General features: G+C 67.1%; 59 protein-coding genes and 1 pseudogene (1 of these 60 running past the window's edge). 26 read left to right on the forward strand and 34 right to left on the reverse strand.

What is annotated here, in order from left to right; translation table 11 throughout:
- Positions 1-48: 48 nt before the first annotated feature.
- The 10 genes and pseudogenes from AX708_RS10395 to AX708_RS10440 form a co-directional block, all read right to left on the reverse strand.
- A pseudogene (locus tag AX708_RS10395) lies at positions 49-300 on the reverse strand (alkaline phosphatase family protein); the annotation flags it as partial.
- Between the two features lie 47 nt (positions 301-347).
- Entirely contained in the window at positions 348-1,448 is a 1,101-nt protein-coding gene (gene ychF, locus AX708_RS10400; RefSeq protein WP_066532733.1) for a redox-regulated ATPase YchF, read from the reverse strand.
- Positions 1,449-1,515: 67 nt separating this feature from the next.
- Positions 1,516-2,508 (reverse strand): SDR family oxidoreductase, encoded by a 993-nt coding sequence (locus AX708_RS10405; protein WP_066532735.1) that lies wholly within the window; start codon positions 2,506-2,508, stop codon positions 1,516-1,518.
- 26 nt (positions 2,509-2,534) lie between these two features.
- Positions 2,535-3,041, reverse strand: coding sequence for an AAA family ATPase (locus AX708_RS10410; RefSeq protein WP_066532737.1), 507 nt, complete (start codon positions 3,039-3,041; stop codon positions 2,535-2,537).
- 10 nt (positions 3,042-3,051) lie between these two features.
- Positions 3,052-3,633: an aminoacyl-tRNA hydrolase gene (gene pth, locus AX708_RS10415; protein ID WP_066532738.1), complete on the reverse strand. Its 582-nt coding sequence runs from the start codon at positions 3,631-3,633 to the stop codon at positions 3,052-3,054.
- 93 nt (positions 3,634-3,726) lie between these two features.
- Complete coding sequence (locus AX708_RS10420) at positions 3,727-4,338, reverse strand: 50S ribosomal protein L25/general stress protein Ctc (protein WP_066532739.1); 612 nt, start codon at positions 4,336-4,338, stop codon at positions 3,727-3,729.
- Positions 4,339-4,459: 121 nt separating this feature from the next.
- Positions 4,460-5,377, reverse strand: coding sequence for a TraB/GumN family protein (locus tag AX708_RS10425; RefSeq protein ID WP_156443506.1), 918 nt, complete (start codon positions 5,375-5,377; stop codon positions 4,460-4,462).
- A complete protein-coding gene (locus tag AX708_RS10430) occupies positions 5,377-6,390 on the reverse strand; it encodes a TraB/GumN family protein (RefSeq protein ID WP_066532740.1) in 1,014 nt (337 codons plus the stop codon). Before AX708_RS10430 ends, AX708_RS10425 begins: the two co-directional genes overlap by 1 nt.
- A gap of 84 nt (positions 6,391-6,474) precedes the next feature.
- Positions 6,475-6,930, reverse strand: a complete 456-nt coding sequence (locus AX708_RS10435) for a hypothetical protein (protein WP_066532741.1) — start codon at positions 6,928-6,930, stop codon at positions 6,475-6,477.
- Positions 6,927-7,127, reverse strand: a complete 201-nt coding sequence (locus tag AX708_RS10440) for a helix-turn-helix transcriptional regulator (protein WP_066532743.1) — start codon at positions 7,125-7,127, stop codon at positions 6,927-6,929. Before AX708_RS10440 ends, AX708_RS10435 begins: the two co-directional genes overlap by 4 nt.
- 352 nt (positions 7,128-7,479) lie before the next feature.
- Between AX708_RS10440 and AX708_RS10445 the strand changes: the two genes are divergently transcribed.
- The 3 genes from AX708_RS10445 (at position 7,480) to ppdK (ending at position 13,398) form a co-directional block, all read left to right on the forward strand.
- Positions 7,480-8,412, forward strand: coding sequence for a glycine--tRNA ligase subunit alpha (locus AX708_RS10445; protein ID WP_066532744.1), 933 nt, complete (start codon positions 7,480-7,482; stop codon positions 8,410-8,412).
- Complete coding sequence (gene glyS / locus AX708_RS10450; RefSeq protein WP_066532745.1) at positions 8,412-10,652, forward strand: glycine--tRNA ligase subunit beta; 2,241 nt, start codon at positions 8,412-8,414, stop codon at positions 10,650-10,652. Before AX708_RS10445 ends, glyS begins: the two co-directional genes overlap by 1 nt.
- Before the next feature lie 79 nt (positions 10,653-10,731).
- On the forward strand, positions 10,732-13,398 hold the full coding sequence (ppdK, locus tag AX708_RS10455; protein ID WP_066532746.1) for a pyruvate, phosphate dikinase: 2,667 nt from the start codon (positions 10,732-10,734) through the stop codon (positions 13,396-13,398).
- Here the strand turns inward: ppdK and AX708_RS10460 are convergent.
- The gene (locus tag AX708_RS10460; RefSeq protein WP_066532747.1) at positions 13,395-14,162 is read right to left on the reverse strand and encodes a hypothetical protein; all 768 of its coding nucleotides are present in this window, start codon (positions 14,160-14,162) and stop codon (positions 13,395-13,397) included. The two genes, ppdK and AX708_RS10460, sit on opposite strands and share 4 nt — an antisense overlap.
- 56 nt (positions 14,163-14,218) lie before the next feature.
- Here AX708_RS10460 and AX708_RS10465 point away from each other — a divergent pair, with 56 nt between their 5' ends.
- From AX708_RS10465 to AX708_RS10485, 5 genes are all read left to right on the forward strand, one after another.
- Positions 14,219-14,914 (forward strand): ComF family protein, encoded by a 696-nt coding sequence (locus tag AX708_RS10465; protein ID WP_066532748.1) that lies wholly within the window; start codon positions 14,219-14,221, stop codon positions 14,912-14,914.
- 379 nt (positions 14,915-15,293) lie between these two features.
- Positions 15,294-15,689, forward strand: a complete 396-nt coding sequence (gene hisI, locus AX708_RS10470; RefSeq protein ID WP_066532750.1) for a phosphoribosyl-AMP cyclohydrolase — start codon at positions 15,294-15,296, stop codon at positions 15,687-15,689.
- A 32-nt stretch (positions 15,690-15,721) separates the two neighbouring features.
- A complete protein-coding gene (locus tag AX708_RS10475; RefSeq protein ID WP_066532751.1) occupies positions 15,722-16,183 on the forward strand; it encodes a MerR family DNA-binding transcriptional regulator in 462 nt (153 codons plus the stop codon).
- A 51-nt stretch (positions 16,184-16,234) separates the two neighbouring features.
- The gene (locus AX708_RS10480; RefSeq protein ID WP_066532754.1) at positions 16,235-18,040 is read left to right on the forward strand and encodes an acyl-CoA dehydrogenase C-terminal domain-containing protein; all 1,806 of its coding nucleotides are present in this window, start codon (positions 16,235-16,237) and stop codon (positions 18,038-18,040) included.
- A 98-nt stretch (positions 18,041-18,138) separates the two neighbouring features.
- On the forward strand, positions 18,139-19,005 hold the full coding sequence (locus AX708_RS10485; protein WP_066532755.1) for an alpha/beta hydrolase: 867 nt from the start codon (positions 18,139-18,141) through the stop codon (positions 19,003-19,005).
- 41 nt (positions 19,006-19,046) lie between these two features.
- Here AX708_RS10485 and AX708_RS10490 read toward each other — a convergent pair whose 3' ends face one another.
- The 5 genes from AX708_RS10490 to tyrS all read right to left on the reverse strand — a co-directional run bounded on the left by AX708_RS10490 (position 19,047) and on the right by tyrS (position 23,677).
- On the reverse strand, positions 19,047-19,613 hold the full coding sequence (locus AX708_RS10490) for a hypothetical protein (RefSeq protein ID WP_066532756.1): 567 nt from the start codon (positions 19,611-19,613) through the stop codon (positions 19,047-19,049).
- 125 nt (positions 19,614-19,738) lie between these two features.
- Positions 19,739-20,659: a cysteine synthase A gene (cysK, locus tag AX708_RS10495; protein WP_066532758.1), complete on the reverse strand. Its 921-nt coding sequence runs from the start codon at positions 20,657-20,659 to the stop codon at positions 19,739-19,741.
- Positions 20,656-21,948, reverse strand: coding sequence for an MFS transporter (locus AX708_RS10500; protein WP_066532760.1), 1,293 nt, complete (start codon positions 21,946-21,948; stop codon positions 20,656-20,658). Before AX708_RS10500 ends, cysK begins: the two co-directional genes overlap by 4 nt.
- 61 nt (positions 21,949-22,009) lie before the next feature.
- Positions 22,010-22,348 (reverse strand): PilZ domain-containing protein, encoded by a 339-nt coding sequence (locus AX708_RS10505; RefSeq protein WP_197426274.1) that lies wholly within the window; start codon positions 22,346-22,348, stop codon positions 22,010-22,012.
- A gap of 99 nt (positions 22,349-22,447) precedes the next feature.
- Positions 22,448-23,677: a tyrosine--tRNA ligase gene (gene tyrS, locus AX708_RS10510; protein ID WP_066532762.1), complete on the reverse strand. Its 1,230-nt coding sequence runs from the start codon at positions 23,675-23,677 to the stop codon at positions 22,448-22,450.
- A gap of 77 nt (positions 23,678-23,754) precedes the next feature.
- Here tyrS and AX708_RS10515 point away from each other — a divergent pair, with 77 nt between their 5' ends.
- Complete coding sequence (locus AX708_RS10515; RefSeq protein WP_066532764.1) at positions 23,755-24,270, forward strand: DOMON-like domain-containing protein; 516 nt, start codon at positions 23,755-23,757, stop codon at positions 24,268-24,270.
- On the opposite strand, the gene AX708_RS10520 is transcribed toward AX708_RS10515, so the two are convergent.
- Entirely contained in the window at positions 24,267-24,770 is a 504-nt protein-coding gene (locus tag AX708_RS10520; RefSeq protein ID WP_066532765.1) for a TspO/MBR family protein, read from the reverse strand. The two genes, AX708_RS10515 and AX708_RS10520, sit on opposite strands and share 4 nt — an antisense overlap.
- Before the next feature lie 88 nt (positions 24,771-24,858).
- On the opposite strand from AX708_RS10520, the gene AX708_RS10525 reads away from it, so the two are divergent.
- Together AX708_RS10525 and AX708_RS10530 are read left to right on the forward strand one after the other, a co-directional pair.
- The gene (locus tag AX708_RS10525) at positions 24,859-26,058 is read left to right on the forward strand and encodes an exo-beta-N-acetylmuramidase NamZ domain-containing protein (protein ID WP_066532766.1); all 1,200 of its coding nucleotides are present in this window, start codon (positions 24,859-24,861) and stop codon (positions 26,056-26,058) included.
- Between the two features lie 77 nt (positions 26,059-26,135).
- Positions 26,136-27,428: an MFS transporter gene (locus AX708_RS10530; RefSeq protein ID WP_066532768.1), complete on the forward strand. Its 1,293-nt coding sequence runs from the start codon at positions 26,136-26,138 to the stop codon at positions 27,426-27,428.
- Positions 27,429-27,447: 19 nt separating this feature from the next.
- On the opposite strand, the gene AX708_RS10535 is transcribed toward AX708_RS10530, so the two are convergent.
- Both AX708_RS10535 and AX708_RS10540 read right to left on the reverse strand, forming a co-directional pair.
- Positions 27,448-27,726: a hypothetical protein gene (locus AX708_RS10535; RefSeq protein WP_156443507.1), complete on the reverse strand. Its 279-nt coding sequence runs from the start codon at positions 27,724-27,726 to the stop codon at positions 27,448-27,450.
- Positions 27,727-27,764: 38 nt separating this feature from the next.
- Complete coding sequence (locus tag AX708_RS10540; protein WP_066532771.1) at positions 27,765-28,949, reverse strand: VWA domain-containing protein; 1,185 nt, start codon at positions 28,947-28,949, stop codon at positions 27,765-27,767.
- 137 nt (positions 28,950-29,086) lie between these two features.
- Here AX708_RS10540 and AX708_RS10545 point away from each other — a divergent pair, with 137 nt between their 5' ends.
- Positions 29,087-30,487, forward strand: coding sequence for a methyl-accepting chemotaxis protein (locus AX708_RS10545; protein ID WP_066532772.1), 1,401 nt, complete (start codon positions 29,087-29,089; stop codon positions 30,485-30,487).
- Positions 30,488-30,565: 78 nt separating this feature from the next.
- Entirely contained in the window at positions 30,566-31,525 is a 960-nt protein-coding gene (locus AX708_RS10550) for a L,D-transpeptidase family protein (RefSeq protein ID WP_197426275.1), read from the forward strand.
- A gap of 13 nt (positions 31,526-31,538) precedes the next feature.
- On the opposite strand, the gene AX708_RS10555 is transcribed toward AX708_RS10550, so the two are convergent.
- From AX708_RS10555 to AX708_RS10565, 3 genes are all read right to left on the reverse strand, one after another.
- On the reverse strand, positions 31,539-31,961 hold the full coding sequence (locus AX708_RS10555; RefSeq protein ID WP_066532774.1) for a GFA family protein: 423 nt from the start codon (positions 31,959-31,961) through the stop codon (positions 31,539-31,541).
- Positions 31,962-31,965: 4 nt separating this feature from the next.
- Positions 31,966-32,838, reverse strand: coding sequence for a MoxR family ATPase (locus AX708_RS10560; protein ID WP_066532776.1), 873 nt, complete (start codon positions 32,836-32,838; stop codon positions 31,966-31,968).
- Between the two features lie 81 nt (positions 32,839-32,919).
- The gene (locus AX708_RS10565; RefSeq protein ID WP_067490112.1) at positions 32,920-34,224 is read right to left on the reverse strand and encodes a serine hydrolase; all 1,305 of its coding nucleotides are present in this window, start codon (positions 34,222-34,224) and stop codon (positions 32,920-32,922) included.
- Positions 34,225-34,319: 95 nt separating this feature from the next.
- Here AX708_RS10565 and AX708_RS10570 point away from each other — a divergent pair, with 95 nt between their 5' ends.
- Both AX708_RS10570 and AX708_RS10575 read left to right on the forward strand, forming a co-directional pair.
- A complete protein-coding gene (locus tag AX708_RS10570; protein WP_066532780.1) occupies positions 34,320-35,534 on the forward strand; it encodes a bifunctional alpha/beta hydrolase/OsmC family protein in 1,215 nt (404 codons plus the stop codon).
- A gap of 67 nt (positions 35,535-35,601) precedes the next feature.
- Positions 35,602-36,789, forward strand: coding sequence for a glycosyltransferase family 87 protein (locus tag AX708_RS10575; protein ID WP_066532781.1), 1,188 nt, complete (start codon positions 35,602-35,604; stop codon positions 36,787-36,789).
- Here AX708_RS10575 and AX708_RS10580 read toward each other — a convergent pair.
- The 3 genes from AX708_RS10580 to AX708_RS10590 are packed head-to-tail and all read right to left on the reverse strand — an operon-like array spanning position 36,786 to position 40,399.
- Positions 36,786-37,142, reverse strand: coding sequence for a hypothetical protein (locus tag AX708_RS10580; RefSeq protein ID WP_066532782.1), 357 nt, complete (start codon positions 37,140-37,142; stop codon positions 36,786-36,788). The two genes, AX708_RS10575 and AX708_RS10580, sit on opposite strands and share 4 nt — an antisense overlap.
- Positions 37,135-39,138, reverse strand: a complete 2,004-nt coding sequence (parE, locus tag AX708_RS10585) for a DNA topoisomerase IV subunit B (RefSeq protein WP_066532783.1) — start codon at positions 39,136-39,138, stop codon at positions 37,135-37,137. Before parE ends, AX708_RS10580 begins: the two co-directional genes overlap by 8 nt.
- A gap of 55 nt (positions 39,139-39,193) precedes the next feature.
- A complete protein-coding gene (locus AX708_RS10590) occupies positions 39,194-40,399 on the reverse strand; it encodes a penicillin-binding protein activator (protein ID WP_082745714.1) in 1,206 nt (401 codons plus the stop codon).
- A gap of 47 nt (positions 40,400-40,446) precedes the next feature.
- Here AX708_RS10590 and rsmI point away from each other — a divergent pair, with 47 nt between their 5' ends.
- From rsmI to AX708_RS10610, 4 genes are read left to right on the forward strand one after another with little or no spacing between them, the layout of a single operon-like run.
- On the forward strand, positions 40,447-41,298 hold the full coding sequence (gene rsmI / locus AX708_RS10595) for a 16S rRNA (cytidine(1402)-2'-O)-methyltransferase (RefSeq protein WP_233999646.1): 852 nt from the start codon (positions 40,447-40,449) through the stop codon (positions 41,296-41,298).
- Positions 41,295-41,672 carry a YraN family protein gene (locus AX708_RS10600; protein WP_066532787.1) on the forward strand — a complete coding sequence of 126 codons (378 nt, stop codon included), beginning with the start codon at positions 41,295-41,297 and terminating at the stop codon, positions 41,670-41,672. Before rsmI ends, AX708_RS10600 begins: the two co-directional genes overlap by 4 nt.
- 18 nt (positions 41,673-41,690) lie before the next feature.
- Positions 41,691-42,653, forward strand: coding sequence for a glutathione synthase (gene gshB / locus AX708_RS10605; protein WP_066532788.1), 963 nt, complete (start codon positions 41,691-41,693; stop codon positions 42,651-42,653).
- Between the two features lie 26 nt (positions 42,654-42,679).
- On the forward strand, positions 42,680-43,303 hold the full coding sequence (locus AX708_RS10610) for a DedA family protein (RefSeq protein WP_066532789.1): 624 nt from the start codon (positions 42,680-42,682) through the stop codon (positions 43,301-43,303).
- Position 43,304: 1 nt separating this feature from the next.
- Here AX708_RS10610 and AX708_RS10615 read toward each other — a convergent pair whose 3' ends face one another.
- Both AX708_RS10615 and hemW read right to left on the reverse strand, forming a co-directional pair.
- Positions 43,305-44,195, reverse strand: coding sequence for a tyrosine recombinase XerC (locus AX708_RS10615; RefSeq protein ID WP_067490115.1), 891 nt, complete (start codon positions 44,193-44,195; stop codon positions 43,305-43,307).
- Entirely contained in the window at positions 44,192-45,343 is a 1,152-nt protein-coding gene (gene hemW / locus AX708_RS10620) for a radical SAM family heme chaperone HemW (RefSeq protein WP_066526389.1), read from the reverse strand. The genes AX708_RS10615 and hemW overlap by 4 nt, the downstream gene beginning before the upstream one ends.
- A gap of 49 nt (positions 45,344-45,392) precedes the next feature.
- Between hemW and AX708_RS10625 the strand changes: the two genes are divergently transcribed.
- On the forward strand, positions 45,393-45,944 hold the full coding sequence (locus AX708_RS10625; RefSeq protein ID WP_066526391.1) for a CAP domain-containing protein: 552 nt from the start codon (positions 45,393-45,395) through the stop codon (positions 45,942-45,944).
- A gap of 4 nt (positions 45,945-45,948) precedes the next feature.
- On the opposite strand, the gene rdgB is transcribed toward AX708_RS10625, so the two are convergent.
- From rdgB to rph, 3 genes are read right to left on the reverse strand one after another with little or no spacing between them, the layout of a single operon-like run.
- Positions 45,949-46,575 carry an RdgB/HAM1 family non-canonical purine NTP pyrophosphatase gene (gene rdgB, locus AX708_RS10630; protein WP_066526445.1) on the reverse strand — a complete coding sequence of 209 codons (627 nt, stop codon included), beginning with the start codon at positions 46,573-46,575 and terminating at the stop codon, positions 45,949-45,951.
- An 8-nt stretch (positions 46,576-46,583) separates the two neighbouring features.
- Positions 46,584-47,105 carry a YcxB family protein gene (locus AX708_RS10635; RefSeq protein ID WP_066526396.1) on the reverse strand — a complete coding sequence of 174 codons (522 nt, stop codon included), beginning with the start codon at positions 47,103-47,105 and terminating at the stop codon, positions 46,584-46,586.
- Between the two features lies 1 nt (position 47,106).
- On the reverse strand, positions 47,107-47,820 hold the full coding sequence (gene rph / locus AX708_RS10640) for a ribonuclease PH (protein WP_066526446.1): 714 nt from the start codon (positions 47,818-47,820) through the stop codon (positions 47,107-47,109).
- Between the two features lie 113 nt (positions 47,821-47,933).
- Between rph and AX708_RS10645 the strand changes: the two genes are divergently transcribed.
- Genes AX708_RS10645 through AX708_RS10655 form a run of 3 tightly spaced genes read left to right on the forward strand, consistent with a single transcriptional unit; the run spans position 47,934 to position 50,047 of the window.
- Positions 47,934-48,383 carry a hypothetical protein gene (locus AX708_RS10645; RefSeq protein WP_156443290.1) on the forward strand — a complete coding sequence of 150 codons (450 nt, stop codon included), beginning with the start codon at positions 47,934-47,936 and terminating at the stop codon, positions 48,381-48,383.
- 33 nt (positions 48,384-48,416) lie between these two features.
- Positions 48,417-49,460 carry a heat-inducible transcriptional repressor HrcA gene (hrcA, locus tag AX708_RS10650; protein WP_066526401.1) on the forward strand — a complete coding sequence of 348 codons (1,044 nt, stop codon included), beginning with the start codon at positions 48,417-48,419 and terminating at the stop codon, positions 49,458-49,460.
- Positions 49,461-49,477: 17 nt separating this feature from the next.
- Complete coding sequence (locus AX708_RS10655; protein ID WP_066526406.1) at positions 49,478-50,047, forward strand: nucleotide exchange factor GrpE; 570 nt, start codon at positions 49,478-49,480, stop codon at positions 50,045-50,047.
- On the opposite strand, the gene AX708_RS10660 is transcribed toward AX708_RS10655, so the two are convergent.
- The gene (locus AX708_RS10660; RefSeq protein WP_066526408.1) at positions 50,044-50,445 is read right to left on the reverse strand and encodes a hypothetical protein; all 402 of its coding nucleotides are present in this window, start codon (positions 50,443-50,445) and stop codon (positions 50,044-50,046) included. The genes AX708_RS10655 and AX708_RS10660 overlap by 4 nt on opposite strands.
- A gap of 170 nt (positions 50,446-50,615) precedes the next feature.
- Here AX708_RS10660 and AX708_RS10665 point away from each other — a divergent pair, with 170 nt between their 5' ends.
- Positions 50,616-50,888: a glycine zipper family protein gene (locus AX708_RS10665; RefSeq protein ID WP_066526409.1), complete on the forward strand. Its 273-nt coding sequence runs from the start codon at positions 50,616-50,618 to the stop codon at positions 50,886-50,888.
- Positions 50,889-50,900: 12 nt separating this feature from the next.
- Here the strand turns inward: AX708_RS10665 and AX708_RS10670 are convergent, their stop codons facing one another.
- The 3 genes from AX708_RS10670 to AX708_RS10680 are packed head-to-tail and all read right to left on the reverse strand — an operon-like array spanning position 50,901 to position 52,485.
- Positions 50,901-51,473 (reverse strand): hypothetical protein, encoded by a 573-nt coding sequence (locus tag AX708_RS10670; protein ID WP_066526412.1) that lies wholly within the window; start codon positions 51,471-51,473, stop codon positions 50,901-50,903.
- Positions 51,470-51,985, reverse strand: coding sequence for a vgr related protein (locus tag AX708_RS10675; RefSeq protein WP_066526414.1), 516 nt, complete (start codon positions 51,983-51,985; stop codon positions 51,470-51,472). The genes AX708_RS10670 and AX708_RS10675 overlap by 4 nt, the downstream gene beginning before the upstream one ends.
- A 5-nt stretch (positions 51,986-51,990) precedes the next feature.
- Positions 51,991-52,485 carry a copper chaperone PCu(A)C gene (locus tag AX708_RS10680; RefSeq protein WP_156443291.1) on the reverse strand — a complete coding sequence of 165 codons (495 nt, stop codon included), beginning with the start codon at positions 52,483-52,485 and terminating at the stop codon, positions 51,991-51,993.
- A 168-nt stretch (positions 52,486-52,653) separates the two neighbouring features.
- Here AX708_RS10680 and dnaK point away from each other — a divergent pair, with 168 nt between their 5' ends.
- Complete coding sequence (gene dnaK, locus AX708_RS10685) at positions 52,654-54,573, forward strand: molecular chaperone DnaK (protein WP_066526418.1); 1,920 nt, start codon at positions 52,654-52,656, stop codon at positions 54,571-54,573.
- 91 nt (positions 54,574-54,664) lie between these two features.
- Positions 54,665-54,704, forward strand: the start of a protein-coding gene (dnaJ, locus tag AX708_RS10690; RefSeq protein ID WP_066526427.1) for a molecular chaperone DnaJ. The gene runs 1,106 nt beyond the window's last position; the window shows 40 of its 1,146 coding nt (coding positions 1-40); its start codon is at positions 54,665-54,667; its stop codon lies off the right edge, out of view.

The raw sequence follows: 54,704 nt of genomic DNA on the forward strand, positions 1-54,704 counted from the left end.
TGATCCGCAGAAATTACCCCGCGGGGTGGAGAGCCGTCCACGACATCAGTTGCGGTCGGGCCGGTAGCCGGTGACGAGCGCGAAGTGGTTGGGGAAGGTCTTGGTGGGAAAGCTCGGCCGCATCGGGCCGGTGACGCCCGCCTTGGCCAGCGCGGCGAGGCGGGGGGTGACGCCGCGCTCCAGATAGTCGGCGCGGAAGCCGTCGATGCCGATGAGGACGGTGACGGGGCGCGGGGCCTCCTTGGCGGCGAGGCCGGCGGGGAGGAACAGGAGGGCGATCAGGGCGAGGATGGTGCGCATGGCCCGCCCCTAATCGGCCCTCGCGACAAATGCGAGACGGCGCGTGCTCAGACGTTGAACTTGAACAGCAGCACGTCGCCGTCCTGCACCACGTATTCCTTGCCTTCCTGCCGCAGCTTGCCCGCTTCCTTCGCGCCCGCTTCGCCGCCGAGGGTGATGTAGTCCTCGTAGGCGATGGTCTCGGCACGGATGAAGCCGCGTTCGAAGTCCGAGTGGATCTCGCCCGCGGCCTGCGGGGCCTTGGCGCCATCGGGGAAGGTCCAGGCGCGCGCTTCCTTGGGGCCGGCGGTGAAGAAGGTCTTGAGGCCGAGCAGCTTGTACCCGGCGCGGATCACCCGGGCGAGGCCGCTTTCGGTGAGGCCCAAGGCTTCGAGGAACTCGCCACGGTCCTCTTCGGGCATGGCGACCAGTTCGGCCTCGATCGCGGCGGAGACCACCACGGCCTCTGCACCCTCGGCGGCGGCTTTCGCAAAAACCTTGGCGGAGAGGTCGTTGCCGTTCGCGGCGTCCTCCTCGGCGACGTTGCAGACGTAGAGGACGGGCTTGGCGGTGAGCAGCTGGGCCTGCTTGAACAGGCGCGCTTCCTCGTCGTCATTGGGGACGGTGAGGCGGGCGGGCTTGCCTTCGCGCAGCAGCTCCAATGCCTGACCGAGCACGCTCGCCATCGCCTTGGCCTCCTTGTCGCCCGCCGCGCCGCGCTTGGCAGCAGCGGGGACGCGCTTTTCGAGGCTTTCGAGATCGGACAGCATCAGCTCGGTCTCGACCACTTCGGCGTCGGCAATCGGATCGACCTTGTTGGCGACGTGCTGGATATCGTCATCCTCGAAGCACCTGAGCACGTGGACGATGGCATCGACCTCGCGGATATTGCCGAGGAACTGGTTGCCGAGCCCTTCGCCCTTGCTCGCGCCCTTCACCAGGCCTGCGATGTCGACGAAACCGAGCTGCGTCTCGATGATCTTGGCGCTCTTGGCGATGGCGGCGATCTTCTGCAGGCGCTCGTCCGGGACGGCGACCTGGCCGACATTGGGCTCGATGGTGCAGAAGGGATAGTTCGCCGCCTGCGCCGCCTGCGTCTCGGTGAGCGCATTGAACAAAGTGGACTTGCCCACATTGGGCAGGCCGACGATCCCGCAACGGAAACCCATGATGAAAGTGCCTTGGCTAGCTGGAAAGCGCCGCCCTTAGCGGGGAGGGGAAGGGATGGCTAGAGCCTCACCGCCCGTGCACCGCCTTCACCAGCGGGCCGTAGGGCGAATTGCCGAGCCAGCCGGTCTGGACCTCGGCCGTCACCCGGTTGATCGGGGTCTGCGGGATCGCCCCGCCGCTCACCGGCAGGCGCAGGGGCCGCGTGCCGGGGGGCCGGGCGATCAGCGCGGCGATGGCGCGGGCGACGTCCATCGGGTCGTTGGTCCGGCCCGATCCGTCCTCCTGCCCCATGCGCGCGACATGTTCGGGATAGCCGGCGCTGTGCACCGCGAGCGAGCGTTCCTTCAGGGCCAGCGAATAGGCGTTGCGGTTGACCCACACCTTGGTGGGATAGCCGCCCGGCTCGATGATGCTGACATCGATCCCGTGCGGCACCAGCTCGTAGGCGAGCTGCTCGCTCATCGCCTCGAGCGCGAACTTGGTTGCGGAATAGTGGCCCGAATGGGGGACGATGACACGGCCCAGCTGGCTCGAGATCTGGATGATCAGACCGCGCTTCGCCTTGCGCATCCCCGGCAACACCGCGCGCGCCATACGGTGGGGGCCGAAGACGTTGGTGTCGAAGATCAGCCGGGTCGCCTCCATGTCCTGAACCTCGACCGGCGAGGTGATGCCGATGCCCGCATTGTTGACCAGCACGCCGAGCGGCCCGCCATTGATCCGCTCGGCCTCCTTCACGGCGGCGTTGACCTGCGGAAGCTCGGTCACGTCGAGGGGGATGACGTGGAGGTCGAGCCCCTCCGCTTTGGCGAGGGCAGTCAGTTCGTCGGCTTCAGGGCGGGGCAGGCCGCGCATGGTGGCGAACACTCGCGCCCCGGCGCGCGCCAGCAGCTCCGCGGTCAGCCGTCCGAAGCCCGAGGAGCAGCCGGTGATCAGCACGCTCGTGCCCTTGAGGCTGACAGCTGGGCTGTAGACCGGCTCGCCCGATTGCGCGGCGCGGGCGGTAAGGGCTGCGGTGGCGGCGGCTCCGGCGAGCAGGGCGCGGCGGTCGAGACGCATCGGGGGGCTCCTTTGGAGGGTGCGGGTCAACCAAGCCTATGGGCTTTGCGCCAGTCTGCAAGCATCGCGGGCCCCCGCAGGCGCACCAGCGTGCCGGTGTAGCGCTTCAGCTTCGCCTCGGTGCGCGGGCGCGGGCCGGAGTTCCAGGTCGCCACATACCAGAAGAAGGCCGCATCGAAGCGTTCGGGGCAGCCCTCGGGCATGTCGGAGCGCGAGCGGCCGTGGTGCGTCACGATCCGCCTGACCAGGCGCCACAGGCACAGAAGGATCGGGAAGTCGAGGTAGATGACGGTATCGGCGCGTGCGAGGCGGAGGGGAAGAAGGGAGCCGTAATGGCCTTCGATCAGCCATGCCTCCCGCCCCACCACCGCTTCGAGCCGATCGCGCAGCTCTTCATCCTCCGTCTCGACCCAGCCAGCCTGCCAGCCCAGCTGGTCCATGTGGACCAGCGGCAGGCCGAGGCGCGGGGCGAGGTCGCGGGCCAACGTGCTCTTGCCCGAACCGCAGGGGCCGATGATGAGGACGCGGCGCACGGCTCGGCGCTCAGCCCTGCATCCTGAGCGCAACATCGTTCATGAAACGCACGTCATCGCCTTCGGCGAGCCATTCCGCCTCCGCACCCACCGCGCCGAGCATGGCGGCAAGGTCGTCCTCCTCGGTCTTCGCAAAATTGCCGAGGACGTGGCCGGTCACCCGGTCCTTGTGCCCCGGGTGCCCGATGCCGAGGCGGATGCGGCGGTAGTCCGGGGCCCCCAGGCTGGCGGCGTGCTGGTCGATGGACCTCAGGCCATTGTGCCCCGCATGGCCGCCGCCCTGCTTCACCTTGACCTTGAACGGGGCCAGATCGAGCTCGTCGTGGAACACGGTGAGCGCATCGGTGCCCAGCTTGTAGAAGCGCAGCGCCTCGCCGACGCTTCGGCCACTCTCGTTCATGAAAGTGGCGGGCTTCAGCAGCAGCACCTTCTGCGTTCCGATCCGCCCCTCCTGCGCCCATCCGCTGAACTTCTTCTGCACGGGGCCGAAGTCATGCATGTCGGCGATCACGTCCACCGCCATGAACCCGACATTGTGCCGGTGGAGCGCATAGCGCGGTCCGGGATTTCCGAGGCCGACCCAGATTTGCATGACGTTCCCCTAGCTATCCCCCGCACAAAACGAAACGCCGGACTTCCCGCGAAGGAAGCCCGGCGTTCGGATACCGAAGAACCGGCGCGCGGATTAGGCGAAGTCGGCCTGCGTCGTGTCGCCTTCGCTGCTCTTGAGCGCGGAAGGGGCTACCAGCGTGGCGATGGTGAAATCGCGATCGGTGATCGCGCTCGTCACGCCGCTGGGCAGGGTCACGTCGCTGATGTGGATCGATTCGCCCACGTCGCGCCCGGTGACGTCGATGTGGATCTCTTCGGGGATCGAATCGCTTGCGCAGACCAGTTCGAGTTCGTGACGCACGATGTTGAGCACGCCGCCCTTCTTGAGGCCCGGCGAGGCGTCTTCGTTGACGAACACCACCGGCACCGAGACCTCGACCTTGCTGTCACCGGTCAGGCGCAGGAAGTCGACATGGGTCGGACGGTCGGTCACCGGATGGAAGGCGACATCCTTGGGGAGCGTGCGGACGGTCTTGCCACCGATCTCGATGTTGACGATCGAGTTCATGAAGTGGCCGGTCATCAGCTGACGCACCAGTTCCTTCTGCTCGACGTGGATCAGGGTGGGTTCTTCCTTGCCGCCATAGATGACAGCAGGGGTCCGACCTTCGCGGCGAAGTGCTCGGGAGGCTCCCTTGCCAGCCCGTTCGCGCGCTTCGGCCGGCAGGGTAAGAGTCTCGCTCATACGGATGCCTTTCGAATGCGTGTTTGATTGAAGTCTTCATCACGGCGCGACCGCCTCCAGGGATGACCGGAAGCGCCGAAGCGCGGGCCCTTAGAGGGGGATGGCCCGAAAGGCAACCCGTTTAGGAAATCCGCCTGATGCGGTAGCCCTGCGCCTCGAGCAGCGCGGCGAGCCCCTCCGGCCCCACGAGGTGCGCGGCGCCGACCGCGATCAGCGGCCTTGGCGCCCCGGCGAGCATCGGCCCGAGCGCCGCTGCCCAGCGGCGGTTGCGCGCCGTCAGCAGCGCCTCGCGCACGGTCGGATCGGCGAGCACGCCTTCGCGGGTCGAGGCCTTGATCGTCTCCGCATCCCCTGCGAGCCAGGCGCGTTGCAGGCGTTCGGGGTCGCTGGCGGTGGCCGCGCTGTCCCGGACCACGGCCGCGAGCATGGCCCGCTGGGCCGCTTCGGGCAGGCGGTCGAAGATCGCAAGCTGGGCGGGCGCGCCTTCGAGCTCGCGCACCTGGCGGTCTTCAAAATCGGCAATCAGCGCGCGGTCGACACCGTTGGCAGGGTCGCCGACCGTATCGATCCGGGCAAGCGTGAGCGCGGCGGCCCAGGTCTCGGTTCCGGCGAATTGTGCAGGCACGATGCCGCCGCGCTCCATCAGTGCTGCAAGCGCCGGGCGCAGGTCTGGCGGGAGCCGCTCGTCGAGCGGGGGAAGGCCGGGGCTGCGCGACAGGTTGGCGAAGGTGCGGGCGAGCGCGGCGTCATCGTCCAGCGTGGCGATCTCGACCACCAGCAGGTCGGCGCGCTTGGCGGCGGTTTCGATGGCCGGCGTGCGCCAGCGCGCAAAAGCGGGGAGGGCATGGATGGTGCCCACCATCCAGCCCTCCACCGACCCATCGGCCGAAGCGATTTCGTAGAGCAGCGGGGCGGGCGGGACCGGACCCTCTGCGGGCTCACCGGGGACATCGCTGCACCCGGCAGCCAGAAGGAGGAGGAAGGGGGCGATGATCCCCGCGGCGCACCGCAAGACCATCGCCCCGGCAGACCCTGCCATTACTTGACCCGGCTGACCTTGATGCCCTTCTGGGCAAGGTAGTCCTGCACGCTCTTGGCGCCCGCAAGGTGGCCTGCGCCGACCGCGATGAACACGGTGCCGGGCTGGTCGAGACGGGTGTCGATCCATTCGGCCCAGTTGCGGTTGCGGCTGTAGAGCAGCGCTTCGGCGACCTTGGGATCGTCCATGCCCTCGTTCATGACCGCAGCGAGCTGGTCGGCATCGCCCTCGATCCACTCGGCGACCATGCGGTCGAGCATCGGCTTGGTTTCGTCGATCGACTTGGCGGCCTCGATCAGGAAGTTGACCTGCGCGTCCTGCGGCATGCCGTCGAAGATGCCGAGCTGGAACTCGGCGGTCTCGAGCGCGCCGGTGGTCTTCGCGCCGACCTTGCCAAGCAGCACCTTCTCGACGCCGCTTTGGGGGTCATAGCCTTCGAAGGTGAGCGGCAGGAGCGACATGGTGAGGCCCACCATCCACGGCTTCATCCCATCGAACTGGGTGGCCAGCATCTCGCCCGGAGGCGGGACCAGGCCCTTGGCCTTGGCGTCCTCGTACTGGGCACGGGCTTCGGCCGGGGCCTGGGCGAGCTGCGCAGCCTCGATCTTGCTGCCCAGCTGGTTGAGCGCGGCGGTGTAGGTCGCCTTCTGCTCGTCGTTCAGCAGCGAGCGCAGGGTGGTGCCGGCCGGCAGCGCGCCCTTCTTCTGGGCAAGCTGTCCCATGGCCGCCTCGCTCGCCGGGTCCATCGGGATCTCGGTGACGAGAATGTCCGAACCGTCAAGCGCCTTTGCGATGGTCGCATCGTACCATTCGAGGCCCTGGGGCAGGACGTGGACAGTGCCGAAGAGGTAGATGGTGGTGTCCTTGTCGGCGACCTTCCACAGCGCCGGGCCATTGCCGGTGGCGGCAGCGGCCGGCGCGGTCTGGCCGGCCTGGTCGTCGGCGAGGACCGGGCTCGCCGCGAACAGGGCGAAGGGCGCAGCGGTCAGAGCGAGCAGGGTAGAGAGTTTCATTGCAGTCATTCCTTCTGGTTCAGGTTGTGGGGTTTGAGCGAGTTACGTCAGGTGAACAAGGATGCTGGCACGACGGGGCAGGGGTCAGAGCCGCCAGCGGGCATAAAGGAAGGAGGCGATCATCGAGACATAGGCGACCCCGAAGATCCCGAAGGCATGGGGCGGCGGAGTGAAGCCCCCGGCATAGAGCACCGCCCAGACCGGATATCCGGCCAGCACCGACACGCATCCGCCGGTGAAGGCGACGAGGTTCTGCTCGCGCTTGTAATCGTCGATCATGCGGAAGCCCCACAGGGGCAGCACCACGAAGCCGCCGATCAGCAGCACGACGAGGCCGAGCGCGAGCAGCGGGGGGAGCTTCAGGTTTTCCCAGTCGCCCGTGAAGAGGCTGCCGTCGCCCTGGTCGAAGACGCCGGTGAGCCCGCCGATCACGCCGCCGATGACGCCGGCGAGACCGATATAGAGGATCTGGCGCCGCTGGCGCTGGCGGGTACGCGCCTCGCCGGGACCACGCGGCTCCTCGTTGCTGTTCCAGATCATGCGAGGTCTCCATCGTCGAAGATGTCCTCGATCCGCATGTCGAACAGGCGTGCGATGCGGAAGGCGAGGGGGAGGGAGGGGTCGTGCTTGCCGGTCTCGATGGCGTTGACTGCCTGGCGCGAGACATCCAGCCGCCCGGCGAGTTCCGCCTGACTCCAGTCACGCTCGGCGCGCAGCACCTTGAGGCGGTTCTTCACGGTTCAGAAACCCAGCGCGGTGGTCAGCTTGGCAAGGATGTTGCCCACGGCAAAGCCGCTCATGCCGAGCATGACGAACAGCTGCCACTGCTTCACGCAGACGCTTTTTTGCAGGTTGGGCATCAGAATTCTCCGTCAGGTCAACCCGACTTCGTGTCAGGTTATACTGACTATATGTCGCGATTCGCTGACTATGTCAAGCCTACCTGACTTTGTGTCGTACCTTCGTGACTATCAGGATTGGCAGACGCCCTGTTTGCCGAGGGAAACGCACCTCTGCGCGCGCCTTTCGCCGCCTCATGCTGCGGCGCGGCATTGACGCTTGCAGGACGTTCGGCCATGGCGAGCCGCCATGAGCGTAGCACCCCTCTACACCCCCGCGCCGCGCGACCCCGCGCGCTCGTTTCAGGACATGATCCTGACGCTCCACGACTTCTGGAGCGCCGAGGCAGGCTGCGTCATCCTCCAGCCCTACGACATGCGCATGGGCGCCGGCACCTTCCACACCGCGACCACCCTGCGCGCATTGGGGCCGGAGCCGTGGAACGCCGCCTTCGTCCAGCCCTGCCGCCGCCCGACCGACGGGCGCTACGGCGAGAACCCCAACCGGCTCCAGCACTATTACCAGTATCAGGTGATCCTGAAGCCCTCGCCGCCCGACATTCAGGAGCTCTATCTGAAGAGCCTCGCCGCGATCGGGATCGACCCGCTGGCGCACGACATCCGATTTGTCGAGGACGACTGGGAATCGCCGACACTCGGCGCCTGGGGTCTCGGGTGGGAAGTGTGGTGCGACGGGATGGAAGTCACCCAGTTCACCTATTTCCAGCAAATGGGCGGCTTCGATTGCAAGCCGGTCGCGGGCGAGCTGACCTACGGATTGGAGCGGCTCGCGATGTACATCCAGGGCGTCGACAACGTCTATGACCTCGCCTTCAACGCCGCCGGCGTCACCTATGGCGAGGTGTTCCTCGAGAACGAGCGCCAGATGTCCAAGTGGAACTTCGAGGTCGCCAACACCGAAGCGCTGTTCGACCTCTTCGCCAAGGCCGAGGCCGAGTGCCGCAACGCGCTCGCCGCAGGCGTCCCCATCGCCGCCTACGAGCAGGCGATCGAGGCGAGCCATGTCTTCAACCTCCTGCAAGCCCGCGGCGTGATCTCGGTGCAGGAACGCGCCAGCTACATGGGCCGCGTCCGCGACCTCGCGCGCTCCAGTTGCGAGGCCTATGCCGAGAAGATGACGCCCGATTGGCAGGCCAAGTATCCCGGGTGGAGCCTCGTCTGATGGCCGACTTCCTGCTCGAACTGCGCTGCGAGGAAATCCCTGCCCGGATGCAGCCCAAGGCCAAAGAGGATCTGGCGCGGCTGTTCACCGATGCGCTGGCCAAGGCCGGCCTGTCGGCGGGCTCGGTCGAAACCTTTGCCACGCCGCGCCGCTTGGCGCTGATCGCCAAGGACCTGCCGCTTGCGACCGCAGCGGTGAGCGAGGAAACCAAGGGGCCGAAGGTCGGTGCGCCGCCGCAAGCGCTGGAAGGCTTCCTGCGCAAGATGGGCCTCACCGCCGAGCAGTTGACCGAGCGTGACGGCGTCTGGTTCGCGGTCGTGGAGAAGCCGGGCCGCGAGACCGCTGCGGTGTTGGCCGAAACGATCCCGGCGATCATCCGCGCCTTCCCCTGGCCCAAGTCGATGCGCTGGGGCGCCGCTTCGCTCACCACGGAAAGCTTGCGCTGGGTACGGCCGCTTTCGGGCATCATCGCCTTGCTCGACGATGCCGTGATCCCTTGCGAAATCGACGGAATCGCGAGCGGGCGCACGACAATGGGGCACCGGTTCCACCATTCCGGCCCCGTCGAAGTCGCCAACGCCGGGACCTATATCGAAACCCTGCGCGCAGCACATGTGGTCGTCCACTTCTCCGAGCGCTGCCGCCTCATCCGCGAGGGCGCCGAACGCGCCGCCACCGAAGCGGGCCTTACGCTTGTCGCCGACGAGGGGTTGGTGGTCGAGAACGCTGGCCTCACCGAATACCCCGTTCCCCTGCTCGGCCGCTTCGACGAGGCGTTTCTCGACGTGCCGCCCGAAGTCATCCAGCTCACCGCGCGGGTGAACCAGAAGTATTTCGTGTGCGAGGATGCGCAGGGCAAGCTCGCCAACGCCTTCGTCTGCACCGCGAACATCGATCCGCTTGACCCCGCTGTGGTGGTCGACGGCAACCGCAAGGTCCTCGCTGCGCGCCTTAGCGATGCGCGGTTCTTCTGGGAGCAGGACCAGAAGACCCCGCTCGCGGTTCACGCCGAGAAGCTGTCGCGCATCACCTTCCACGAGAAGCTCGGCACCGTCGCCGACAAGGTCGAGCGGGTGGCGAAGCTGGCGCGCTGGTTGGTTGAAGCTGACATCGTGAAACCAGTCGAGGATACCCCGCAGGCCAAGACCAAGCTGTATAATGACGTTCAGAATGCAGCTGCCCTGTGCAAGGTTGATCTCGTTACCGAGATGGTCGGCGAGTTCCCGGAATTGCAGGGCCTGATGGGCGGCTACTACGCGGCGAAGGAAGGTCTGCCGCAGGAAGTGTCGGACGCGATCCGCGATCACTACAAGCCGGTCGGGCAGGGGGACGATGTGCCCACTGCGCCGGTGACGGTGGCGGTGTCGCTGGCGGACAAGCTGGATAGCCTCTGCCAGTTTTTCTTGATCGATGAGGCTCCCACCGGCTCGAAAGACCCGTTCGCACTTCGCAGAGCGGCAATTGCGGTGATCTCATTGGTCCTTGCAAACTCGCTTCGATTCCGAATGCAGGATGTCCTCCTTAAGGCCGTCGAGGATGATCAGGAGAAGTTTGAGAAGGTCTTCTTCGGACATACCGAAAAAGGGCTGGGTGCCTTCTTCGCCGACCGCCTCAAGGTCCAGCAGCGCGAAGCTGGCGTCCGCCACGACCTGATCGACGCGGTCTTCGCGCTCGGCGGGGAGGACGATCTCGTCCGCCTGCTCGCCCGCGTCCATGCGCTGCAGGCCTTCGTCACCACCGAGGACGGCGCCAATCTCCTCGCGGGCTACAAGCGCGCGGCGAACATCCTCAAGAAAGAGAACTACCTCGTCTCCTCGGCGCAGGCCGGGACCCAGAACGAGGGCGCGGAACTGGGTTCCGGCCTGCGCCGGAATGACGGAATTGCACAGACCGGCGAGGAAGACCCGCTCGCCATGGTCGACGATCCCGACGTGGGCGACATCCTCGCCGAAGAAGCCCGCGCGCATTCAGCACTTTCCTACACGCCCGAAGAAGCGGAAAAGGCGCTGATCGACGCGCTCGACGCCGCCGCCCCGCGCGCTGCCGCGGCGGTGGAGGCCGAGAAGTTCGCCGATGCCATGGCTGCGCTCGCCACCTTGCGCGCTCCCATCGACCGGTTCTTTGAAGAGGTGACCGTCAACGACCCCGACGCGGACAAGCGCGCCGCGCGCCTTGCCCTGCTCGCGCGTTTCCGCGATGCGGTGCACCGGGTAGCAGATTTCAGCCGTATCGAGGGGTGAGGATTTCCGCCTCTGTACAGTGTCTCACGTGTCTCACGGTTCAGCCTTGTGCCGCCGCTGCTTAACAGGATGATGTGACGTGCAAACAGTCTACCCCTTCGGCGGCAGCGCCGCGCACACCGATCCGCGACAGAAGGACAAGACCGTCACCGGCGGCAAAGGCGCGAACCTCGCCGAGATGGCGAGCATCGGCCTGCCGGTGCCCCCGGGCTTCACCATCACCACCGAGGAATGCGTGGCCTATCTGCGCGATGGCGCGGGCTTCTCCGATGGTCTGAAGGCGGCGGTGGCGGACGCGCTCGCCCATGTCGAGGCGGCGGTGGGCAAGCGCTTCGGCGATGCGGCGGACCCGCTGCTGGTATCGGTCCGCTCGGGCGCGCGGGTGTCGATGCCGGGGATGATGGACACGGTGCTCAACCTCGGGCTGAACGATGCGACGGTCGAGGGGCTGGCGGTCTCGTCCGGCGATCCGCGCTTTGCCTGGGACAGCTACCGGCGTTTCATCCAGATGTATTCCGATGTGGTGCTCGGGATCGATCACGGGCTGTTCGAGGAAGCGCTCGAGATCGCCAAGGAAGACAAGGGCTTCTACAACGACACCGAGATGGCGGCCGAAGACTGGCAGGCGCTGGTCGGCGAGTACAAGGGCATCGTCGCCGAGGAACTGGGCCGCGATTTCCCGCAGGACGTGACCGAGCAGCTGTGGGGCGCGATCCGCGCGGTGTTCGACAGCTGGGACTCGGACCGCGCCAAGGTCTACCGGCGGCTCAACGACATCCCGGGCGACTGGGGCACCGCGGTCAACGTCCAGGCGATGGTCTTCGGCAACATGGGCGAGACGAGCGCCACCGGCGTCGCCTTCACCCGCGACCCCGCCACCGGCGAGCGGGCCTACTACGGCGAGTACCTCATCAACGCGCAAGGGGAAGACGTCGTCGCGGGCATCCGCACGCCGCAGTACCTCACCAAGGCCGCGCGCGAGGCGGCAGGGGCCAAGCCGCTCTCGATGGAGGAGGCGCTGCCTGAGGCCTATGCCGAGCTCGCCCGCGTGTTCGACCTGCTCGAGCTCCACTACAAGGACATGCAGGACATCGAGTTCACCGTCGAGCGCGGCAAGCTGTGGATGCTCCAGACCCGCTCGGGCAAGCGCACGGCCAAGGCCGCGCTCAAGATGGCGGTCGACATGGTGGGCGAGGGCCTGATCGACGAGCGCGAGGCGGTGCGGCGGGTGGATCCGATGGCGCTTGATCAGCTGCTCCACCCGACGCTCGATCCCAAGGCCGAACGGCACGTGCTGACCACCGGGCTCCCCGCCTCGCCGGGCGCTGCGGCGGGCAAGATCGTGCTCGATGCCGACACCGCCGAACAGTGGGCGGGCCGCGGCGAGAAGGTGATCCTGGTGCGCGTCGAGACCAGCCCCGAGGACATCCACGGAATGCACGCCGCGCAGGGCATCCTGACCGCCCGCGGCGGGATGACGAGCCACGCGGCGGTCGTGGCGCGGGGGATGGGGCGGCCTTGCGTCTCGGGGGCTGGGGCGGTGTCGATCGACCGCGCCTCACGCTCGCTGCGGATCGGATCGACCGAGCTCAAGGAGGGCGATGCCATCACCCTCGACGGGGCGACGGGGCAGGTGATGCTCGGCATCGTGCCCACGGTCGAGCCCGAGCTGGCGGGCGACTTCGGGACGCTGATGGTCTGGGCCGATAGCTTGCGGCGCATGAAGGTGCGCACCAATGCCGAAACGCCCGACGATTGTCGCATGGCGCGCCAGTTCGGGGCCGAGGGCATTGGCCTGTGCCGCACCGAGCACATGTTCTTCGAAGCCTCGCGCATCAGCCTGGTGCGCCAGATGATTCTCGCGGAGGACGAGGCGGGCCGCCGCCGGGCGTTGGGGGGGCTGCTGCCCGAGCAGCGCGCGGACTTCACCGCGATCTTCGAGGTGATGGCGGGGCTCCCTTGCACGATCCGCCTGCTCGACCCGCCGCTCCACGAATTCCTCCCCCATGCCGACGAGGAGTTCGCCGAGCTGGCGGATGCGACCGGCCTCGGGGTCGATCACTTGAAGCGCCGCGCGGGCGAGCTCCACGAGTTCAACCCGATGCTCGGCCACCGCGGCTGCCGCCTCGGGATCACCTTCCCCGAGATCTACGCCATGCAGGCGCGCGCGATCTTCGAGGCGGCTTGCGCGGTGAAGCAGGCAAGCGGCGCGGCGCCGCTGCCCGAGATCATGATCCCGCTGGTCGCCACCAAGCGCGAACTCGCGATCCTCAAGGCGCTGGTCGACAAGGAGGCCGAAGCCGTGTTCGCCGAGACCGGCACGCGGGTCGATTACCTCGTGGGCACGATGATCGAACTGCCCCGCGCCGCGCTGATGGCGGGGGAGATCGCGGAGGAGGGCGCGTTCTTCTCCTTCGGCACCAATGACCTGACGCAGACCACGCTGGGCGTCAGCCGCGACGATGCGGCGCGGTTCCTCAGCGTCTACGTCGACAAGGGCATCTTCCCACGCGATCCCTTCGTCAGCCTCGATATCGAGGGCGTCGGCCAGCTGGTCGAACTGGCGGCGGAGCGCGGGCGCAAGACGCGGCCCGACATCAAGCTCGGCATCTGCGGCGAGCATGGCGGCGATCCGGCGAGCATCGCCTTCTGCGAGAGCGTGGGCCTCGATTACGTCAGCGCCTCGCCCTACCGCGTGCCGATCGCGCGGTTGGCGGCGGCGCAGGCGGCCTTGAAGAAGGCCTAGGTCCCGGCGAGGGACCGCCGCCCGGTGAGGGTGACGATCTCGAAGATGTCAGGGGTCTTGCCGTCCGGCTCGGCGCGCGCGGCAAAGGCAGCGCGGGCGCGGGCGAGGGCGGCCCGCCCGAGCGGCGCGGCAGGTTTGGCGAGGGCATTGCCGAGGCCCTGATCGCGCAGGTCGCTCACCAAGCGGTCAAGCGAGGAATAGCGCACGCTCAGAGTATGGGTGTCGACCACCGGGTCCTTCCACCCGGCGCGCTGGAGCAGGCCGGGCGCGGCGCGGGCATCGACCATGGGGTGAAGCCGGGCTGCGGGCCTGTCGGGCTCAGCCGCCAGCATCGCGGCGCGCAGGGCGGGGAGGCTCTGCCCGCCAATGAAGCTCGCGATCACGAGCCCGCCGGGGGTCAGCGCATGGCGCAGGTGGATCAGCGCGCCGGGCAGATCGTTGACGGCATCGAGCTGGCCGATCACGCCGATGAAATCGAAGGGACTGCCCGCGAGGGGTTCGGCGGGATTGCCGGTGAGATCGACGGCGACCTCGCCGCCGCCCTGCCGCAGATGGGCCTCAAGCATGGCCGGTGCCCCGCCGATCAGCAGCGCCCGCGCGGGGGCATGGCGCACGAAGCTCAGCCGCTCGATCATGTCCTCGGCCATCTCGTCGACGAGGAAGTGCGCCGCATCCGCACGGGACCGCAGGCGCGCGGACGAGCGCAGCGCGCGGGCCACGCGGCGATGTTCGGCGAAGATGGTGGGAACGGCGGCGGCGGTCATGCGGCGACGCCCTGCCGCGCTTGCCTCTTGAGCGCAAGCCATGCGACACTCGCGCGATGGCAGTGGTCGCTCACCTTGCCCGGCATTTCGCGCCCCTGGTGGATTTCATCTATCCGCCGCGCTGCCCCGCGTGCGGAGCAGCGATCGCTGCGCAGGCGGGACTGTGCACCGATTGCTGGAGCACGCTCGAGGTGCCCGAGCACCCGGAATCGCCCGGCCACGCGGTGCCGGTCTATGCCGCGACCTACTATAACGAAACCTCGCGAAAGCTGGTGCTTGCCTACAAGCACGGCGGACGGATTGCGCTGTCGGGGCTGTTGGCGCGGCTGATTGCGGCGCGCATGCCCGAGCCGCTCGCGGGACGCGCGCCGCCGCTGCTGGTGCCGGTGCCGCTCCACCGCTGGCGACTGTGGAGCCGGGGGTTCAACCAGGCGGCTCTGCTTGCGCAGGCGCTCCAGAAGCAGGGCAAGGGCGAAGTGGCGGTGGCGGCGCTGGTGCGGTTCCGGCGCACGCCAAACCTCGGCGGGCTGGGCCGCGAGGCGCGCGAGCGGGTGCTGACCGGGGCGATCCGCCTCGCCCCGGGCGCGGCGGCGCGGGTCCGGGGGCGCGACGTGGTGCTGGTCGACGACGTGCTCACCAGCGGAGCAACGAGCCGCGCGTGCCTTTCCGCGATTGCCGGCGCGGCGCCTTCGAGCATCGCGATCGCGTGTTTTGCGCGGGTGGAGGAAGACCACAAGCTCGCGCATCCCTGAGCCTCCGGGCCCCGTAAACACATAACGCCCGAGGTCTTTCGACCCTGGGCGCCACGTGACGAAACGGTGCGGATCCACCCCAAAGGGCAATGGCAGCGACCCCCTAACTTCGCTGCCGGGATCCAGTCCCTATCGTTCAACCGGTCGCGCTGGCACCCCGCTGCCAGTTTCGCGGTCCGGTCACCCCCTGAACCCGGCACCGGGCGGTGCCGCGTGTTCGAGTGGAGAACCCCTTGCGAAGGCTCCGCAGGCTTTCTTCCACCGAGTTGCCTAACGCGGAAGACGAAACCTTGGCGGGGGCAATTTTTTGTGACTTGCTGTTGTCTGGTTGCAACAATCCTTGCATGAGCCGCCTCCGCACTATCCTGGAGTTGCCTCAGTGACCGATCCCGTCCTCACTTCCGAAGAGCGCGAAAAGGGCCTTGTCTTTGCTCCCAAATTCGATGCCGCAGGGCTTCTGACCGCGGTCGTGGTCGATGCTGCGGACGGCACTGTGCTGGTCGTGGCGCACATGAACGCCGAGGCGCTCGCGAAGACGCTCGAGACCGGCAAGGTGCACTTCTGGTCGCGATCGCGCGGGGCACTGTGGATGAAGGGCGAGACTTCGGGGCATGTCCTCGCCGTGGAGACGGTGCTGACCGACTGCGATCAGGACGCGCTGCTGATTCGCGCCACGCCCGCCGGCCCCACCTGCCACACGGGCGCGCGTTCCTGCTTTTACCGCGAAGTGATTCCGGGCGAGGGCGGGGTGGCGCTCCGGCGCAAGGATACTTGACGCTCACGTAAACGTAAGGTAGAGCGCGGGACATGGCTACCGCTCCCGCATCCACCGCCGCCGTCGATCCCGCCGCCGAACCGCGCCGCAACGGTGCGCATCTCGACCGGCCGGATGTCCACGAGCGCGAGCACTTCACCATCTCCGACCTCACCTCGGAGTTCGGCTGCACCGCGCGCGCGCTGCGTTTCTATGAGGACGAGGGGCTGATCAGCCCCGCGCGCGTCGGCCTCACCCGCGTCTATTCCAAGCGTGACCGCGCGCGCCTCGCGTGGATCATGCGCGCCAAGAATGTCGGCTTCTCGCTGACCGAAATCCGCGAGATGATCGACCTCTACGATCTCGACGACGGGCGTGTCGAACAGCGCCGCGTCACGATCGAGAAATGCCGCGCGCATATCGCCAAGCTGAAGGCGCAGCGCGACGACATCGACAGCTCGATCAAGGAACTGACCGACTTCGTGGCCGAAATCGAAAAGCTCGATCTGCGCTGATGCGCTAGGCCATACCCGTTTCACCCGTCCGCATACCAGAGGGATCCACAGATGCCGACCTACACCGCGCCCACCCGCGACACGCGTTTCATCGTCAACGAAGTGCTCGATCTGGCGAGCTACGGCAATCTGCCGGGCTTCGAGAACGCCACCCCCGATATGATCGAGACGGTCATCAACGAGGCCGGCAAGTTCTGCGCCGAGGTGCTCGCGCCGATCAACCAGGCGGGCGACGAGCATGGCTGCACCCGGCACGAAGACGGCTCGGTCACCACGCCCCCGGGTTTCAAGGAGGCCTACCAGGCCTATGTCGAAAGCGGTTGGGGCACGCTTGCCCAGCCCGAGGAGTTCGGCGGGCAGGGCTTGCCGCATGTGCTCGGCTTCGTGCTCGAGGAGTATACCGGCACCGCCAACCAGGCCTTCGCGATGTATCCGGGCCTCACCCACGGCGCGGTCTCGGCGATTCTCGCCAAGGGTTCGGACGAGCAGAAGGCCACTTACGTGCCCAAGATGATCTCGGGCGAATGGTCGGGCACGATGAACCTCACCGAGCCGCACTGCGGCACCGATCTCGGCATGATCCGCACCAAGGCCGTTCCGAACGGTGATGGCACCTATGCGATCACCGGCACCAAGATCTTCATCTCGGCCGGCGAGCATGACCTCACCAGCAACATCATCCACCTGGTGCTGGCCAAGACCCCGGGCGCGCCGGATTCGACCAAGGGTATCTCGCTCTTCATCGTGCCCAAGTTCATCCTCGACGAGAACGGCAATCCGGGCTTGCGCAACGGCGTTACCTGCGGGTCGATCGAGAAGAAGATGGGCATCCACGGCAACGCCACGTGCCTGCTCAATTATGACGGCGCGACCGGCTACCTCGTGGGAGAGGAGAACAAGGGGTTGGCCGCGATGTTCATCATGATGAACGCAGCCCGCCTCGGCGTCGGCATCCAGGGCTATGCCCAGGCCGAGGTCGCCTACCAGAACGCCGTCGCCTACGCGCTCGACCGGCGTCAGGGCCGCGCGCTGACCGGCCCGGCCGAGCCCGAGGCCAAGGCCGATCCGATCTTCGTCCACCCCGACGTGCGCCGCATGCTGATGGACGCCAAGGTCTTCACCGAGGCGATGCGCGCCCTGTGCCTGTGGGGCGCGCTCCAGGTCGATCTCACCCACAAGGCCCAGACCGAGGAAGAGCGCGAGCAGGCCGACCTGCTGATCGGGCTGATGACCCCCGTCATCAAGGGCTACGGCACCGACAAGGGCTATGACATCGCCAACAACATGCAGCAGGTCTATGGCGGCCACGGCTATGTGCGCGAGTGGGGCATGGAGCAGTTCGTGCGCGATAGCCGCATCGCGATGATCTACGAAGGCGCCAACGGCGTGCAGGCGATGGACCTGTGCGGCCGCAAGCTCGCCGCTGGCGGCGGCAAGGCGATCCAGGCCTTCTTCGCGATGATCGACGAGGAAATTGCCGCCGCCAAGCAGGTGGCAGAACTCGCTCCTGTCGCCGAGCGTCTCGAAAAGGCGCTGGGCGAGCAGAAGGCGGCGACGCAGTGGTTCATGATGAACGCCTTCACCAATCCCAATCACCTCGGCGCGGGCGCGCATCACTACATGCATATCATGGGCATCGTGACGCTCGGGCACTTCTGGCTGAAGATGGCCAAGGTGGCGCTGACAAAGCTTGCCGAGGGCGGCGAGGACAAGGCGTTCTACGAAGCCAAGCTCGTCTCGGCCAATTACTATGCCGAGCGCTTCCTCCCCGATGCGGGCGCGCTGCGCCGCAAGCTCGAGGCGGGCAGCGAATACATGATGAAGCTCCCGGCCGAGGCCTTCGCGACCGCCGCGTAAGCCCTTCGCCGCGCATTTCCGGTATGATTGCGGGGCCGCCATGTTGCTGCATGGCGGCCCCTGTGCTTTGTGGGGTGCGAAAGAGGAGCACGGGCACGATGATGCGGCGGTGGTTTCTGGCTTTGCTGGCCGCGATGATGTTCGCGGCACCCGCCGTTGCCGCGGGCGCGACCGGACAGGCCGGACGCTTCGTCTTCAGCGGGTGGGATGGCCCGCCGCTCCCTGTCTTTTACCAGTTGCCCGAGACGGTCACGCCCGACACGCGCGTCGTCTTCATCATGCACGGCGTCAACCGCGATGCCGACCGCTACCGCGACGAATGGGCGGCGCATGCCAGGCGCCTCGGCTTCATCGTCATCGCCCCGCAATTCGCTGCCGCCGACTTTCCCGGCTCGCTCGGCTACAACACCGGTTACTTCACCGAGGAGGATGGCACAGCGCGCCCGCGCAGCCGCTGGTCCTTTGCGGCGATCGAACCGTTGTTCGACGATGTCCGCCAGCGCTTCGGCACGCGGGTGGAGCGCTATGCGATCTACGGTCACTCCGCCGGGGCGCAATTCGTTCACCGCTACGTGCTGTTCATGCCCGAGGCGCGGATTGATCGGGCCATTGCTGCCAATGCCGGATGGTACACCATGCCCGACTCCGGCACCGCCTTTCCCTACGGTCTCGGTGCAACGCCGATTGGGGCCGAGGGGCTTGCAGCCGCGCTCGGCAAGCCGCTGATGGTGCTGCTCGGCACGGCCGATACCGACCGCGCCGATCCCGATCTGCGAAAGACCCCCGAGGCCGATGCGCAGGGGCCGCACCGCTACGCCCGCGGGCAGGCATTCTTCGCGCGCGGGGAGGCCGCCGCCGCGGCGGCCGGTGTCCCCTTCGCTTGGCAGCTCGAGCGGGTGCCGGGGATCGCGCACAGCAACGCCGGCATGGCCGAAGCGGCCGCGGCGCTGATCGCCGGGCGGTAAGGCCTGCTTCGCCGGTTCCCCGGCGCGCAGGGTGCCGCCGGTCAGTCGAGCATGCCCATCATGCGCTGAGAGCTGACCTTCATCTTGAGGCTCTTGGGACTGGCCGAGGCAGGGCGTTCCCACTGGCTCGCCGAACGCGCCGAGGCGACGCGCGGGCGGGCAGGTGCGGGACTTGCGACGGGGCGCTGCGAGGCAGCGGGGGCAGGCTGCGGTACGGGGCCGGGGGCGGGTGCGGGCTCGAGATCGACCGCTTCCAGCTCCTGCTCCGCTTCGGGCTCAGCTTCCTCTTCCGGCTCCGGCTCCGGCGGACTTGCCTGCACGACCGGTTCGGGTTGCGGCTCGGGCGCGGGAACGACCGCTGCGGGCGGTGCGGCCACAGGCGCAGGCGGCGCGGCCGGAGCGGGTGAAGGCTCGGCATCCCCCCCGGCTTGGGCGAGGCCCACGAGGATCTTTTCGGCCACCTCCTCGATCGAGCCGACCACCAGCAGCGGCTGCCCGCCGACGATGCCGACATTCGTCTGACCGTTCTCGGCGCTGCGCAGCCAGGCTACGTTGGAGGCCACGACAAGATAATTGCCGCCACGCGATTCGAGCTTGATGAACTTCATGAGCGGCACTTCCCGGGCAAAGACCTGATCGCTCGCGCAATCTTGTCCCGCAGGGTTACGCCGACAGGGTTAAGGAATCGGTTATTGCGGCCTCGCGACCGGCATCGGCAACCGCTCGGGCAAGGTCACTCCACCGGCAGGAAATCGGGGACCGAGAGATAGCGCTCGCCCGTGTCGTAATTGAAGCCGAGCACCCGCGTGCCGGCGGGAAGCTCGGGCAGTTTGCTGGCGATGGCGGCGAGCGTCGCGCCGCTCGAGATGCCGACGAGCATGCCCTCTTCGCGCGCGGCACGGCGGGCCATTTCCTTGGCCTCCTCGGCGTCGACCGTGATAGCACCGTCGATCGCGGCGGTGTGGAGATTGCCCGGAATGAATCCGGCGCCGATGCCCTGGATCGGGTGCGGGCCGGGCTGGCCGCCGTTGATGACGGGCGAGAGCGCGGGCTCGACCCCGTAGGCCTTCATCGCGGGCCAGTGCTTCTTCAGCTCCTCGGCGCAGCCGGTTAGGTGCCCGCCGGTGCCGACGCCGGTGATCATCACGTCGATCGGGCTATCGGCGAAGTCGACAAGGATTTCCTGCGCGGTGGTGCGGGCGTGGGCGGCGGGATTTGCCGCATTGTCGAACTGGCTCGGCATCCACGCGCCCGGGGTTCCGGCGACCAGCTCCATCGCCCGCTCGATCGCGCCCTTCATGCCCTTCTCGCGCGGGGTGAGGTCGAAGCTCGCGCCATAGGCGAGCATCAGGCGGCGACGTTCGACCGACATCGATTCGGGCATCACCAGGATCAGCTTGTAACCCTTGACCGCCGCGACCATCGCAAGGCCGATCCCGGTGTTGCCCGAGGTCGGCTCGACGATGGTGCCGCCGGCCTTCAGGGCCCCGCGCGCCTCGGCGTCCTCGACCATCGCGAGCGCGATGCGGTCCTTGATCGAGCCGCCGGGGTTGGCGCGCTCGGACTTCACCCACACCTCGTGGTCGGGGAACAGCCGCGCGAGGCGGATATGCGGGGTGCCGCCGATGGTGGCGAGGATGTTGTCGGCCTTCATGTCGATACCTCTCGTTTGAGCTCTTGGGGCTCGAAGCTGCGGGCGCGGCGCAATTCAGGGAAGTACCACGCCCAGACCAGTGTCACGAATATCGCACCCGCGCCGCCGAATACAACCGCCCCGACCGCGCCGAGCAACGCCGCAGCGAGCCCTGACTGCATTTCGCCGAGCTCGTTCGAGGCGGAGATGGCAAGGCCAGAGATCGCGGACACCCGTCCGCGCTTGTCATCGGGCGTGAAGAGCTGGACCAGCGAGCTCCGGATGAACACCGAGATCATGTCGACCGCGCCCATCGCGGCAAGAATCGCCAGCGACAGGATGAAGTATCGCGAGAAGGCGAAGGCGATGGTGAGCGCCCCGAACGCCGCGACCGCCCAGAGCATCTTGACCCCGACCTCGCGCTTCAGCGGACGGAAGGAGAGCCACAGCGCTACGCTCGCGGCACCGAAAGCCGGGGCGGCGCGCATCAGCCCGAGCCCCTCGGGCCCGACGAACAGGATATCGCGGGCGAAGACGGGCAGCAGCGCGGTCGCCCCCGCCAGCAGCACCGCGAACAGATCGAGCGTGATGCAGCCGAGCAGGAACCGCTCGCGCCACACGTAGATCATCCCCTCGGTGATCTGCTTCAGCGGCTTGAGCCGCGGCCCGTCCTGCTTGGCACGCACCGGCCGCACGGTGAGGATCAGCAGCATCGAGCAGCCGAGCAGCGCGGCCGAGAGCGCATGCGGCAGCCATTCGGCGCCCGCAAAGATCAGCCCGCCCACCGCTGGGCCGGCGACGCTCGCGGTCTGCCAGGCGATCGAGGACAGCGCGATGGCGCGCGGGAGCAGCGCTGGGGGCACGATGTTGGGCGCGATGGCGCTCATCGAGGGGCCGAGGAACACCCGCGCGGCGCCGTGGACGGCGGCGAGGGTGAAGAGAATCGGCAGGCTCAAGGCGTCGGCCCAGGTCGCCAGCGCCAGCACCACCGCGACGAGGCCGTCGATCCCGTTGGCGAAGGCCGCGACATGGCGCCGGTCGAAGCGGTCGGCGGCGAGGCCTGCGACGGGCGTCAGCAGGAACAGCGGCACGAATTGCGCCAGCCCCAGCAGCCCGAGCTGGAACGAGGCCTCGGCCACGCTCATCCCGTAATCGTCGCGCGCCACGGCGTAGAGCTGATAGCCGAGCAGCACCACCATCGACATGGTCGCGAACACGCCCATAAAACGCGCCAGCCAGTAGCGCCGGTAATCGGGTATCTGGAGCGGGGAGGCAGGTTCGGTCGCAGCGTCGGTCACGCCGCGCGCCATGGCAGGCGGCAGCGATGCTGCCAAGCAGGGGAAACTTGTTCCCCCTCGACTTTATGTTGCCTCAGCGCGGGCGGCGCAGGCGCGGGTTGGGCTGAAGCTCGTCGATGATCGCGACGAAATCGTCGAGACGGATGATCCGCTCGAACTGGAATCCGGCGCGGGTGTCGCGCGTCCAGATGACATAAGCCTCGATCCGGCCGACAATCGGCAAACGGATGATGATGCGGTCGCCGCGCTGGAGCTGGCCGCCATTATCGACCATGAAGCCATGGGCCGATAGATTGCAGATGTGCAGGTGCAGGTCGCCGTGCACGAAGTGTTCGACGATCGCCGGAAAGTCGACCGGATGACGCGCCGCGCGGCGCATGTCGGTCACACTGAGATTAGCTCCACCAGCCACGTAGCGCGATCCTTCCCTCCGTCTGGGTCACAGACAAGGGAAATGCCGGAGAAAGGCTGACAATTGGTAAAGGCCGGCGATGCGCCTTGTGGGTAACGCTTACCGCGTCACGAGGGCGTGGCGCTTTTTGCCGAGGCTGAGGCGCAGGGTCTGGCCTTCTTCGGGCAGCACCAGCCGGGCTGGATCGGAGACGGTCTCGCCCTCGAGTTTGACCGCGCCCTCGGCAAGCTTGCGCTTGGCCTCGCCATTGGAGGCGGTGAGCCCGACATCGGTGAGCAGGGCAGCAAGGCGCATGCCTTCGGGCCCTGTCGCGATGATCGGCAGATCCTCGCCCGCGCCGCTGCCAGCGAAGGTCTCGCGCGCGGTGGCTTCGGCGCGAGTGGCGGCCTCCTCGCCGCGCACGAGCTTGGTCACCTCGTTGGCGAGGATTACCTTGGCGGCGTTTATCTCTGCGCCTTCAAGCGCTTCGAGGCGGCTTATCTCATCGAGCGGCAGGTCGGTGAACAGGCGCAGGAACTTGCCGACGTCGGCATCATCGACGTTGCGCCAATATTGCCAGAAGTCGTAGGCGGGCAATTGATCCTCGTTGAGCCACACCGCGCCCGCTGCGGTCTTGCCCATCTTCGCCCCGCTCGCGGTGGTCAGCAGCGGGGTGGTGAGGCCGAACAGCTCGGTCCCGTCCATGCGCCGGCCAAGCTCAATCCCGTTGACGATATTGCCCCATTGGTCGCTGCCGCCCATCTGCAAGCGGACGCCAAGATCGCGCGACAAGTACCTGAAATCATAACCTTGAAGGATCATGTAGTTGAATTCGAGAAAGGTCATCGGCTGCTCGCGCTCGAGCCTGAGCCGGACCGAATCGAAGGTCAGCATGCGGTTGACGGTGAAATGGGTGCCGACTTCCTGAAGCAGCTGGATGTAACCCAGCTGCCCGAGCCAATCATGGTTGTTGACCATCACCGCGTCGGTCGGGCCATCCCCAAATTTCAGCAGCTTGTCGAAGACTGTGAAGATCGACCGGATGTTCGCCTCGATCGTCTCGTCGGTGAGCATCTTGCGGCTCTCGTCCCGGCCCGTCGGGTCGCCGATGCGGGTGGTGCCGCCGCCCATCACGACCACCGGCTTGTGCCCGGTCTGCTGCAAGCGGCGCAGCATCATGATCTGGACGAGGCTGCCGATGTGCAGCGAGGGCGCAGTCGCATCGAATCCGATATAGCCCGGCACCACCTGCTGGGAGGCCAGGGCATCGAGGCCCGCCGCGTCGGTCATCTGGTGGATATAGCCGCGCTCGTCGAGCAGGCGCAGGAGGCTGGATTCGTAGGTGCTCATGGCGGGCGGCCCTAACAGGCGGGGCGCGCGGCGTGAAGTGGCTTGCCGGGCGCGCGCGCGCGCGGCACACAGGGACGATGCACGCGCTCATGCTCCACGTTGCCTGCGATCTTGGTCCAGTCCGCGCCATTACCGCCGCCATTTCCGCGACGCCGCAGGGCTGCGAGGCCGAATTCCGGCTCGACGGGCTTGTGCCCGGCATCGTCGTTCCCCCGGCCGCCACCCCTGCACGGCGCGACAACCTTTGGCAGACCACCTGCTTCGAAATCTTCTGGCAGCCGCTCGGCGATACGGCCTACCGCGAATTCAACCTCTCGCCCTCGGGCCAATGGGCGGCCTACGACTTCGATTCCTTCCGCGAAGGGATGCGCGATGCGCCGGTCGAGGCCATCGCCATCGCCCGCTCGCATGACGTTGCGGGACTGGTGCTCAAGGCGAGCATTGCAGCCGACCTGCCCGCTCCGGCGCAGGTGGCGCTCAACGCGGTGGTCGAGCAGGCGGACGGCACCAAGCAGTACTGGGCGCTCGCCTTCCCACCCGGCAGGCCCGAATTCCATTCCGAAGCCAACCGTGCGCTGATCGTCGAGCGTTAACGCACCGGCGCTCCGGTGACAAAGGGCCGGTTGAGCTGGACGATCTTTCCGTTGAGCACGAAGGCGAAGCTCACCCAGATGAAATAGGGGACATTGAGCCAGCCTGCGAAGCTGTCGCCAACGAGGCGCGGCAGCACCACCATCAGCCCCACGACCGAGAGCCACAGGAACACGTTTTCGGCGAGCGCCCAGTCGGGTCGCTTCAGCTTGAAGAACAGCGGCGACCAGAGGAAGTGGAGCACGAAATTGGCGATGAACAGCGCCCACACACCGGTGCGCGCCTCGGGCGAGGGCGCCTCGGTCAGGCCGATGTAGAAGCTCCACCCGGCAAGGCCGAGGATCACCGTCCAGGCCGGGCCGAACAGCCAGTCGGGCGGCTGCCACGGGGGTTTGCGCAAGTCGCGATACCACTGGCCGATCTCGGTCAGCGCGCCGCCCGCACCGCCGAGGATGATCGCCCAGCCTGCGGCGATGGCTGCGGGTGTCCAGTCGATGTCCATGGAGGTCTAACTGGCACAGTGTGGGCAATGTTCCCACCCCTAGCGCCAAGCATTGCCTTTGCGCGGCGCCTGTTCCATCGCTTGAGGCATGAAGAACGGCATCGACCGGCTGCTCGCCGACCCCGAACTCCTCCGCCAATTGAAGGGCCGCCGCGTGGCGCTGGTGGCGCATCCGGCGAGCGTGACGGCGGACCTCACCCACAGCCTTGACGCGCTGATCGCGGCAGGCGTGCAGGTGAACAGCGCCTTCGGTCCGCAGCACGGCCTCAAGGGCGACAAGCAGGACAACATGGTCGAGACCGCGGACGAAATGGATCCGCGCTACGGCATCCCGATCTTCTCGCTCTATGGCGAGGTGCGCCGTCCGACGGGGCAGATGATGTCGAGCGCCGACGTGTTCCTGTTCGACCTGCAGGACCTCGGCTGCCGGATCTATACCTTCGTGACCACGCTGCTCTATCTGCTCGAGGAAGCGACCAAGGCGGGCAAGGAGGTGTGGGTGCTCGACCGACCGAACCCCGCCGGCCGCCCGGTAGAGGGGACGCTGCTGGTGCCGGGGCAGGAGAGCTTCGTCGGCGCCGCCCCGATGCCGATGCGCCACGGCCTCACCATGGGGGAGATGGGCCACTGGTTCATCGCGCATTTCGGTCTCGACGTCGCCTACAAGGTGGTGGCGATGGAAGGCTGGCGTCCCGACGCGGATGACGGCTTTGGATGGTCGGCGTCACGCATCTGGATCAACCCCTCGCCCAATGCCGCCAATCTCAATATGGCGCGCGCCTATGCCGGGACGGTGATGCTGGAGGGCACGACCCTGTCCGAAGGGCGCGGCACCACCCGGCCGCTCGAGGTGCTGTTCGGCGCGCCGGACATTGATGCGGGCGCGGTTCTGAAGGTGATGAACAGGCTCGCCCCCGACTGGCTGGCGGGCTGCCGGGTCCGCGAATGCTGGTTCGAACCGACTTTCCACAAGCACAAAGGAACGCTCTGCAACGCATTGATGATCCATGCGGAAGGCGGTTTCTACCAGCACGACACCTTCAAGCCCTGGCGCTTGCAGGCGCTCGCCTTCAAGGCGATCCGCACGCTCTATCCTGATTACCCGCTGTGGCGTGATTTCCCCTACGAGTACGAGCTCACCCGCCTCGCGATCGACGTGATCAACGGCGGGCCGTCGCTCAGGGAGTGGGTCGACGATCCGGCCGCTGTCCCCCATGATCTTGACGTCATGGCGGCACAGGACGAGGCGGCCTGGGTTGCCGAGGTGCGACCGCATCTGCTTTATTGAATGTGACGTCACGACGCCAAACGGGTGCGTGACACTAGGGATGGCGGACCAACCGCCACCGATGGGAGAGAAAAGGAATGGCAACCGCGGCAGCGAGCGGCACTGGCGTGCAGTCCGCAAGGGTGACCTTGTGGATCCTGCTGACGGTCTATGTCTTCAATTTCATCGACCGCCAGATCGTCAACATCCTGGCCGAGCCGATCGCGCGCGACCTCAAGCTGTCCGACACCCAGATCGGGTTGATGACGGGGCTCGCCTTCGCACTGTTCTACACCGTTCTCGGCATCCCCATCGCACGGCTTGCCGACCGTCAGACCACGAGCCGCCCGAAGCTGATCGCGGTCGCGCTGGCGCTGTGGTCGGGGATGACGGCGCTGTGCGGCGTGGCACAGAACTTCTGGCAGCTGCTGCTCGCCCGGATCGGCGTCGGGGTGGGCGAGGCGGGCTGCACCCCGCCAGCGCATTCGCTCATCAGCGACATGGTGCCGCCCGATAAGCGCGCTTCGGCTCTGGCCTTCTATTCGCTCGGCATTCCCATCGGATCGCTGCTGGGCATGGTGATCGGCGGCTTGCTCGCTGATTACATGGGCTGGCGCGAAGCCTTCGTGGTGGTGGGACTTCCCGGCGTCGCGCTGGCACTGGTGGTGTGGTTCGTCCTGCGCGACCCGCGCCACTCTGACGTCGCGGCCGTTTTGCAGGCAAAGAGCCAGCCCGCCGCGCTGCCATTGGGCAAGGCGGTGGCCGAAATCATGCGCTCGCGCGCTTTCGTGCTGCTGGTACTGGCGGGCTCAGCGGCGGCGTTCCTGTCCTATGGCAAGACCACCTGGACGACGATCTTCTTCCAGCGCACCCATGACATGACCCCGGGACAGGTGGGACTGTGGTTCGGCATCATCGGCGGGGTCGGGGGTATCCTCGGCACGTGGCTCGGCGGCTACCTCGCGGACCGTTTCGGGGCGAAGCACCGCCGCCACGTGCTGACCGCGCCCGCTGTCGGCATGGCGCTGGCCGTGCCGCTCGCGATCGCCGCCTATCAGGCACCGAGCTGGCCGCTGGCGCTGGTGCTGATCTTCGTGCCGCAGGTGTTCAACTCGCTTTACTACGGGCCGACCTATTCGGCGGCGCAAGGCCTCGTGCCGCTGCGGGCGAGGGCGATTGCGGCGGCGAGCTTGCTGTTCTTCCAGAACCTTATCGGGCTGGGGCTGGGGCCGCTGTTCTTCGGGATGCTGTCCGACTGGTTGCAACCCGTCTACGGCGCGGATAGCGTGCGCTACGTGCTCTACGGCGCAGCGGTGCTGGGGCTGGTGCCGGCGTTCTTCTTCTGGCGGTGCAGCCTGCATTTGGACGCAGAGCTGGACCGAAAGGGCTGAAAGTCAGCGCCTCGGATCACTAACGTGCCATCCATGCCATGAAGATCGCCGCCGATACCGCGTTGCACACGACAAAGGCCAGCTTGGACGGCAAAGGCATGGGCCTCAGGTGAAGATTGGCCAAGCCCCTGCCGCTACGCTTGCGCAAACCGGCAAGTTCCATCCCGATCGCCAGCAGGTTGAATATCCAGATCCGTCCGGTCACCGGCAGATCGCCCTCCCACAGCGGGTGATTGACTGTCAGATCGAACAGAAACTTAGGAAAAAAGAACGCAGACAAGACGAAAGTCACGATCATCGGTGTGAGGCCAAAGGCCGCAGCCCTTAAGCGCTCCATCAAGCCCCGTGCTTCCGGCTCAGCTCCCGCATCGCATCATCCAGTCCCTCGAGCGTCAGCGGATACATCCGGTCGCCGACCAGCTGCTTGATCATCTTGGTCGACTGCGAATAGCCCCACTGCTTTTCCGGCACGGGGTTGAGCCACACGGTCGCCGGATACGTGTTGGTCACGCGCTGGAGCCACACCGCGCCCGCTTCCTCGTTCATGTGCTCGACGCTGCCGCCCGGATGGGTGATCTCGTAGGGGCTCATCGCGGCGTCGCCTACGAACACGATCTTGTAATCGTGCCCGTATTTGTGGAGCACGTCCCAGGTCTTGGTGCGTTCCTGCCAGCGTCGCTTGTTGTCCTTCCACACGCCTTCGTAGAGGCAGTTGTGGAAGTAGAAGAATTCGAGGTTCTTGAACTCTGCGGTGGCGGCGCTGAACAGTTCCTCCACCAGCTTGATGAAGGGGTCCATCGACCCGCCGACATCGAGGAACAGCAGCAGCTTGACGGCATTGCGCCGCTCGGGCCGCATGCGGATGTCGAGCCAGCCCTGCTTGGCGGTGCCCTCGATGGTGCCGGGAATGTCGAGCTCGTCCGCCGCGCCTTCGCGGGCGAAGCGGCGCAGACGGCGCAGCGCCATCTTGATGTTGCGGGTGCCGAGTTCCTTGGTGTTGTCGAGGTTCTTGAACTCGCGCTTTTCCCAGACTTTGATCGCGCGCCCGTGCTTGGCCTCGCCGCCGATGCGAACGCCTTCGGGGTTGTAGCCGGAGTTGCCGAAGGGGCTGGTGCCCCCGGTGCCGATCCACTTGTTGCCGCCCTGGTGGCGCTTTTCCTGTTCTTCGAGCCGCTTCTTGAGCGTCTCCATTATCTCGTCCCAGTCTCCGAGGGACTTGATCTTCTCCATCTCCTCGGGGGTCAGGAACTTCTCGGCCACGGCCTTCAGCCAGTCTTCCGGAATGTCGACAGGGTTCTGGCCGTAATCGGTCATGATCCCCTTGAACACCTTCTGGAACACCTGATCGAAGCGGTCGAGCAGGCCTTCATCCTTCACGAAGGTCGCGCGGGAGAGGTAGTAGAACGCCTCGGGCGTCTGCTCGATCACGTCCTTGTCGAGCGCCTCCAGCAGGGTGAGGTGCTCCTTGAACGAGGCACCGATCCCGGCCGCCCGCAGCTCGTCGACGAAATTGAAGAACATGGGTGCGGGCTTAACCTGTGCGGCGGAGCCTGACCAGTCCCCAATCTTGCGAGGGGGAAGGGGGCAAGTGTTAACCCTTCGCTTACCATCCTCTGCCTAGTGTTCCGCAACGCACAGCACAAGGTCGCGATACGCACATGAACAGCCTAGCCATCGATACCGCCAATGCCCATGCACTCGGGATGATCCCCGAGAGCTGCGGGGCAGTGACTGTCGGCTGCACCGATGTGGCGGGCGTGGTCGAGGCAGTGATCGCCTCGTCCAAGACGCTGCGCTCCGAACACGAGGCGCTGGCCGAAACCGTGCGCGCGCTCGAGGCGGACCAGACCAAGGTCGCCGAAGCTTCCGACGAGGCGCGCCTGCTGTCCGAACGCGCGATCGAGCGCCTGTCCGAGGGCACGGCGCTGATCCAGTCCTCGCTGGGGCAGATCGCCTCGCTTATCGAGCTGGTCGACACGCTCGGCCAGCACGTCACCAGTTTCTCTGCCGCGATGGAGCAGGTGCGCCGCTCCGCGCAGGACATCGGCGAGATTGCCGAGACGACCAATATCCTCGCCCTCAACGCCACGATCGAGGCGATGCGCGCAGGGGACGCGGGCCGCACTTTCGCGGTCGTCGCGAGCGAGGTGAAGAGCCTCGCCAACGACACCCGCAAGGCGACCGAGGAAATCGCCCACACCATCGACGCGCTGGGCGGCGAGGCCGAAGTGGTGATCGGGCGGATCGAGGCAGGCTCCAGGGCCAGCGGCGAGGCGCGGGCCTCGGTCGCGCGGATCGAGAGCAGCCTCGCCAATGTCGGCGCGCTGGTCGAGGAGGTCGACAAGCAGAACGACGTCATCGCCCGCTCGACCGGCACCATTTCCAGCCATGTCGACAAGGTCCAGCGCGTGTTGACCGGCTTTGATGCTGCTGCGCGCGCGAATGAGGACCGCCTCCACGGCGCGCATCGCAAGATGGAGGAGCTGGAAATCACCGCCAGCGAAATGTTCGACCGCATCGTGCATGCCGGGCTCAGCCCCGAAGACAGCGCAATGGTGGCGCAGGCGCAGGCGATGATGCGCGAAGTGGTGGCCCACACCGAGGCGGCGCTCGCCAAGGGCGTGATCACGCTCCCGGCCCTGTTCGACACCGATTACCAGCCCGTCCCCGGCACCAACCCGCCGCTGTTCCGCACCCGGCTCACCGACTGGGCCCATGCCGAATGGCGCCCCTTCCTCGACCGCGCCAAGGCGAGCGATTCGCGCGTTCTGGCCGCCGCCTGCACCGACATGAACGGGTTCCTGCCCACGCACCTCACCGAACGCAGCCGCACGCCGACAGGCGATCTCAGCCACGACACCCAGTTCTGCCGGAACGGCCGGATCATGCTCGAGGCGATCGACCGCAAGGCCAAGGTCTCGAGCGCGCCCTACATGATGGCGGTCTATCGCCAGGAGGGCGACGGCGACAGCTATGTGGTGGTGCGCAATGTCTATGTCCCGCTGATCTTCGGCGGACGGCGCTGGGGCGATTTCGAGCTCGCCTACAGCTTCGACTGAGCGCAAGAACCGAACAGCGCTTGCCGCGGGTAGCGCTACGCATTAACCGTTAGCTTCCATGGTTAACGGAGGTGCGCGGTGCTGCGCTCACGGCTCCACAGTCTCTGGCTGCTGCCGGTCGCGCTTCTGGCCTTCGTCGGCCTGTCCAACATCCCGGAGGCCGTGAGCGGCTCCTCGGGAAGCGCTTCGGCGCAGGCATCAGAACAGGCTCCGCCGCCTGCACCCACGCAGGCTCCACCACCGCCGCCATTGCAAAGGACCGTCGTAGACGTTCTCGAAAGCGGCGTCGTCATTACGGTCAGCTTGCAATCGCAGCAGATGCACGTCTTCAAGGACGGCGTGCTTTGGCGCTCGAGCCCGGTCTCCACCGGCAAGAAGGGCAAACGCACCCCCACCGGCACCTTCGCGATCCTGCAGAAGAAGCGCTTTCACCGCTCGAACCTCTACAGCAACGCGCCGATGCCTTACATGCAGCGGCTGACCTGGGGCGGCATTGCGATCCACGCCGGGCGCCTGCCGGGCTATCCCGCCTCGCACGGCTGCATCAGAGTGCCCGCCGCCTTCGCTGCCGACCTGTTCAAGATCACCGGGCCGACGACCACTGCGGTGATAGTCGTCGACGAGCCGCTCGCCGATGGCGGTGCCGCCCTCGCGCTGGCGCAGCGCAGCGATGCGGTGGTGCCGATCGCGCCGGCCCTGTTGCAACGCGAGCGCCCGGCGCTGGCAGCAGCGGCGCCCGCGGCCGCGCCCGCGCCCCCCGCGGCAGCGCGCGTGCCCGCGGTGCGGACCATCCCGGCCGTTCCTGCCGTCGGGCAGCAGACGATCCAGCTCGCCGCCGCGCTTTCGCCCGCTGAGGCGGCCGCACAGTGGAAGTCGCTCGCGGGGCAGCGGCCCGAACTGAAGGCGATGCGCATGGCGGTCATTCCGGCAATGGTGAACGGCAAGCAATACTACCGGTTGCGCGCCTCGGCCCCCGATGCGCACGCGACCTGCAAGGCGCTGAAGCGCGTCGGGATCGCATGCTTTCCGGTGACCTAGACTCGCCCGACGATCACTGCGCGGGCGGCGGGGGTGGCGGCTGCCGGGGCCATTGTTCGAGCTCGGGATCAAGCGCAGCCCACTGGGGCGCGGCCTCGGTCCAGATGATCGCCTCCGGCGCAAGCCCGTGCGGCGCATCGAGGAACCCGAGGCGCACCGTCCTGAACTGCGGCCGCGCCGAGGTCTGGGCGTAGGCCTGCGTCCCGCAACGCGGACAGAACCAGTAGGTCAGGCTGTTGCCCGAATCCGCCGTCCATCCGGACGATTGCAATTCACCCGAGAAATGAACGGCTTCGGCAGGGAAGATCGCGTTGTTGGTCGAACCTCCGGCGGCGATCTGCTGGCAATGGCGGCACCAGCACTGGCGCACGGCGACCGGCTCTGCCTCGATCCGGAGCGTAACCGCGCCGCACCCGCATCGGCCGGTATAGCCCACCGCCTCAGCTCGGGTTGCGCCGGGCCATGAAGGCGAGGCGTTCGAACAGCATGATATCCTGCTCGTTCTTCAACAGCGCCCCGTGCAGCGGCGGGATCGCGCTCGCCGGGTTGCTGCTTTGCAGGACGTCGAGCGGCATGTCCTCATTGAGCAACAGCTTCAGCCAGTCGAGCAGCTCACTGGTCGAGGGCTTCTTCTTCAGCCCCGGAACTTCGCGCAGGTCGTAGAAGATATCCATCGCCTTCTTCACCAGCGTCTTCTGGATGCCGGGGAAGTGGACGTCGATGATGTCCTGCATCGTCTCGCGGTCGGGGAACTTGATGTAGTGGAAGAAGCAGCGGCGCAGGAAGGCGTCGGGCAGCTCCTTCTCGTTGTTCGAGGTGATGACGACGATCGGGCGCTCCTTGGCCTCGATCCGCTCCTGCGTCTCGTAGACGTCGAAGCTCATGCGATCGAGCTCCTGAAGCAGGTCGTTCGGGAACTCGATATCGGCCTTGTCGATCTCGTCGATCAGCAGGACGGGGAGCTGGGGCGAGGTGAAGGCCTCCCACAGCTTGCCCTTCTTGATGTAGTTGCGGATGTCGTGAACCCGCTCTTCGCCGAGCTGCCCGTCGCGCAGACGGGCGACCGCGTCATACTCGTACAAGCCCTGCTGCGCCTTGGTGGTGGATTTGACGTTCCACTCGATCAGCGGCGCGCCCAAGGCCTCGGAGATTTCATGCGCCAGCACGGTCTTGCCGGTGCCGGGCTCGCCCTTGACCAGCAGCGGGCGGCGCAGCGTGACGGCGGCATTGACCGCGACCTTGAGGTCTTCGGTCGCGATATAGGACTTGGTGCCTTCGAAACGCTGCTGCTGGCCGGACGTCTGATCGGTCATGGGTTTTCCTGTGAGACTGAATTTCGTAGGCCAGCGATAAGCGGCGCGGTGACAGCGCGCAAGGGGGAGGGGGCTGGCAAATCAGCGAGGCAGGAGAAGGATGCGCTGGGCGAGAGCTTCCAGCTTGCCCTCATCGACAACGGCTTCGGGATTGTTCCACCCGAGGGTCAGCACCCAGTCGCGTCCTGCCTTGTCGGTCAGCAGCCAGGTGAGGTTGAGCACGCCCGGCTCGCTGCCGCCCTTGAAGCCGACATACCGCCAGTTGCCCTTGATGGCGTCCGTCGCCGAGGGGTTGATCGCCATGATCGCGAATGCTTCGGGTGCGGCCGTCTTGCGCATGTGGGCGAAGAGCCGCGCGAGGTCCGCGGGCGAGGCGAACCATTCGATGTCGATCGCCTTGGGACCATTGCCAAAGGCGGCGACGACCTCATCGAGCGAGGGGTCTTCGGCACCTAACACCACCTCGAGCACCGCCCGCTCGGCAGCATCGCCCTTGCGCCATTGGTCGAGCGTTTCCCGGTCGAAGGTCTTGAGCACGAATAGCTCGCGCGTTGTCAGGAACGGATCGTTGGCCGCGGGATCGCTGTGCCCGCTATCACGCATCAGCGTGAGGATCCGATCCTTCCCCAACACCCTGATCAGCTGGTCGGTCGCGGTGTTGTCGCTGATCGAGATCATCAGGCTGGCGAGCGTGTGGAGCGTCACCGGCGCGCCCTTGGGCCAGGTCTGCAACTGCCCGCTGGGGTAGCTCTTCTCGGTGAGCGGCACGACGTCGGTCCACTTGCGCTTGCCCTCCTTCACATCCTCGGCGAGGGCGGCGAGGACGTAGAGCTTGAACGCCGATCCCAGCGCGAGCGGCGTATCGGGATTGCGGCTGATCACCGGCGCACCGCCGAGTGGGCCGAACCATGCGTTGACGCTTCCGGGCAGCGCGGCGAGGTCGGCGGCGATTTTCGCGGGCGTGTCGCCTGCCACCGCGAGCGAATCCACCGAGGTGAAGCGCAACTCGTTGATGCGGTTATTATCCGCAGGGTCGAGCCCGATGCCGCCCTTGGCAACCCCCCGCTCGAAGCGGATCTCGAGCGCGGCCCGCGTGCCCTCGCGCGGGGCCAGCAGACTGACCTCAAGCGCGCGGCCGAATTGGGCGGTGAGGTTCGCGCTCAGCGCCTTGATCTGCGCATCGGCAATCGCAGCGCGAAAGCCGGCGGTGAAGATTTCCTCGGGCTGCACTTCGCCGTTCAGCAGCTCCACCACCTGAAGGCCGCGCGCTTCAAGCGCAGTCGGCTCGGCGGGCTGCGCTTGCGCTGCCGCGGTCTGCGCGCCGGCCGGACAGCTCGCCAGGACGCCGACCGCCAAGGCAATTGCGTGAAAGACAGGGGACTTCATCGGCTCTCTCCTCGCTCGCGCCGGGGGACGCGGGCAGGTGACACGTCGCACGCCTTACGCCACAATTCCAGAGCCCTGGCCGCTGGAGACCGATCATGCCGACCGAAACGCTCGCCTTCCCGACCTCTGCGGGCCACACCCTCGAAGGCGCGCTCGAACTGCCGACCGGGCTGGTGCGCGGGGCGGCGCTGTTCGCGCATTGCTTCACCTGCACCAAGCAGAGCCGCGCCGCAGTCGCGGTGTCGCGCGCGCTGGCGCGGCAGGGGATTGCGTGCCTGAGGTTCGATTTCACCGGGCTGGGCGGGAGCGAGGGCGATTTCGGGCGCGCCGGCTTCGCCACCGATATGGCCGATCTGGTCGCCGGTGCCGAGGCGCTCGCCGCGCGCTTCGATGGCCCGCTGCTGTTGGTGGGCCACAGCCTTGGCGGCGCGGCAGTGCTGGCGGCGGCAGCGCTGCTCGGCGAGGACAAGATCGCCGCCATCGCGACCATCGGCGCGCCGTCCGACGTGCCCCATGTGCTCCACGTGATCGAGGGCGATCACGACGCGATCCGGCGCGACGGGGCAGGGCCGGTCCGGATCGGCGGGCAGGCCTTCACGCTCAGCGCCTCGTTTCTCGATGCGGCGGGTGACGTCGATCTGCTGGAAGTGGTCGGCACGCTCAGGGTCCCGTTCCTGTGCCTCCATTCGCCCACCGACACCATCGTCGGGATCGAGCACGCAGCCGCCTTGTTCGAGGCCGCCTTCCACCCCAAGAGCTTCGTCAGCCTCGCGGGCGCCGATCACTTGCTGACCCGCGCCGAGGACGCCAATTTCGCCGCGACCGTGATCGCGGGCTGGGCGGGGCGCTACCTGCCGATGCGATCGGACTGGCCGATGCCCGAAGAGGGCGTGGTGGTGCAGACCGGCCACGGCAAGTTCGGCACCGAGGTCCACACCACCGCGCACCGCTTCATCGCCGACGAGCCGCGCTCCTACGGCGGCGACGAGAGCGGGCCGACGCCCTACGACCTGCTGCTCGCCGCGCTCGGCACCTGCACCGCGATGACCATGAAGCTCTACGCCGACCAGAAGGGCTGGCCTTTCGCAGGCGCGCGCATCCACCTCACCCACGAGCGCAATCATGCCGAGGATCTGATGCATGCGCTCGAACCGGGCGAGCAGGCGCAGGCGCTCCACCGCGCCATCACGCTGCTCGGCGATGCGCTCACCGCCGAGCAGCGCGCCAAGATCATCGCCATCGCCGACAAGTGCCCGGTGCACCGCACGCTCGAAGGGCATCTTCACATCCACACCAGCGTCACCGACTGAGGAATTTCCCCGAGGCTGTGGGCCTTGCCGGTGGACTTGCGCGCCCCCGCGCGGCAGACGCAGGGCCATGGGGCTCGACAATATCCGCAAGGCAGAATGGCTCGAACCCGGGCGAGTGCGCGGCTATCTGCTGCTGCTGGCGCTGGTGAATGCCGGGGCGGTCGCTTACCTGCTGCTGACCCAGAGGGGCGGGGTGGATGCCAACGGATTTCTGATCGGCACCGATTTCATCAGCTTCTGGACCTCGGGCCGGATGCTGCAGGCGGGCGCGAATGTCTATGACACCGCAGCGCATGTCGCTGCGCAGCGCGAATTCTACGCGATCCCGGGCGAGTATACCGCCTTCTTCTATCCCCCCAATTTCCTTCCCTTCGTCTGGCCGCTAGGGTTGTTGCCCTATTTCCCCGCGCTCGGCGGCTGGCTGGCGGTGACGGGGGCTGCGTTTCTGGCAGCGATCCGGGCGTGGTTCCGCGCGCTCGGCCTCAAGGGCCCCGCGCTGGTGCTCATCGTGGCCTTCCCACCGGTGTTCGTCACGCTGACCCACGGGCAGACGTCTTTCCTTGTGGCTGCGCTGCTCGGGGGCGGGCTGCTGCTGACCGGGCGGCGGCCGTGGCTGGCGGGCCTGCTTATCGGGCTTGCGACGATCAAGCCGCAGTTCGGGCTGCTCGTCCCGTTGGCGCTTCTGGCATGCGGCCAGTGGCGCACGATCGCCTCGGCGGGGGTAACCGCCCTCGCGCTGGCGGGCTTCGCCGCACTCGCCTTCAGCCCTGACGTCTGGGCCGATTGGCTCGCGATCACCCGCACGGCCAGCACGGCGACAGCAGACGGCAATATCGGCTTCGCCAAGATGGTGAGCGTGTTCGCCGGCCTCAGCCTCATCGGCGTGCCTGCGTCAGCGGCGATGGCGGTGCAGGTCGCCGTCTCGCTGGCGCTGGCGGCGGCCGTGGTTGCGGCAAGCTGGCGGCGCGCCATGACGCCGGGGCTGGCCGCGCTGGTCCTCGCCGGAGCGCCGCTCGCCACGCCCTTCGTGCTCGATTACGACATGGTGCTGACCGCCTTCCCGCTCGCTTTCCTGTTCGCCCGCGCGCGGGCCGAGGGTTTCGCCGATTGGGAGCGCATCACCATCGCCGTAGCTTTCGCAGCGGCGGCCTTCGCCCGGCCGCTGGCGATCAACCTCGGCGTGCCGATCATGCCGTTGGTGCTTGGCGCGCTATTCCTGGCGGTGTTCCGCAGGGTGCGGGGCGAGGCCGCCTAACCCCGCGCCGCTGCGCCGAGGCAGACGAACCCGAGTTGCAGCACGAACATGGTCGCGGTCGCGACCTGCCATCCGGTGCCCGCCGCCTTCATGCCGCGGTCCCAGGTCCACGCACCCAGCACGCCGGTCGCGGCGGCCGAAAGCACGATGGTGACCCATGCGGGCTTCGCCAGCAGCACGACGAACAGGAAGGTCAGCATAACGGCCTGCAGCAGGAAAGCCGCAGTGAACCATGCAATCGGCACCGGGCGATAGGCGGCATCTGGCATGTGCCAGTCGGGCAGCGCGGTGTCGGGCCGGGCGATGCGGCGATCACCGGCCATGATGTCGGCTTCGTCGCCCTCGTCAGGCATCGATCAGGTCGCGGTCGACGTCGCTTGCGCGGTTCTGGATGAAGTTGAAGCGGTGTTCGGGGTTGCGACCCATCAGCTCGTCGACGAGCCGCGCGACACCGGCACGGTCCTCGAACTCCTGCGGCAGAGTGATGCGGATCAGCCCGCGCGTTTCGGGTGCCATCGTGGTTTCGCGCAGCTGCTGAGGGTTCATCTCGCCGAGGCCCTTGAAGCGGGCGACCTCGACCTTCTTGCCCTTGAACACCGTCGCTTCCAGCTCCGCCCGGTGCGCGTCGTCGCGGGCGTAGCGGCTCTCCTTGCCGGCGGTCAGCCGGTAGAGCGGGGGCTGGGCGAGGAACAGGTGGCCGCGCCGCACGATGTCGGGCATTTCCTGGAAGAAGAAGGTCATCAGCAGCGTCGCGATATGGGCGCCGTCGACGTCCGCGTCGGTCATGATGATGACGCGGTCATAGCGCAGCGCCGATGCGTCGCAGTCCTTGCGGGTGCCGCAACCGAGGGCAAGTATCAGGTCGGCGATTTCGCTGTTGGCGCGGATCTTGTCGGCGGTGGCGCTGGCGACATTGAGGATCTTGCCGCGGATCGGCAGGATTGCCTGGCTCTTGCGGTCGCGCGCCTGCTTGGCGCTGCCGCCCGCGGAATCGCCCTCGACGATGAACAACTCTGTCTCGCGCCCGCCTTCACCGCTGCAATCGGTGAGCTTTCCGGGCAGGCGCAGCTTCTTGGCGTTGGTGGCGGTTTTGCGCTTGATCTCGCGTTCCTGCTTGCGCTTCAAACGCTCGTCCATCCGCTCCATCACCTCGCCGAGCAGCGCCTTGCCGCGCTCCATATTGTCGGTGAGGAAGTGGTCGAAATGGTCGCGCACCGCGTTTTCGACCAGGCGCGCAGCCTCGGGCGAAGTCAGGCGGTCCTTGGTCTGCGACTGGAACTGCGGATCGCGGATGAAGACGCTGAGCATCACCTCGGCGCCGGTCATCACGTCGTCGGCGGTGATGTCCTTGGCCTTCTTCTGGCCGACCAGCTCGCCGAAGGCACGAAGCCCGCGGGTCAGCGCGGTGCGCAGGCCCTGCTCGTGGGTGCCGCCATCGGGCGTCGGCACGGTGTTGCAATACCAGCTGGTGGCGCCGTCCGAATAGAGCGGCCAGGCGATCGCCCATTCGACGCGGCCCTGCTGGACACCATCGACGCTCGGAAAATCCTGCGTGCCCGCGAAGGGCTGGGCGGTGACACATTCGCGCGTGCCGACCTGTTCGGCGAGGTGATCGGCGAGGCCGCCCGGGAACTTGAACACCGCTTCGGCAGGAACCTCCTCGCTGGCGAGCGAGGCTGCGCATTTCCAGCGGATTTCCACGCCAGCGAAGAGATAGGCCTTCGACCGCGCGAGCTTGAACAACCGCTTGGGGTTGAAGCTGCGATCGCCGAAAATCTCGGCGTCGGGCACAAAGCTCACCGTCGTGCCGCGCCGGTTGGGGGTGGGGCCGAGGTTCTGGATTGGGCCTTGCGTGACGCCGCGCGAGAACTCCTGCGCATAGAGCTGCTTGTCGCGCGCCACCTCGACGCGGGTATGGACCGAAAGCGCGTTGACCACGCTGACGCCGACGCCGTGGAGGCCCCCGCTGGTCGCATAGGCTTTCCCCGAAAACTTGCCGCCCGAGTGCAGCGTCGAAAGGATCACCTCGAGCGTCGATTTGCCGGGAAACTTGGGGTGCTCGTCGACAGGAATGCCGCGCCCGTTGTCGGCGATGCTCAGCCGGTTGCCTTCATCGAGCCGCACCTCGATCCGCGTCGCATGGCCTGCGACCGCCTCGTCCATCGCGTTGTCGAGCACTTCGGCGGCGAGATGGTGGTAGGCGCGGTCATCGGTCCCGCCGATATACATGCCGGGCCGGCGCCGGACGGGTTCGAGCCCTTCGAGTACCTCGATGGCAGAGGCGTTGTAATCGCCGCTCGATGTGGGCGTGTTGGCGAAAAGGTCGTCGGGAGTGGGTTCTGAGGCCATGCGTTCGGTTATAGGGCCGCGCGCGCCTGCCTCAAGCCACCCCCCGCGCTTATACTCACTTGCCGAAGCCGGCCGGTGCCGGATCGACCGCCGTGACTTCGCCGCCCTTGACCTCGCGCACCTCCAGCGCCCGCTCGACCACGCCGTTGCGGGCAAAGCGGAAGGCCCCGTCGACCCCGAGGAACCCGCCCTTGTCGTAGAGCTGCTCACGCGGGAAGGGCGTGCCGACCTTCCACTCGCGCGCGACGCGCAAGGTGAGCAGCACCGCATCATAGCCGAGCGTCGCCACGCGGAAGGGCTGGCCTCCGAACCGCGAGGCATAGCTGTCGGCGAAGCGGCGGAATCGCTGGTCGGAGACGGCCGAGAACAGCGCGCCTTCGAGGGCCGGGGTACGGGCGAGCACTGCCTCGCCGCTCCACAGCTCGGTGCCGAGGATGCGGGTGCGGTTGCGCGCGGACTTGTTGAGCTCGCCCGCAGCATCGACCCCGAGCCGCGCCGAATCTGCGATCAGCACGGTGTCATAGCCGCCGGCCGCGCGCAGACGGGCGGCGGCGCTGACGATCGAGGTGTTGCCGCGCGCGTAGCTCTCCTTGCGGACCAGCGCGCCGCCGTAATCGCGCAGCGCGTTCTCGAAGGAGGACAGCGCGCGCGTGCCGTAGTCGCCCTCGGGCGCGAGCACGGCGAACTTCGCCGCGCCTCGGCTGCGAGCGTATTGGACGGAGCGGCGGATCGATTGCTCGGGCAGGTGGCCGATCACGAAGACGTCAGCCGCCGCCACGCTCGCATCATTGGCAAAGGCGATGACCGGCACTCCCGCGGGCCGCGCAGCGGCCTGCACCTGCGGGACGGCATCGGCGGTCAGCGGGCCGAGGATCAGCCTGTTGCCATCGGCAATCGCCTTTCTCGCCGCAGTCGTGATGCCTTCGGAGGTGTCGTAGGTGGTGATGCGCAGGTTGTCCGCGCCGGTATCTAGCAGCGCCATTGTGGTCGCATTGGCGATCGCCTGGCCGACCGGCGCGGTATCGCCCGACAGCGGCACCAGCAGCGCGATACGATGGCGGCCGGTGTCGGTGGGGAGCGCGGTCGCCGAAGGCTCGGGCGCGGGCGCGGGGGGCGGGGCGGTCACGACCTCGGTCTTGGGCACAACCGCGCAGGCGCTCGCCAGCAGCGCGGCGCCCGCCACCGCCAGGTTGCGCGCCCGCAGGCTCTTGGCTGCGGCGACAAACGATCCAGCCCAATTCGGCCTCTTCCAAAGCTTCATTCTTGCCGACCCCTCAGTCGTGCGCCATGGACGAAAGCGTGGCGTCCGTGGAACTTCCATCCCTTCCCGCGTGGGAACCCGTACCCGGGCTGTATATCCTTGCGACCCCGATTGGCAATCTTGGAGACATCACCCTGCGCGCGCTGGCCGTTCTCCAAGGCGCGGCGCTGATTGCCTGCGAGGATACGCGGGTGACGGGTAAGCTCTTGAAACATTACGGTATCAAGGCAAGGCTTCAGCGATTGGACGACCATGCCGGGCCCGAAACCCGCGCGCGGGTGATCGACGAGGCGAGGCAGGCGGCGGTTGTGCTGGTGTCGGATGCGGGCACGCCGCTGATCTCCGACCCCGGCTACCGCCTGGTGCGCGAGGCGCGCGCGGCAGGAGTCATGGTCACCAGCATCCCGGGGGCCTGCGCGGCGGTTGCAGCACTGGCCATGGCGGGATTGGCGAGCGACCGCTTCCTGTTCGCCGGCTTCCTGCCGGTGAAGGACAAGGCGCGCGGAGAGGCGCTTGAGGAATTGGCGGACGTTGCCGCAACGCTGGTCTTCTACGAGACTGCACCACGCCTCGAAAAATCGCTTCTGGCGATCGCGCAGCTGTGGCCGGAGCGCGAGGTGGCGGTCGCGCGCGAGCTCACCAAGCTCCATGAGGAATGTCGCACCGGTACCGCCGCGGCGCTTGCTGCCCATTACGCCGCGCACCCGCCCAAGGGCGAGATCGTGCTGCTGGTCAGCCCGCCCTCGGAGAGCGAGGCCCCGCTGCTCGATACCGACGCGCTGCTGCGCGCGGCGCTCGTCGAGGCAGGGCCGGGCAAGGCGGCGGGCGTCGTGGCCAAGGCGACCGGCATCGACCGCGCGACGCTCTACGCTCGTGCGCTGGAACTGAAGGGCGCATGACCAGCCCCCGCACCCCCGAACAGCGGCACGAGGCCGACAGCCGCGGCCGCGAAGGCGAGGCCGAGGCCGCGATGTGGCTAGCCCATCAAGGCTGGCGGATCGTGGCGGAACGTGTGAAGACCAGGGCGGGAGAGATCGATCTCATCGCCAAGCGCACCGGCCTTGTCGCCTTTGTCGAGGTCAAGTGGCGCACCCGCACAGCCGCGCTCGCCGATGCGATCGACGAACGCCGCCTCGCGCGGGTTGCGGCGGCGGTCGAATGCGTGTGGCAGGACTATGCCACCGATGGCGAGGACATCCGCATCGACGTCATCCTGCTTGCGCCCGGCCGGAAGCCCACCCACATCGAAAACGCCTGGATGCCTTTCGGCTGACCCCCTCGGAGTTCCCCCATGAATTTGCGCATCGCCGTCCAGATGGACCCCCTCGACAGCATCAAGATCGCCGGCGACAGTTCCTTTGCGCTGATGCTGGCAGCGCAGGCGCGCGGGCACAGGCTTTACGAATATCACGTCGAGAGCCTGACGCTCGACGAGGATGACCGGCTGTTTGCCCACGCCTTTCCGGTGACGGTGCAACGGGTCGAGGGCGACCATTTCACCCGGGGCGAGCAGGTGCGGCTCGATCTCGGCCGGGATGTCGACGTGGTGCTGATGCGGCAGGATCCGCCGTTCCACATGGGCTACATCACCGCCACGCACCTGCTCGAGCGGATCGGGCACGAGACGCTGGTGGTCAATGACCCCGCCAATGTCCGCAACAGCCCCGAGAAGGTGATGGTGCTGAACTATCGCCGCTTCATGCCGCCCACGCTGGTGACGCGCAGCGTGGACGAGGTGCGGCGCTTCATGGCCAGGCACGGCGCCATCGTGGTCAAGCCGATCCACGGCAATGGCGGCAAGGCGATCTTCCGCATCGGCGAGAACGGGGAGAACCTCACCGCCCTGTTCGAGGTGTTCAACCAGACCTGGCCCGAACCGCACATGGTCCAGCCCTTCCTCCCCGAGGTCGCGAAGGGCGACAAGCGGATCGTGCTGGTGGACGGCGAGGTGGCGGGCGCGATCAACCGCGTGCCGGGGGAGGGGGAGTTCCGCTCGAACCTCGCGATGGGCGGCAGCGCGCAGCCGACCGAGCTGACGCCGCGCGAACAGGAAATCTGCGCGGCGCTCGGCCCGGACCTGAAGCGCCTCGGCCTCACTTTCGTCGGGATCGACGTGATCGGCGGCCACTGGCTGACCGAGATCAACGTGACGTCCCCCACGGGCATCGTGGCGATTGACCGCTTCAACAACACTGATACGGCGGGCATGATCTGGGATGCGATCGAACGGCGCTTGGCCGAAGGTCGCGGCTGAACTCCCCCACGACGGACACAAGAGCAATGACGGACTTTCTTATTGGCCTGGTTGAGACCTGGGGCTACCTCGGGGTGGCGGTTGCCATGTTCCTCGAAAACGTGTTTCCGCCGATCCCGTCGGAGGTAATCATGGGTCTGACCGGCATGGCGGTCGCCGATGGCAAGCTCAGTTTCGCGGGCGCCGTGGCGGCGGGCACGTTTGGCGCGGTGCTCGGCAACTGGATATGGTACTGGATCGGCCGGACCGTCGGCTATGATCGCTTCCGTCCACTGGTCGACCGCTTCGGACGCTGGCTCACGCTCGACTGGCCCGAAGTCGAGAAGATCGTGTCGATCTTCAAGCGGTTCGACAATGTGATCGTGTTCTGGGCGCGTTTCCTGCCGCAGGTACGCACCATGATCTCGCTGCCGGCGGGGATGCTGCGGATGGGTCAGCTGCGGTTCCTTATCTGGACTTTGCTCGGCACCGGGGTGTGGAACAGCGTGCTGATCGGGGCAGGCTATATCCTGCGCAACGAATTCAGCCAGTTCGACGAGTATTATGGCTGGGTCGCGGTGGTGATGATTGCGGGCGTCGTGGGACTCTATCTCTACCGCGTTGTCACCTGGCGTCCGGCGCAGGCTGGCGGGGAGCAGGAACAGGCCTAGCCTAGCCCCGGGGATGCGCCCTGCGGTAATTCTCCAGCAGCGCCGCCGCATCGACCCGGGTGTAGATCTGGGTCGATCCCAGCGAGGCGTGGCCCAGCAGTTCCTGAAGGCTCCTGAGATCGGCGCCCGCGCTCAGCAGGTGCGTCGCGAAAGAGTGCCTGAGCGCGTGCGGCGTCGCGGTATCGGGCAGGCCGAGCGCGCGGCGCGCCTGCGCCATTGCCCTCTGCACCATGCCGGGTGAGAGCGGCCCGCCCTTGGCGCCGCGAAACAGCGGCGCATCGCGGGTGAGCGGCCACGGACAGCCCCGCACATATTCGGCGACCGCCGCGCGCGTGATCGGCAGCACCGGAACCACGCGCTGCTTGCCGCCCTTGCCGGTCACCTGCAGCACCTCGCCCATGCTGGCATCGCGCCCGGTGAGTGACAGCGCCTCGGCGATCCGCAGGCCCGATCCATAGAGCAGCAGCAGCACCGCCCGGTCGCGCGCGCCGATCCAGTCGATGGCGGCGAAGTCTTCGACGTGCGAGGCGAGGTTCTCGGCCTCGTCGGGAGTGACGGGGCGCGGGAGGCCCTTCTTCAGCCGCGGGCCGCGCAGGCGCGGGGCGGCGGGATCGGGGTCGCCCGCCTGTGCGCGCGCGAAGGCAATGAAGGCCTTCAGGGCCGACAGCTCACGCGCCGTGCTGGCATTGCCGAGGCCTTCGGTGCGCCGTGCGGCGAGATGCGCGCGCAGATGATGCGCCTCGGTCTGCGCGACAGCCGCCCAATCCTCGCATTCCCGTGCTGCCAGCAACCGCGCGGCGGCGGCGACATAGGCGCGCACGGTGTGGGGGGATTTGCGGCGGTTGTCGGCCAGATGCGCCCGCCAGCCCTCAAGCAGATCGCCCGCGCTCATCCCGCCACCAGCGTGTCGGCGACTACTTCGGCGAGCAGCGCGTCGAGCACGCCTCGGCCTTCGGGCATGACCCCGATCCGGTCGCCCTCTGCCCACATCATCCCGAGACCGCGCAAGCGGGCGAGAGCCCCCTCATCCGCCAACCCCTCGCGCGGCAGGGCAAAGCGTGCCGAGAGGGCTGCGAGGTCGACCCCCTCGGCGAGGCGCAGGCCCATCAGCAAGGCCTCGGCCGCCTGCTCGTTCGGGCCAAGCGCGCGCGCCTCGGCGATCCCGTCGCCCTGCCGCGCGACCGCCGCAAGAAAGTTCTCCGGCTTCTTGTGCCGCACCGTCGCCACGCCCCAGCGCCGCCCATGCGCGCCCGGGCCGATCCCGGCATAGTCCTGGTAGCGCCAATAGGCGAGATTGTGGCGGCTCTCTTCGGCGGGCCGGGCGTGGTTGCTGGTCTCGTAGGCCGGGAGCCCGGCCGCACCCGTCAGCGCCTGCGTAATGTCGAACAGCTCGGCCGCCGCATCGTCGTCCAGAGGCACCAGACGCCCGCGCCGCACGTCGCTCGCAAAGCGTGTGCCCGGCTCGATCGTCAGCTGGTAGAGCGACATGTGCCCCGTGCCGAATCCGAGCGCGCGGGTCAGCCGGGCTTCCCACAATTCTGGGGTATGGCCGGGCAGGGCGTAGATCATGTCGAAGCTGACGCGGGAGAAATGGGCTTGTGCGGTCTCCAGCGCGCGCAGCGCCTCGTCCGCCCCGTGCAGCCGCCCGAGAAAGCGCAGTTCGGCATCGTCGAGCGATTGCAACCCGAGCGACACCCGGTTGATCCCGGCCCCGGCAAGCGCGGCAAAATTGGCCGCCTCGACCGAGGAGGGGTTGGCCTCGAGCGTGATCTCGATGCCTTCGGCAAACCCCCACAGCGCATCCGCCTCGGCCAGCAGCGCGGCGACGAGGGCGGGGGGCATCAGCGAGGGCGTGCCGCCACCGAAGAAGATCGAGGTCAGCGCCTCGCCGCCTGCGACACCCGCTTCCGTGCGCATGTCCGCGATCAGCGCGGCCTGCCATGCGCCGACATCCACCCCTTCGCGCACATGCGAATTGAAGTCGCAATAGGGGCACTTCCTGGCGCAGAACGGCCAGTGGATGTAGAGCGCGCGGGCCACGGTTCTTGTCTTCAGTCCTGATTAACGCTTGCGGCATAGACCTAAAGCCATGCGTTTGTCCCACCTCCTGTGCGCCATGCTGCTCGCCGTCACCGCGCCCGCGCTGGCGCAGGACGCTGCTCCGGACCAGCGCCCGCTGTTCCCGGCCGAGCAGGAATGGCTCTCGGAACACAACGAGGCGCGCGCCGCGGTCGGCCTGCCGCCGCTGCGCTGGAACCATGCGTTGATGCGCGATGCCCGCGAATGGGCCGAAACCCTCGCCGCGCGCCGCGCCTTCCACCATTCGCCCGATCTCTTGCGCATCGGACAGGGCGAGAACCTGTGGATGGGCACGCGCGAGCGCTATGCCCCGTGGCAGATGATCGACGGCTTCCTCGCCGAACGCGCAGCCTTCCGCCCCGGGGTCTTCCCCGATGTCTCGCGCACCGGACAGTGGAGCGACGTCGGGCATTACACCCAGATCATCTGGCCCGAGACGCAGGAAGTGGGCTGCGCCACCGCACTCAATGCCCGCCACGAGGTGCTGGTGTGCCGCTACTGGCCGGCGGGCAATGTGATGGGCTACCGGCTTGATCCCGGCCGCCATCTGACGCGCCGCTAAAACGTCAGCCGAATTGCTCGGCAACGAGCTTGGCGAAAGCGTCGGCGCGGTGGCTGACGGCGTGTTTTTGCTCCGGCGCGATCTCGGCGAAGGTCAGCGCGCTGCCGGTCGGCACGAACACCGGATCATAGCCGAAGCCCATTGCCCCGCGCGGCGGCCAAGTCAGACTGCCATCGCACCGCCCCTCATAGATCGCGTGCTCGCCATCCGGCCAGGCGATCGCCAGCACGCAGTGAAAGGCGGCGGCGCGGTCCACGTCCGCGCCTTTTTCGGCGAGCATCCCCTCGACCTTGCCCATCGCCATGTACCAGTCGCGCCCGGGAGCGCCCTCGAACCACTGCCGCTCGGCCCAATCGGCGGTGTAGACGCCGGGGCGACCATCGAGCGCCGCGACGCTGAGGCCGCTGTCATCGGCGAGCGCCGCCAACCCCGAAGCCTCAGCCGCCGCCCGCGCCTTGATCAGGGCGTTCTGCGCGAAGGTCACCCCGGTCTCGGCCGGTTCCGGCAGGCCAAGCGATCCGGCGGAGATGCACTTCACCCCGTAAGGATCGAGCAGAGCACCGATCTCCTTGAGCTTTCCGGCATTGTGGGTGGCGATGACCAGCGTCCCGGAGCCGAGACGCCTCTCCAAGTCGCTCCTCATTTGCGCAGCTTCCACGGCTGCGGCAGGCCTGAGAGCTGCATCTGTTCGCGAATATGGGTCACGCAATCCTCGTCCACTTGATCCTTCGGGAATATGATGGCCAGATACCGGTTGGGGAAGACCGCCATTATCTCCGGGTTTTCGTCCCAGCGAACCATGTCCGCCCACTTCCCCCGGAAGCGACCCGAGGCCTGCGCGATCTCGAAGCCGTCATCATGAAGGGTGAGGGTCATATCCTCGTGCAGCGTCACGCTCTCTCTGAACACCTTGCGTGCCCTTGGCCTGATGGTGGCGTAATAGCCCACCAGCGCCGCGATGCCCGCGAGCAGTCCGGCACCGATGGGGTAGAGCCCCTCGGCAACAGACTGCTCCGCCACTCCGATCAGCAGTCCCAACAAGAGGAGCAGGCCGATTGACCATGCAAGGCCTCTGGAGCCGGACCAGCGCGACATCATCCGCCAGAGCGAATAGTGGTCCGCTTCCCTGATCCGGTAGGTGACGGGCCCCGGCAGGCTCATCTCACTTTACCGCATCCGCTTGCGCGGCGAAGATCCGGTCGCAGCCGATGCGGGCGAGGCGCAGGAGGCGCAGCAGGGCCTCCTCGTCATAGGTCGCGCCCTCGGCCGTTGCCTGCACCTCGGCGATCTTCCCGCCGGACAGCAGCACGAAATTGCCGTCCGCTTCGGCGTTCGAATCCTCGTCGTAATCGAGGTCGAGGACCGGGGTGCCCTTGAAGATGCCGCAGGATATCCCCGCGACCTGCGCGGTGATCGGATCGTGCTTGATCTCGCCCGATGCCATCAGCCCGTTGATCGCGAGCCTGAGCGCGATCCACGCGCCCGAGATCGACGCGGTGCGCGTCCCGCCGTCGGCCTGGATCACGTCGCAATCCAAGGTGATCTGCCGCTCGCCGAGCTTCTGGAGATCGACCACGGCGCGCAAGGAGCGCCCGATAAGCCGCTGGATTTCCTGCGTGCGGCCCGATTGCTTGCCCTTGGCCGCCTCACGCGCGCCGCGGGTGTGGGTGGCGCGCGGGAGCATCGAATATTCCCCCGTCACCCAGCCTTCGCCCTTGCCGCGCAGCCATGGCGGGACCCCCTTCTCGACGCTTGCGGTGCACAGCACCTTGGTGTCGCCAAAGCCGATCAGGCACGAGCCTTCCGCGTGCTTCGTGAACCCGGTCTCGATCGTGATGGCGCGCATTTCATCGGGCGCGCGTCCTGAAGGGCGCATGATCATTCCTTGGTTGTTCAGGCTCGCCAGTATACGGGCTGTCTGAAGGTGGGAAGTCCGGTCTTTGGGTTTATGCCATGCGGACATTGATTGTTGCTGCGGGCCTTGTGTCCGTGACCATGGCGAGTGCTGCGCCGGGACAGGCTCCCGAGCCACAAGGTGTCGAAGGGCACGACCACTTGCCGATGATTGAGCACCGCGTGACCTCGTGGGGGCGCACGGTCGGCAATCTGATCATCACTGCCGAAGGCCTGATGGTCAGGCGCGATTTCGACTTCAATACGGGCAAGGAAACCGCGGTCAAACGCACGCAACTTGATCCCGGTGCGCACCGCGACGCGGTTGCTGCGCTTGAAGTGCTGCGAACCACGTCCCAATCGCCAGCCTATTGCAGAGGTGCGCCGACCGATGGCCCTAGCGGCGAGTTCCGTTGGGACGGTGGCCAGACCTACCGGATCTACTATCCGTGCTCTTCGCAATTCCCCGAGTTGCGGGCCGCCGAGGAGCGTTTCTGGGCCATAGTCAGCAAGGCAGAACAGTCTCTGTCCGAGAGCGGCGATTGACAGACACGGTCGGAATCAAGTTCAAATGGCATTATGACTTCGCTCCCCGTCACCGAACTCACGAGCCGCGCGCGCGAAATCTTTCAGCGTGTGGTCGAGGAGTATATCGCGAGCGGGCAGCCGGTCGGCTCCAAGACGCTGGCGGCGGATGGCACACTGAACCTCTCGCCCGCCTCGATCCGTTCGGTGCTGGCGGATCTTGAAACCGCGGGGCTTCTGGCGGCGCCGCATACCAGCGCGGGACGGATGCCGACTGATGCGGGACTCAGGATCTTTGTCGACGGAATGATGCGCGTGGCCGAGCCAACCGCGCAGGAACAGGCGGCGATCGAGGCGCGGCTCGCCGAGGCCGGGCCGGTTGAGGCGGCCTTGAAGCAGGCATCCGCGATCCTCTCCGACCTGTCGGGCGCGGCGGGCATGGTGCTGGTCGCGCCGCGCGAACAGCGGCTTGCGCAGTTCAGCCTCGTGGACCTCGGGCAGGGCAGGGCGCTCGCCGTGCTGGTGGGCGAGGATGGCGGGGTCGAGAACCGGGTGCTCACCATCGGCGGGGCGCTGAGCCCGGGGTCGATGGACCGCGCGTCCAACTACATCACCGCGCGTCTTGCCGGGCGCACGCTGGCCGAGGCCGCGCAGGCGATGCGTGCGGAGATTTCCACCGGCCAGTCCCAGCTCGACGATGCCTCGCGCGATCTGGTCGAGCGCGGCCTTGCCGTCTGGAGCGAGGATGCCGCCGCGCGCCCGGTGCTGATCGTGCGCGGCGCGGCGAACCTGCTCGATGAGGCGGCGCTCGGCGATATCGAGCGGGTGCGAATGCTGCTCGAAGACCTCGAGAACAAGCAGTCGGTTGCCGAACTGCTCGATTCGGCGCGCGAGGCTGAAGCGACGCGGATTTTCATCGGCTCGGAGAACCGTTTGTTCGCGCTGTCCGGCTCCAGCGTCATCGCCTCACCCTATCGCGATCGCGAGGGCCGGGTGGTCGGCGTACTCGGCGTGATCGGCCCCACGCGGTTGAATTATGCGCGGGTTGTCCCCATGGTGGACCTTACCGCCCGATCGCTGGGCAAGCTGATCGCTTGAATGGAAAGCCATACGACATGACCGAGAACGACACGCCGCTGGATCAGGCGGCGGAAGACGAATTGAAGGGTGTGCCCGAACATCTGCGCGAGGGCGGCGAGGAAGCCGCGCCGCTGGCTGAAGCGCTCGAATCGCTCAAGCGCGATCTGGAGGCGGCGAAGCAGGAGGTGCTCTACGCTCAGGCTGAGACGCAGAACGTGCGCCGCCGCCTCGAGCGCGAGAAGGACGAGGCGCGCGCCTATGCAGCGACCGGCTTTGCGCGCGACATTCTTTCGGTCGCGGACAATCTGTCGCGCGCGATCGAGGCCATCCCGCAGTCCCTGCGCGAGGACGAGAGCATGAAGAGCCTCGTCTTCGGCCTCGAAGCGACCCAGCGCGAACTCGAGAAGGTCTTCGCTTCCAACGGCATTACCCGCATCGCCGCAGTCGGCCTGCCGCTCGATCCGAACCAGCACCAGGCGATGATCGAGGTGCCCTCGGCCGATCATGAGCCGGGCACGATCGTCTCGGAAATGCAGGCCGGTTGGATGATCAAGGACCGCCTGCTGCGCGCCGCGATGGTGGCGGTGGCGAAGAAGCCCGACTAGCCTTCGCTCCACCTTGGCGGGCTGCTCGACGGGGCGGCTTGCAGGATGGCGAAGACGTCGTCCTGCAAGCGCCCGAGCGGTTCGGCAATGTCGATCTTGCGGAAGAGCTTTCGCACGTAGGGCTTGTCCGGGATGAACTGGATCAGGAACGCGTCGCTGTCCGGCCCGCCCACCACGCCATAGGCGATTGCCGTTTCGGGGAGACGCACCTCGCAATACCAGCCCCAGTCTTCGGCGATGTAGGCGGCGACGATGGTGCCGCGCTCGGCCAGCTTTTCACCTATATGGCCGGCAAGGGCAAAGCCGAACATCTCCTCGGCATTCACAAGCTCCCCGTCGCGTTCGTGGCGCGGGAAATGCGGGCTGTCGAAGGTGATGATGCGGGCAAATCGGTTCATGGGTGCCGGGCTCCTCATGTGCATGTCTTAGCACGACAGTCTGAAACTTCGGTTGCCGCATGCCCGGCACGGCTCTCGCCGCGTTCACCCGGGCGCGCGGCGGGCCGCGGAACACCGGCGTCCCTCTCGCGATAGATAAACGCATCATCCCGTTGCCCAGGAGAGACGACATGACCTATCGCATCCCCACGATCCTCATCGGCGCTGCCGCCGCGCTTTCGCTCGGCGCCTGTGCCGACAATTACGCCGTCGAAGGCGCAGGCCTTGGCGCGGCGGCCGGAGCGGCGGTCGGCGCCGTCACCGGCGGCGATATCGGGACCGGCGCGGCTGTGGGCGCTGCGGTCGGCGGCGCGGGCGGTACGCTGATCAAGAAGCGCGACAATGGCGAGTGCTACCGCGTCGACCGCGACGGGCGCGAATACACAGTGCGCTGCCCGAACTGAGCCGGCTAAGCGCTATTGCAAATAGATCACGAGGTAGCGCGCGATCAGCAGCACCAGCACCGCGATGCTCGCGCGCTTGCCCGTCACGATGATCGCGGCGCCCATCAGGGCCACGAGGACGCCGGTCATGCTCACATTCGTCACCGTAATCAGCCGGGTGGCCATTTCCGGGACCGAAAGCAGGAAGGCCCACTGCACCGCCACCATCACCAGCAGCATCGCGAACACCACCCGGCGCACGCGGAAATAGTGGGTGTCGAGATCGGTGAAGTTCTCGGGCTCGCTCGGGAAGACCAGCCTGCTGGCGAGGAAATAGGCGCTAGAGAATACCAGCACGCCAAGCACGGTGAAGCGGTCGGCGACCACATGATCTTGCACGGTCCATGCGAAGATCCAGAACGAGAGCAGATCGAGGATCACGAACAGCGCCAGCAGCGGGGTCAGCACACCGATCGAAAAGGCGCGGTCGCCGGCCTCGCGGGCGAGCATGAACTCGAGCGTGCGGCCGAGGCCGTTCAGCAACTCGACCAGCGAGAGGCCGAGCACGAGGCTGTAAAGGACGAAGACGAATTCGAACGGGCTCACGATGACGCTCCCGGGAAAGCGACGAGCGCCGCGTATGCTGCCTCGTCGGCCACGCCGGCAACCGCTTCGCCCCGGCGCAGAAGGAAGGCGTGGCGCACGATCTCGGCCTGCTGTTCGAGCCCGTATTGCGTGAGGCTCCAGCCCGGCTTGAGCGTGTAATCATAGCGGCACCAGGGATGGCGGCGCAGCACCAGATACCACCGCCCGAGCCTTTGCGCCTGCCAGATGTGGGTCATCTCGTGGATGAAATGCCCCTGCTTCGCGAGCGAGGCGGCGGCGAAGTCGTCGCAGTAATGCGGGGCGGCGGGGTGGAAGTGGAGGCTGCCCATCGGCGCCATCGTGACGCCGCGCGGCTGCAGCGGGAAGAACTTGCGGCGGATCACGGTAACGGGAGCGTAGTCGACCGCATCGCCGAACACCGAGCGCGCCAGCGCGATCTCGCCCGTAGTCAGCGGGCGCGCGGCACCGACCGGACAGACGGGAGGCGGGTTGCCGTCGGTTGCGGCCGGCACGTCGCTCAGCGCTCGTCCCCTGCGGCGCGCACGGGAGCCTCGATGGTGACCTTGGTGCCGTCCGACAGGGCGAGCGTGACCTTGGCGGTGCCGCCTGCCTTGAGCGCCTCGGAAGGCTCCATCGCCATCACGTGAAGGCCGCCGGGCGCGAAACTGACAGGCGCGCCGGCGCTGAGGGGAACCGAATCCGCCATCACCATCTGCATCTTGCCTGCGCTTTCCGCATAGTCATGGATCATCGTCATCCCGGCGCCTTCGACCGTGACACTTTCCAGCGATGCGCCGGGCGCGCCGCTGTAGGAAAGATCGAAATAGACCGCCGCCGGATTGCCCGCGACAGGAGGCAGCACCACCCGGGCGTTGCTTACGACAAGTCCGCCGGCCGCCGCAGCGGTGGCGCTGTCGCTCGGCGGCGCATCGGCATCGGGCGCGCAGGCCGAGAGGGCGGGCAGGGCGGCAAGCATCAGCACCGCCGACGCCATGCTCAGAACAGATTTCACGCAGTTGTCTCCCATGTGGATGGCCCGAAATCTAGGGCCCCCGCTCTCTTGTGCCAAGCGAAAGCACACCTATATCGCCGTCACAAACGAGCCGCCAAGGTGCTTTGCCGGAAACCGGGAAGCCGACGGCAGCGGTGTCCAACAATTGTCCTTATGGATGGGGAAACAATGGGTAAAGTAATCGGTATCGACCTCGGCACGACCAACTCCTGCGTTGCGGTGATGGATGGCGGCAAGCCCAAGGTCATCGAAAATTCGGAAGGCGCGCGCACAACGCCCTCGATCGTCGCCTTCACCAAGGATGGCCAGCGCCTCATCGGCCAGCCCGCCAAGCGCCAGGCGGTCACCAACCCCGACAACACCCTCTTCGCGATCAAGCGCCTCATCGGCCGCCGCTTCGAAGACCCCATGACCAAGAAGGACATGGAGCTCGTCCCCTACAAGATCACCAAGGGCAAGAACGGCGATGCCTGGGTAAATGCCGGCGGCGAGGACTACAGCCCCTCGCAGATCAGCGCCTTCATCCTCCAGAAGATGAAGGAAACCGCCGAGAGCTATCTGGGCGAGAGCGTGACGCAGGCCGTCATCACCGTGCCCGCCTATTTCAACGACGCCCAGCGCCAGGCGACCAAGGATGCAGGCCAGATCGCCGGCCTTGAAGTGCTGCGCATCATCAACGAGCCGACTGCGGCCGCGCTCGCCTACGGGATGGACAAGGAAGACGGCAAGACCATCGCCGTCTACGACCTCGGCGGCGGCACCTTCGACGTCTCGATCCTCGAGATCGGTGACGGCGTGTTCGAGGTGAAGTCGACCAACGGCGACACCTTCCTCGGCGGCGAGGACTTCGACAATGCGATCGTCGAGTTCCTCGCGGATTCCTTCAAGAAGAAGGAGAGCATGGATCTGAAGGCCGACAAGCTCGCCCTCCAGCGCCTCAAGGAAGCGGCGGAGAAGGCCAAGATCGAGCTTTCGAGCGCGGCGACGACCGAAGTGAACCTGCCCTTCATCACAGCGCGCATGGAAGGTGGCACCACCACCCCGCTGCACCTCGTGGAGACGATCACCCGCGCCGATCTCGAAAAGATGGTCGACGGGCTGATCCAGCGCACGCTCGAGCCCTGCAAGAAGGCGCTGGCGGATGCGGGAATCAGCAAGGATCAGGTCGACGAGGTGATCCTCGTGGGCGGGATGACCCGCATGCCCAAGGTGCGCGAGGTCGTGGAGCAGTTCTTCGGTGCCAAGCCCCACACCGGCGTGAACCCCGATGAAGTCGTCGCCATGGGCGCGGCGATCCAGGCGGGCGTGCTGCAGGGCGACGTCAAGGACGTGTTGCTGCTCGACGTGACCCCGCTCTCGCTCGGCATCGAGACGCTGGGCGGCGTGTTCACCCGCATGATCGACCGCAACACCACCATCCCGACCAAGAAGACCCAGACCTACTCGACCGCCGAGGACAACCAGAACGCGGTGACGATCAAGGTCTATCAGGGCGAGCGCGAGATGGCGGCGGACAACAAGCTGCTCGGCAATTTCGACCTGATCGGCATTCCCCCCGCGCCCCGCGGCGTGCCGCAGATCGAGGTGACCTTCGATATCGACGCCAACGGCATCGTCTCGGTCTCGGCGCGCGACAAGGGCACCGGCAAGGAACAGACGATCAAGATCCAGGCTTCGGGCGGGCTCAGCGATGCCGACATCGACCAGATGGTCAAGGACGCCGAGAAGTTCGCCGAAGAGGACAAGAAGCGCCGGGCCGCCGCCGAAGCGCGCAACCAGGCCGACAGCCTCGTCCACGCGACCGAAAAGCAGCTCGAGGAACACGGCGACAAGATCGACGCCGGCACCAAGAGCGATGTCGAAGCGGCGATCGCTGCCGTGAAGACCGCGCTCGAAGGCGGCGATGCCGATGACATCAACGCCAGGGCGCAGGCGCTGACCCAGGCGGCGATGAAGATGGGCCAGCAGATCTATGAAGCCCAGCAGGCCGCCGGCCCCGAGGGCGAGGCTGCTGCCTCTGAAGAAGCTCCGGCCGAAGACGTGGTCGACGCCGAGTTCTCCGAGGTCGACGAAGACAAGAAGGGCTAAGGCCCCGATGCAACCCGCTGGCTTGCCGCTGCTGCCGGATCACGCATCCGGTGCGGCGGCGGCCGGTGGTGACGGGGAATAGGTCACGCACATGTCCAGCGCCCAGCTCGATTACTACGCCACGCTCGAAG

It is taken from the genome of Erythrobacter sp. CCH5-A1 (assembly GCF_001557115.1).
Classification (GTDB): domain Bacteria; phylum Pseudomonadota; class Alphaproteobacteria; order Sphingomonadales; family Sphingomonadaceae; genus Erythrobacter.

What these genes read in the sequence shown, in the direction of transcription:
- ychF (WP_066532733.1), bottom strand. Translation starts at nt 1,448, where the DNA reads ATGGGTTTCCGTTGCGGGATCGTCGGCCTGCCCAATGTGGGCAAGTCC.
- AX708_RS10405 (WP_066532735.1), bottom strand. Translation starts at nt 2,508, where the DNA reads ATGCGTCTCGACCGCCGCGCCCTGCTCGCCGGAGCCGCCGCCACCGCA.
- pth (WP_066532738.1), bottom strand. Translation starts at nt 3,633, where the DNA reads ATGCAAATCTGGGTCGGCCTCGGAAATCCCGGACCGCGCTATGCGCTC.
- AX708_RS10420 (WP_066532739.1), bottom strand. Translation starts at nt 4,338, where the DNA reads ATGAGCGAGACTCTTACCCTGCCGGCCGAAGCGCGCGAACGGGCTGGC.
- AX708_RS10425 (WP_156443506.1), bottom strand. Translation starts at nt 5,377, where the DNA reads ATGGCAGGGTCTGCCGGGGCGATGGTCTTGCGGTGCGCCGCGGGGATC.
- AX708_RS10430 (WP_066532740.1), bottom strand. Translation starts at nt 6,390, where the DNA reads ATGAAACTCTCTACCCTGCTCGCTCTGACCGCTGCGCCCTTCGCCCTG.
- AX708_RS10435 (WP_066532741.1), bottom strand. Translation starts at nt 6,930, where the DNA reads ATGATCTGGAACAGCAACGAGGAGCCGCGTGGTCCCGGCGAGGCGCGT.
- AX708_RS10445 (WP_066532744.1), top strand. Translation starts at nt 7,480, where the DNA reads ATGAGCGTAGCACCCCTCTACACCCCCGCGCCGCGCGACCCCGCGCGC.
- glyS (WP_066532745.1), top strand. Translation starts at nt 8,412, where the DNA reads ATGGCCGACTTCCTGCTCGAACTGCGCTGCGAGGAAATCCCTGCCCGG.
- AX708_RS10460 (WP_066532747.1), bottom strand. Translation starts at nt 14,162, where the DNA reads ATGACCGCCGCCGCCGTTCCCACCATCTTCGCCGAACATCGCCGCGTG.
- AX708_RS10465 (WP_066532748.1), top strand. Translation starts at nt 14,219, where the DNA reads ATGGCAGTGGTCGCTCACCTTGCCCGGCATTTCGCGCCCCTGGTGGAT.
- AX708_RS10475 (WP_066532751.1), top strand. Translation starts at nt 15,722, where the DNA reads ATGGCTACCGCTCCCGCATCCACCGCCGCCGTCGATCCCGCCGCCGAA.
- AX708_RS10480 (WP_066532754.1), top strand. Translation starts at nt 16,235, where the DNA reads ATGCCGACCTACACCGCGCCCACCCGCGACACGCGTTTCATCGTCAAC.
- AX708_RS10485 (WP_066532755.1), top strand. Translation starts at nt 18,139, where the DNA reads ATGATGCGGCGGTGGTTTCTGGCTTTGCTGGCCGCGATGATGTTCGCG.
- AX708_RS10490 (WP_066532756.1), bottom strand. Translation starts at nt 19,613, where the DNA reads ATGAAGTTCATCAAGCTCGAATCGCGTGGCGGCAATTATCTTGTCGTG.
- cysK (WP_066532758.1), bottom strand. Translation starts at nt 20,659, where the DNA reads ATGAAGGCCGACAACATCCTCGCCACCATCGGCGGCACCCCGCATATC.
- AX708_RS10500 (WP_066532760.1), bottom strand. Translation starts at nt 21,948, where the DNA reads ATGGCGCGCGGCGTGACCGACGCTGCGACCGAACCTGCCTCCCCGCTC.
- tyrS (WP_066532762.1), bottom strand. Translation starts at nt 23,677, where the DNA reads ATGAGCACCTACGAATCCAGCCTCCTGCGCCTGCTCGACGAGCGCGGC.
- AX708_RS10515 (WP_066532764.1), top strand. Translation starts at nt 23,755, where the DNA reads ATGCACGCGCTCATGCTCCACGTTGCCTGCGATCTTGGTCCAGTCCGC.
- AX708_RS10520 (WP_066532765.1), bottom strand. Translation starts at nt 24,770, where the DNA reads ATGGACATCGACTGGACACCCGCAGCCATCGCCGCAGGCTGGGCGATC.
- AX708_RS10525 (WP_066532766.1), top strand. Translation starts at nt 24,859, where the DNA reads ATGAAGAACGGCATCGACCGGCTGCTCGCCGACCCCGAACTCCTCCGC.
- AX708_RS10530 (WP_066532768.1), top strand. Translation starts at nt 26,136, where the DNA reads ATGGCAACCGCGGCAGCGAGCGGCACTGGCGTGCAGTCCGCAAGGGTG.
- AX708_RS10535 (WP_156443507.1), bottom strand. Translation starts at nt 27,726, where the DNA reads ATGATCGTGACTTTCGTCTTGTCTGCGTTCTTTTTTCCTAAGTTTCTG.
- AX708_RS10540 (WP_066532771.1), bottom strand. Translation starts at nt 28,949, where the DNA reads ATGTTCTTCAATTTCGTCGACGAGCTGCGGGCGGCCGGGATCGGTGCC.
- AX708_RS10545 (WP_066532772.1), top strand. Translation starts at nt 29,087, where the DNA reads ATGAACAGCCTAGCCATCGATACCGCCAATGCCCATGCACTCGGGATG.
- AX708_RS10560 (WP_066532776.1), bottom strand. Translation starts at nt 32,838, where the DNA reads ATGACCGATCAGACGTCCGGCCAGCAGCAGCGTTTCGAAGGCACCAAG.
- AX708_RS10565 (WP_067490112.1), bottom strand. Translation starts at nt 34,224, where the DNA reads ATGAAGTCCCCTGTCTTTCACGCAATTGCCTTGGCGGTCGGCGTCCTG.
- AX708_RS10570 (WP_066532780.1), top strand. Translation starts at nt 34,320, where the DNA reads ATGCCGACCGAAACGCTCGCCTTCCCGACCTCTGCGGGCCACACCCTC.
- AX708_RS10575 (WP_066532781.1), top strand. Translation starts at nt 35,602, where the DNA reads ATGGGGCTCGACAATATCCGCAAGGCAGAATGGCTCGAACCCGGGCGA.
- AX708_RS10580 (WP_066532782.1), bottom strand. Translation starts at nt 37,142, where the DNA reads ATGCCTGACGAGGGCGACGAAGCCGACATCATGGCCGGTGATCGCCGC.
- parE (WP_066532783.1), bottom strand. Translation starts at nt 39,138, where the DNA reads ATGGCCTCAGAACCCACTCCCGACGACCTTTTCGCCAACACGCCCACA.
- AX708_RS10590 (WP_082745714.1), bottom strand. Translation starts at nt 40,399, where the DNA reads ATGAAGCTTTGGAAGAGGCCGAATTGGGCTGGATCGTTTGTCGCCGCA.
- AX708_RS10600 (WP_066532787.1), top strand. Translation starts at nt 41,295, where the DNA reads ATGACCAGCCCCCGCACCCCCGAACAGCGGCACGAGGCCGACAGCCGC.
- gshB (WP_066532788.1), top strand. Translation starts at nt 41,691, where the DNA reads ATGAATTTGCGCATCGCCGTCCAGATGGACCCCCTCGACAGCATCAAG.
- AX708_RS10610 (WP_066532789.1), top strand. Translation starts at nt 42,680, where the DNA reads ATGACGGACTTTCTTATTGGCCTGGTTGAGACCTGGGGCTACCTCGGG.
- AX708_RS10615 (WP_067490115.1), bottom strand. Translation starts at nt 44,195, where the DNA reads ATGAGCGCGGGCGATCTGCTTGAGGGCTGGCGGGCGCATCTGGCCGAC.
- AX708_RS10625 (WP_066526391.1), top strand. Translation starts at nt 45,393, where the DNA reads ATGCGTTTGTCCCACCTCCTGTGCGCCATGCTGCTCGCCGTCACCGCG.
- AX708_RS10635 (WP_066526396.1), bottom strand. Translation starts at nt 47,105, where the DNA reads ATGAGCCTGCCGGGGCCCGTCACCTACCGGATCAGGGAAGCGGACCAC.
- rph (WP_066526446.1), bottom strand. Translation starts at nt 47,820, where the DNA reads ATGCGCCCTTCAGGACGCGCGCCCGATGAAATGCGCGCCATCACGATC.
- hrcA (WP_066526401.1), top strand. Translation starts at nt 48,417, where the DNA reads ATGACTTCGCTCCCCGTCACCGAACTCACGAGCCGCGCGCGCGAAATC.
- AX708_RS10655 (WP_066526406.1), top strand. Translation starts at nt 49,478, where the DNA reads ATGACCGAGAACGACACGCCGCTGGATCAGGCGGCGGAAGACGAATTG.
- AX708_RS10660 (WP_066526408.1), bottom strand. Translation starts at nt 50,445, where the DNA reads ATGAACCGATTTGCCCGCATCATCACCTTCGACAGCCCGCATTTCCCG.
- AX708_RS10665 (WP_066526409.1), top strand. Translation starts at nt 50,616, where the DNA reads ATGACCTATCGCATCCCCACGATCCTCATCGGCGCTGCCGCCGCGCTT.
- dnaK (WP_066526418.1), top strand. Translation starts at nt 52,654, where the DNA reads ATGGGTAAAGTAATCGGTATCGACCTCGGCACGACCAACTCCTGCGTT.